Raw genomic sequence first — 57,671 nt, forward strand, 5'->3', positions numbered from 1 at the left:
ATCTCCCCTTGGAGTTTTTGTAGATCTGCGTTCGCTTGTTTCAGTTGCGCCTGTGCCGTAACGTAATTTTGCTCTTGCTGGTTGAGCTTCGCCTGCAACTCGGCTTGCTGTTTTTCACTGTTCGCAAACTGTTTAGACAACGCATTTTGCGCCGTTTGGTGCTCGGCTAACTGTTTTTTCGCCTCAGCCAGTTGGGCTTCTAACGCCACCTTCTCGGCAGCCTTCGCCGTCTGCTCGGCTAAGGACGCTTGAATTTTTTCCGCTTGTTGCGCTTTTTGTTGCAATTCGGCAGCAAGCTGCTGGTTTTTCTCGGCTAAGGCTTTTGCCTCCGCTTGCTGTTTGGCGAGCGCCTCACGGGTGGTTTGGCTCTCCGTTTCAGCTTTCTTCAACCCGTCTTCTTTTTGCTTCAGCAAAGCGAGTTGTTTGTTTAAATCCGCCGTCAACGCTTTAACTTGTTGGTCGCTGGCTTGGCTCATCAAGGCGGTTTGTTTTTCCATCTCCCCTTGGAGCTTTTGTAGATCTGCGTTCGCTTGTTTCAGTTGCGCCTGTGCCGTAACGTAATCGTGCTCTTGCTGGTTGAGCTTCGCCTGCAACTCGGCTTGCTGTTTTTCACTTTGAGCTAACTGTTTTTCTAACGTATTTTGCGTACTTTGATATGAATTCAGCTGTTCTTGGGCAACTTTTAAGGCATTTTCTAATGCGACTTTTTGCTCAGCTTGTTCAGTTTTTTCCGCCAGAGAAGCTTGAATGCTTTTCGCTAATTGTTCTTTTTCGACTAACTGGGCTTGTAGTTGCTGGTTTTGTGACTCTAATGATTTACTTTTCTCTTGCTGAGCGACCAAAGAAGATTGGACATCATCTTTTTCACTTTTAGCCGTAGCTAATTCATTTTCTTTCTGTTTTAACAACTCTTTTTGCTGTAAAAGTTCAGCTGTCACTGACTTCATTTGTTCATCAGTATTACCAACAAGTTGCAGTTGATTTTTAGCCTCTGACTCCAATTTTGCAATATCAGCGGTTAATTGCTCAATTTTCAAATTTGCGGTAGCAAATTGTTGTTCTTTCTCTGCTAATTGCTGTTTAAGTTGGGCTTGTTCGACAACACTTTCATTTAATTGTTTCTCAAGCTGGGCAATCGTTTCTTGGGTTTGCTGATTTTCTTGACTTAATTGTTCAAGACTATTTTGCTTTTGCTCAATTGTTTTTTGGGCATCCGCCAATTTAGCCTTTAATGTGTCAATTAAAGACTGATCATCTGATGAATTCACAACCGCCTGTAGCTGGGCTATATGCTCTTTACTCTTCAGAACTTCGTCGTTTAGTTTATCAATCTCAAATTGTTTTTCGGTAATTGTCTGCGTTAATTGCGCAATACTCTTATTATGATTAATGAGTTCAGAAACGAGTTGATCATCATTGAGTAAATGATTATAAGCAATAAGCTGGCCTACTCCTTGAGCAATACCAAACTTATATAGATGTGTTAATTGCTGCCGTTCAATTAATTGCGCCAGTTGCTCAAGATAAGCAGAGGTATTAATACCTGTTGGCTTAGCAAATTTAGATGAATATAAGCCGAGTGGGTCAAGAACCAATTGATACTTTGCAAAATCTTTTGCTAGATAAGCAGGATCCCATTGGTTGCTTTGAAAAAAATAAGGGTAAGACGACAATAAAATAGGCGCTACGCCATTTTCTGTCGCCACCGCACACACTTCAGGAAAAGTCGTTTTTTCTGGCTCTACAGGGTCTGCTTTCGCTACATCTGCTTTCTTCGTTGATGTAGCAGCAAATTTACTTTTCCCTGTAGTTTTGCCTTTAGTTCCTTTATTCGCTGCCGCAGATTTTTGCTTCTCTTTTGGCGCAGGAACGGTAGATAGCGAAGAAAAGATATCATAACCTTGGTTTTGTGTATTAACTGGCAATTGTTGTTTTTGCTCTTGTACTTTGCCTTCTTTTTCCATTTGAAGGTAGGTATCAAAATCATCAATTACATTGTTAAAGCGCTCTGCTTTTGGAGCATGACTAAAAAAAGTCGTAACAAGTGCCAGTGACACACAAAGCCTAAGGTTTATTCTCATAATCCACTAATTTTCTTCAATGTTGATTCGGTAGACAATACTGAGTTATAACGAACTTTTGCACACAACACTTTAGTTTTAGACTCTATTGCCATTTGTAATAGTTCAATTGTGTCAGGGCTAGCAGTCCCTTCAACTTGTCGATATAGACGGTTGATTTCGCTAACTTCTTTAAATGAACCTACTAAGCGATTGTAATCTTTTGGTGATAGTGTTTTGAGCGCGTTTAATTCTTTAACACACGTATTCAAATGAGCAAATGTTTGCTGGTCAGCCCCCGCTTCACCATAAGTTGTAGAAGCAACTGGTGTACGGTTAATTGCGCTGTTTAAAACTTTTTGAGATTCAGGATAAGAGTTATCAACCTGACCTGGATTGGTATCAACAGTCGATTGTGTTACCGGCTGAGCGGTACTTGTATTGACTGTTTGTTTACTTGGAGTATTAGGTGTTGCTGTATTGTATGTGTCTGAACCAAATGTACAACCTGAAAGAAGAGCTGTACCTGCTATAAGCAAAAATGCAACATGAAATTTATTTTTTAAAAACATATGGTTACCTTACCAGCACTTTTCTTCGCTATTATAATGATGTCCAAAAAACTTAGTGTAAGCTAAAAATTAGCTATTTTCTATAAGCCCGAATGTAGAAATAGAGTCATCTCATAAATTTAGATTAACTTAACTTTAGTTTTAAAATTATTTTATTGCTACATTTCTATTAAATTTATGAGCTAATTTTCGCTAGCAGTCCTTATAAAGAGACAAATTAACACCTTTACCGGAATTTTTTATTATTTTATGTCAGATAACGATTAAGTTGCTCGATAAACCTTGCTAACAATTAGATACCTTTCAAGTAAATTCTCATTTTAGTTCTACCACCTGTAACAATTGTTAACAAATAAAATGATAACTAACAATAAATACGCCTACTTTTCATTTATCAAGCTGCTGACACACTTTAAACCTGTAACATGGCAATAACCGCCATCATTCAAAATATGGGTAACCTGCTTAATTCAATTCCAAAAACTAACAGCAATTAAAAATTGCAAGCAAAATCAGCTAGTTATAAAAAAGCGAATTTATCGGCATTTCAGCTACATAATTTCCAACTACGTAATAAAGCATAGCAGTTATCTGTCGGAATTACTTATATTAAATTGATACGATTCGTAACTCAAATTTATTTTTAATAAAAATATAGCGTTCACATAGCCGTAATCACTCAAAAAACACTATTCAGTGATTTTATTCCATGTTACTCATTTAACGTCTAGTAAATAGTGTTTTATCTTTAACCTAAAATGAAGCATTTGAATAAAACATGAGGAAAGTAATATTGATTGCTTATAAATGTAAATATATGCCCGGAATTAACCGGGCATAATGGCATTTAAGCTTTGCTAGGACGTAAAGCGGGGAATAAAATAACATCGCGAATAGTATGGCTGTTAGTGAATAACATCACCATACGGTCAATACCAATGCCTAAACCTGCTGTTGGCGGTAAACCATGTTCTAATGCGGTGACATAGTCTTCATCATAGAACATTGCTTCGTCATCACCTTCATCTTTTTGACGTACTTGCTCAGCAAAACGCTCAGCTTGATCTTCTGCGTCATTTAATTCCGAGAAACCGTTACCGATTTCACGACCACCAATGAAGAATTCAAAACGGTCGGTAATAAATGGGTTGTCATCATTACGACGCGCTAACGGCGAAACTTCAGCTGGGTACTCAGTAATAAATGTTGGCTGAATCAAGTGGCTTTCTGCAACTTCTTCGAAGATTTCACACTGTACGCGGCCTAAGCCCCAGCTCTTTTCAATCTTAATACCGATAGACTGAGCAATTGCCACCGCTTTATCCATATCATCCAAATCAGCAACATTCGTTTCTGGACGATATTTGCAAATAGCTTCTTTCATCGTCATTTTAGTAAATGGCTTACCAAAATCGAACTCTTGTTCGCCATACTGAACAACAGTATTACCTAACACTTTTTGTGTCAGTGTACGGAACAAATCTTCTGTCAATGCGATTAGATCACGGTAATCAGCATAAGCCATATAGAGTTCCATCATTGTGAACTCTGGATTATGACGTGGGGATAACCCCTCATTACGGAAGTTACGGTTGATTTCAAATACGCGTTCGAAACCACCTACAACTAAGCGTTTCAGGTATAATTCAGGTGCGATACGTAAGTACATATCGATATCTAATGCATTATGGTGAGTCACAAATGGACGCGCAGAAGCACCACCAGGGATGACCTGCATCATTGGTGTTTCCACTTCCATAAAACCGTAGCTAACCATAAAGTTACGTACTTCAGCTAGGATCTTAGAACGAACAATAAAAGTATGACGAGATTCATCATTCGCAATTAAGTCAAGGTAACGCTGACGATAACGTGTTTCTTGGTCTGATAAACCGTGGAATTTGTCAGGCAATGGACGCAACGCTTTGGTTAATAAACGAACTTCATGACAATGAACAGTTAACTCACCCGTTTTGGTTTTAAATAAACGGCCTTTAGCACCTAAAATATCGCCTAAGTCCCATTTTTTAAACTGTTCGTTATAGATGCCTTCCGCTAAATCATCACGCGATACATAAATTTGAATGCGTCCGCCAACGTCCTGTAACGTTGCAAACGAAGCTTTACCCATAATACGACGAGTCATCATACGGCCAGCAATCGACACTTCAATATTTAGGTCTTCAAGCTCTTCTGATGTTTTATCATCATATTGCGCATGAATTTTATCGGAAATATCTTCACGACGAAAATCGTTTGGAAATGGAATACCCTTTTCACGCAGTGCCGCTAATTTTTCTTTGCGTGCTTTAAGTTCGTTATTCAAATCAGGTGCTTGTTCAACACCTTGTTGTTCCTGAGACATTTTTTCCTCACAGGCCAGCTTTTAAACTAGCTTCAATGAATTTATCCAAATCACCATCCAGTACGGCTTGCGTGTTACGCGTTTCCACACCAGTACGTAAATCTTTAATTCTTGCATCATCAAGGACATAAGAACGAATCTGGCTTCCCCAGCCAATATCAGATTTGTTCTCTTCCATCGCTTGCTTGTCTGCATTTTTCTTTTGCATTTCCAGTTCGTATAGCTTCGCTTTTAACTGGCGCATAGCTTGGTCTTTATTTTTATGCTGCGAACGGTCATTCTGGCATTGCGTCACAATATTGGTTGGAATATGTGTGATACGTACCGCTGATTCCGTTTTGTTTACATGCTGACCACCCGCACCAGATGCACGGTATACATCAATACGCAAATCCGCTGGATTGATTTCGATATCAATATCATCATCAACTTCAGGATAAATAAACGCAGAACTAAAAGAAGTATGGCGACGCCCACCTGAGTCAAACGGGCTCTTACGAACCAAACGGTGAACACCAGTTTCCGTTCTTAACCACCCGTAGGCATAGTCACCAATAATTTTGACCGTTGCCGATTTTAGCCCAGCAACATCACCATCAGACTCTTCGATAATCTCGGTTTTAAAGCCCTTTAACTCAGCCCAACGCAAGTACATACGCAATAACATACTTGCCCAATCTTGAGCTTCAGTACCGCCAGAACCCGCTTGTAAATCAATGTAGCAATCTGCACTATCGTATTCGCCAGAGAACATACGGCGAAATTCAAGTTGCTCTAATTTGCCTTCTAATTGCTCTAGTTCAGCTTCAGCTTCATTGAATGTGTCTTCGTCATCAGCTTCAACCGCAAGCTCTAATAAACCTTCAACATCTTCAAGGCCTTGCGTCATCTGGTCAATCGTTTCAACAATTGCTTCAAGAGATGAGCGTTCTTTACCAAGGGCTTGCGCTCTCTCGGGTTCATTCCACACATCTGGCTGTTCAAGCTCAGCATTGACTTCTTCTAAGCGTTCTTTCTTGGCATCATAGTCAAAGATACCCCCTCAGAACCACTGTCCGTTCAGACAGGTCCTGAATCTTATTTTTTACTGGGTTTATTTCAAACGTCATTTTTCAATATCTTATGGTTAGTCAAAAATAATTTTTTATTCACAAACCGCTTAGTATAGCGGAATTTATCTCATGTTTATAGCGCCATCAAACGCTATTTGCTGGTTATTCCGCCGTTTATGATAGGCTTAATCAGGCCAAATATGCTCAATCATTAGCTGGACGTTTTTTTGTCCACGATATTCGTTCACATCTAATTTAAAGGCTATTTTCGCTTTTTTGATGCTGTTATCTGGCCATCGACGAACATCAATATTAAACATAATTGCATCTAACATTGGCCCACCATTCACGGGTTCCAGCATAAGTTTCAAATGGCGCTCACCAACAAGCCTTTGCTGTAATAATTGGAATTCACCATCAAATATAGGTTCCGGAAATGCTTGTCCCCATGGGCCACTTTCTCGAATAAGTTCCGCAGTTTCTAAACAAAACTCATTGCGTGAAAGTTCGCCATCACTCCAGATTACCCCAGCCAATTGCTCAGGTTGAACTAATTCACCCATCAATAATTCAAAGTGATGTTTAAAAGCGTCAAATTGTTCAACATGCAAAGTTAAGCCTGCTGCCATTGCATGGCCACCAAATTTTTGCATAATCCCGGGTTGTAATGTATTTAACCGTTCTAATGCATCCCGCATATGGACACCCTGAATGGAACGCCCAGAACCTTTTAATAAACCATCACCCGCAGGAGCAAAAGCGATAACAGGACGATGATATTGTTCTTTGATCCTTGAGGCGAGTATACCGACAACCCCCTGATGCCATTCAGGATGATAAATGGCTAAGCCATTTGGCAACTGGCTTTCACCGTATTCGAATTGATTAAAAAGCACGAGCGCTTCTTGCTGCATACCCGCTTCAATCTCACGGCGAGTTTGATTCAGCCCATCTAACTCATTTGCCAGTTCCCTTGCATACGCCATATCGTCTGTCAGTAATAATTCAATGCTCACTGACATATCATCTAATCTGCCTGCCGCATTTAGCCTAGGGCCAAGCGCAAACCCAAAATCATTTGCCACTAGTCTTGGTAAATCACGTTTGGAAACCTCAATGAGGGCTTTAATACCCGCGCAACAGCGCCCAGCTCTAACACGATTTAGCCCTTGGTGAACTAAAATGCGGTTATTTGTATCAAGAGGAACCACATCTGCAACAGTTCCTAATGCAACCAAATCAAGGTACTCGGCTAAATTAGGCTCTGCTAGCCCTTGCTGCACAAACCACCCTTGCTGACGTAGATATGCACGTAAGGCAGACATTAAATAAAATGTGACACCAACCCCAGCTAATGATTTAGATGCAAAGCAACATTCATTTAAGTTCGGGTTGATTATCGCATCCGCAGCAGGCAAAGTTTCCCCCGGCAGATGGTGATCGGTAATAATTACATTCATTCCATATTGATTAGCTACTGCAACCCCTTCATGGGATGAGATGCCATTATCAACGGTAATAATGAGATTCGTTCCGCGTTTACGAGCTTCTTCAACAACCAATGGCGTTAATCCATAACCATTTTCAAAACGGTTCGGAACGATATAATTGATATTTCTATATCCCATTGATTTTAGAGCTCTAATAGCTAATGCCGTACTGGTTGCTCCATCCGCATCGAAATCCCCAACAATAGTAATAGCTTCATGTTCATTTAACGCACGATAAAGTAGGGGCAATGCCTTATCAACACCCGATAATGTCCGATAATCCAATAAATTAGCTGCTTTGCGCTCTAACTGATTGATATCCGTGATGCCCCGATGCTGGTAAATTCGTTGTAATAGCTCAGGCAAGCCAGGAAGTTGAGCGGCAGAACTTTGCTGCTGTCTTTGTTGTAAGAGTGTTTCTACATTCACAATAATTAACTATTTTTCGTTGAGTAATTGAACAAGGGCATCCGGTTTCATGTAGCCAGGCAGTAATTGCCCATCCGGTAGGATGATTGCTGGTGTTCCCGTCACTTTGAATAAATTACCCACACTCATATGTTTACTTAGGTCAATTTTGCAATCTTCAATCATGGCAACTTCTTCACCTTTAAACGCTTGAGTTAATGCTTTTTGTTGTAGGCCATTGCACCAAATAGATGCCATTTTCTTTCCTACGTCGCTATCTGCACCTTGGCGTGGATAAGCCAGATAACGCACCGTGACACCTTGGCTGTTTAATTCACCAACAGATTCATGTAATTTTTTACAATAACCACAGCTAATATCGGTAAAAACTGTCACAACATGCTTTTCCTGAGGGGCTTTGAAGAGAATCATTTCATCTTTGAGCGCTTCTACTTTTTTCATTAATGGCTGATTACTGATATTGACTGGGTTTTTACCGCTCATATCATAAATTGGCCCTTGCAATAAATATTTGCCATCATCAGTGATATAAACAACCCCTGTTGTGGTTTCAACAACATTCAGCCCAACGATTGGCGAAGGTTTAATTACCTCAACAACCATGTTGTATTTTTCCAAAGTATCACGGATAACTTTTTCTTCTGTTGCCCCATAGACCGTGGAAGTCACAGTCGCAATACATGCAGCAGCCAATAATAACAATTTGCGTTTCATAGATAGTCCTTTAATCATGCATCACCCCCTTGGATGATGCTGCTCATGCAATACTCGTAACCGTTCAGTAGCAACATGAGTATAAATTTGGGTGGTTGAAAGATCACTATGACCTAACAACATTTGTACCACGCGTAAATCTGCTCCATGATTGAGTAAATGGGTTGCAAATGCGTGTCTAAGAACATGCGGTGAGAGTAGCTCGCTATCAATATGTGCAAGTACTGCATAATATTTTATTCGATGCCAAAACGTTTGCCGAGTCATTTTCGTGCCACGCTTACTCGGGAATAGAATATCGCTAGTTTTGCCATTTAATAAATCTGGGCGACCTTCATCAATATATTTCTCTAGCCAATATATTGCCTCTTCCCCCAAGGGAATCAATCTTTCTTTATCGCCTTTACCAACAACGCGAATAACCCCCTGCCGCAAGCTAATATCTGAAAAAGTTAAGCCGATTAATTCAGAAACACGCAAACCACAAGCATATAGCACTTCCAACATGGCCTTATCACGTAGTTCTAAAGCATCTTCGGTAGCAGGGGCATTTAATAAATCTTCAACTTGTTTTTCACTTAAATCTTTGGGTAAACGCTGCGGAATTTTGGGGGCAGCAATCACCGCAGAAGGGTCATCCAGACGGATTTTCTCCCGATACAAATATTGAAATAACCTACGCATCGCACTTAATAAACGTGCTGAACTGGTTGCTTTATATCCACAATCAATACGTTCCGCAAAAAAAGATTGTAAGTCAATTGATTGAACACTTTCTAAATGCAACTGATGCGCATCAAGCCATTTATCTAATAGTTGAAGGTCATTACGATAAGAAGCCAATGTATTTTCGGCTAGATCTTGTTCAAGCCAAATTGTATCAAGAAATTGTTCAATTAATGGATTAAGTTGTTTTGTTTCCACGACAGATAAGCTTCCTTTAGATAATACCACACGATTCTATTATGCCTGAATGTGGCTGCTTCTGTTACAATATCTCTCTTGTGATGAAAACCATAGCTGGACATAGTAATAATATATATGAAAATAGGTCTTTTTTACGGTTCTAGTACCTGTTATACCGAAATGGTTGCAGAAAAAATACGTGATATTCTCGGCGATGATTTAGTCACATTGCATAACGTTAACGATACACCGCCAACAGAAATGGAACAGTATGATGTTCTTATTTTGGGAATACCTACGTGGGATTTTGGTGAAATACAGGAAGATTGGCTTGAAATTTGGGAAGCGCTTCCCAATCTTAACCTCGCAAATAAAATCATTGCGATGTATGGACTGGGTGACCAAATAGATTATGGCGAGTGGTTTCTTGATGCCCTTGGCATGCTCTATCATCAACTAAAACCAACTGGCGCTAAATTTGTCGGTTTCTGGCCAACTGAAGGCTATACCTTTGATAGCCCTAAACCACTCAATGAAACTGGTGATATGTTTGTTGGGCTGGCATTAGATGAAGTCCACCAGTTTGAACAGACCGATGAACGTATTGCGCAGTGGTGTGTGCAGATTTTTCAGGAAATTGAAGCGCTGTTATGATGCAAGTTTATATGTACTTGCTCATCGAACCCCCAAAGTGAGGGTTACCTACCCTACACTAGGCTACCAATTTGATTTATCACCTATGATTTTGGTAGCCTAAATATCAGGGTATTGCAGCAATAATTGGTTTAAATTACGCCAATTCTCTTCCGACAATGCGTCTTTTGCAACCCACAAATGGAGCTTTTGTGGTTTACCTTGTAACGCTTCTAGTGTCAGTAATATACCATAGCGGGTAAGCCAAGGTGCTTTCAGTATTCTCCATTCATTTTTCTTCCACTGAACCTTATTACCATTAACCAGTACAGCAACCCCTTTTATTTTACTGATATTTTTCTGACTCTTTGCCCAACTCGCAACGACAACCACTAATAGCGGCAACCATATCATTGAGTTACCAGGGGACCATGGAGCCAATAGTAAAAACATCCCAATGACCCCATGAACACAGGTTGAGAACAGTTGGGTTTTCCATGAAATGGAGAGATTAGATTTCCACAGGACCACGATTTTTATTTTTTTCCTGAATCAGTTTAATCATACGAAAAAGTTCGTCATCATCTGGACGACCGTGATTCATTAGCCAATTGAATAAATCAGGGTCCGCACATTCTAATAAACGGACAAATACCTGCTTATCGTGAGTTGTTAGGTCATCATATTCATACTCAAAAAACGGCATGATTGAAATATCTAATTCACGCATACCACGGCGGCATGCCCAATGAATTCGCGCTTTATTCTCAATATCCATTCTACTACGGCCTTTTTTGCAGTTAACTGATTAGATTGATTATTTTCCATACTCTAACAGATTATCCGCTAAGAAAACATGTTATAGACTACATTGTTGTAATTTTAGTAGTAAAATACCGTTTTTCTACAAACAGATGATAAAAAACTATTAGATAATACAGCTTCATCATAATAACTACTTGCAATGTTATCTAGCTATTTTACCATTAGGCACCTTTATCTATCAAAGAACAACAGGTGAAATCATGACTAACCAAATTGATAGTACACAGCAATTCCCTCTCGGATCTCAGTCTTTACCACTCGTTTTGATTTCACTGGAAAACTGGGAACTTATTCACCTCCACGGCGCCGATGCAGAAAAATACCTGCAAGGCCAAGTAACCGCAGATATCGCCACACTCAAGCAATCACATGCATTAACAGCACATTGTGATCCTAAAGGTAAGATGTGGAGCGACCTCCGCTTATTCCATCATTTAGATGGCTACTCATATTTATTAAGAACCAGCGTTGCCGACTCACAACTCGCCGAACTGAAAAAATATGCTGTTTTTTCGAAAGTCACCTTTGAAAAAAAACCAGAACTGAAATTAGTCGGAGTCGCGGGTAAAGGCGCTAGAGAAGCACTGGCAACATTATTTACTGCATTACCTGACGCTCAAAACCAAGTAGTTACAGACGACGCCTCCACAATATTACATTTTGCATTACCCACAGAGCGTTTTTTAGTGATCACTAACGAAGAAACGGCACAAAAAATGGCCCAAACCTTAGGTGCTATTCAGGTCAACGATGAACAATGGTTAGCCCTTGATATCGAAGCCGGTTTTGCGGTTATCGATCAACAAAATAGTGCCCAACATTTACCTCAAGCAACCAACTTACAAGCCCTACCTGATGGTATTAGCTTTAAAAAAGGCTGTTATACCGGTCAAGAAATGGTTGCCCGTGCAAAATTCCGTGGTGCAAATAAACGTGCGATGTACACCTTAAAAGGTACAGGTACCACTATTCCTGTCGTTGGTGAAGGTGTGGAATGGCAGCTTGGTGATAAATGGCGCCGTACAGGAACTGTTTTAGCTGCTATTCGCTTAGGTAGCGGCGAAATCTATGTGCAAGTCATTATGAATAACGATATGGAAGCGGATAGCGTTTTCCGTGTTATGGGGGATGAGCAAAGTCATCTAACTATCGCACCATTACCTTATTCATTAGAAGAGAATTAATTGGAGTTTTTATGTCATCTGCATTAGGTAACAAGCCCGTAGAGGTGGTTAATTTTGGGGCTTTTACCGAAGTCGTCCAATTTTTGATGGAATTAGATAAACTCAAAAGTGTTTATCGTAAAAATAAGTTATTGAACCGTGAACGCCAAGAAAACACAGCAGAACACAGTTGGCAATTTGCCGTTGCAGCAATGAGTTTTGCACCTTATGTTCAAGGCATTAATATCGAACATGCGATAAAACTTGCCCTTGTTCATGACATTGTTGAAATTGATGCAGGCGATGTATTGGTATTTGATAATGCCGCTCGTGATGCTATTCATGAAGAAGAAGTTAAAGCGGCTAAGCGTATTTTTAACTTACTGCCTAGCCCGCAAAATGAAACGCTATTAGCTCTGTGGAATGAATATGATGCATTAGAAACCCCGGAATCTGTGTATGCGAATGCCATTGACCGAGCGATGCCGATGCTGATGAACCTGCATAATCAAGGCCAAAGTTGGGTCGAAAACCACATTCGTCTGGAACAAGTCCTCAGTAAATGTGATTATATTCAGCAGATCCTACCTGAATTTTATCAACAACTTAAATTACAATTGGAACTCGCTCAGCAAAAAGGCTGGTTACTGTAATTTATGTCAGAAGCGGCTACAAAGCCGCTTTATTTAACGTGTTACACTCATCTAATCTAATGTGTATTACCCACAGCAAGATATACTTTTCACTAATTTATTATTTTGATTTAAATAATAAACTACTTTATATTTTTTAATAATTATTAATCTCGACTTATATAGAAATATCAATATTAATAACTTGCCAATTATTAATATCGCTCCTATCTTTATCATTGAACATTTGCCAGAGAGGTTTAAAATGGAAAAATTCAATGAATATTCAAATCCTTATCTTTTACTTCTAGATGTCCATTCACCCGCTATAATTCAATTCAATAAATCAACACATCAAACAATTCCAATTATCGAAGGACTCGGTGGGACTCCTGATGGTATTGCCGTTGACCCTGCTAACCGATTAATTTATTGGAGTAATATGGGTGAAGATTATGAGGCTGACGATGGTTCCATTAATGTGATGAATTTTGATGGTACTGGCAGAAAAATACTAGTAGGCAACGGAAAGATAAGAACACCAAAACAATTGCATCTTGATTTAGTAAATCAACGATTATATTGGTGTGACCGTGAAGGTGGTATGGTTTCATCATGTAATATTGATGGTTCTGATTTATTCGTCCATGTAGCAAGACCCCGAGATAAACACAATAAAGTAGATATATTAGACCAATGTGTTGGCATTACTGTTGATGTCACAAATAATTGGATTTACTGGACTCAGAAAGGGACCCCTAAAGGTAATTTAGGTCGTATTTTTAGGGTGCCATTAACGCCTAAAATCCAACAATCGGCCAATCAACGAACTGATATTCAATTACTCCTTCAAGACCTCCCCGAACCTATTGATTTATTGCTTGATAAAGAAAACCATATTTTATATTGGACAGATAGAGGCGCTGAGCCCGATGGTAATAGCTTAAATTGTGCCAATATTTCTGCTGATGGATTAAGCCATTACAAGGTGATAAGCCGTGGTTTTAAAGAGGCTATTGGACTCACATATGATAAGCCTGCACAACTGATGTATGTGGCTGACCTTAATGGAGGGGTTTACCGAGTCATTATAGAAACAGGTGCTGTGGAAAAGCTACACCAAGGTAAAAATTATACGGGTATCTCACAATATTTAGGTTAAATAAATCCTAAATAAATAAAGGCTTGAATTCAGTAACTCACCGAAATCAAGCCTAAAGAGTATTTAATTCACATTATATAATAGAAGTGTGCGATATATTCCTACATATAATCTTCAATCGGCACACATGAGCAGTGTAAATGACGATCCCCATACACATCATCAAGCCGTTTTACTGCTGGCCAGTATTTATTCGCTTTCGTTTGTGCTGTTGGGAATGCTGCGAGTTCACGGCTATAACTATGAGGCCACTCCCCGGCTAGCTCCGTTTGCACATGAGGCGAATTCACGAGAGGGTTATCTTCTAGTGTCCACTGCCCTTTCACGACTTGGTCAATTTCATCGCGTATCGCTAACATGGCGTCAATAAACCGATCAATTTCAGTTATGCTTTCAGACTCTGTCGGTTCAATCATTAATGTCCCTGCTACAGGGAAAGACATGGTTGGCGCATGAAAACCATAATCAATTAAGCGCTTAGCAATATCGAGCTCACTGATACCCGTATCTCTTTTAATTGGGCGTAAATCGACAATACATTCATGGGCAACATAGCCTTCTTGCCCTGTATATAAAATGTCATAACGGCCAGAAAGACGCTTGGCAATATAATTCGCATTTAAAATAGCAACTTGGCTAGCTTTACGTAGACCATAAGAGCCCATCATCCGAATATACATCCAGCTAATTGGCAAAATTGATGCACTGCCAAATGGGGCTGCAGATACCGCCCCTTGGTCAGTTAACATTTCTTGCTCAACCACAGAATGCCCCGGTACGAACGGTGCCAAGTGTTTTTTCACACCGATAGGCCCCATACCTGGTCCGCCACCGCCGTGAGGGATACAGAATGTTTTATGCAAATTCAGGTGAGAAACATCCGCACCAATAAAGCCCGGTGTTGTTAACCCAACTTGAGCATTCATATTTGCACCATCAAGATATACTTGACCACCATATTGGTGAATAATTTCACACACTTCACGAATACTTTCTTCATATACCCCGTGGGTTGATGGGTAAGTTACCATCACACAAGAAAGAGCTTCGCTATGTTGCTGAGCTTTTTCACGTAAATCCGTTAAATCGATATTACCTTCATCATCACAACGCACTACCACCACTTCCATACCTGCCATATGCGCAGAGGCAGGATTGGTACCGTGAGCAGAAGCCGGGATCAAACAAATATTTCGCTCCCCTTCATTGCGACTCTCATGATAGCGACGAATAGCCAATAAACCGGCATATTCACCTTGAGCCCCTGAGTTAGGTTGCATACAAACTGCATCATAACCAGTCAATTGCACTAACCAATGGGAAAGTTGCTCTATCATTTGGTGATAACCTTGAGCCTGCTCAGGTGGGCAGAATGGGTGTAGCTCGCCAAATTCAGGCCAAGTAATTGGGATCATTTCCGCAGCCGCATTAAGCTTCATCGTACAAGAACCCAGAGGGATCATAGCTTGGTTTAAGGCTAAATCTTTACGCTCTAAACTATGCATATAGCGCATCATTTCGGTTTCACTATGGTAACGATGAAAATTTGGATGAGCTAAAATTTCATCATCACGTAACATAGAGCTTGGGATCGCTTGCTCTGTCGCTGAAACAGATTGGTCTAGTTTTTCAAAATCTAACTTAGTTTCAACACCTGTGATCACCGCAAACAATTCATTTAAATCTTGGCGAGTCGTGATTTCACTAAAAGTCACGCCAACTGCACCACGAATATCAGTACGTAAATTCACTTTGGCTTTTTCAGCACGAGCTAGCACCGCTGTTTTGTCAGCGACTTCAATACATAACGTATCAAACCAAGTTTTATGGCGTGATGTAAAACCTGCGTCTGCTAATGCCTTGGCAAAAATAGTGCTGAAGCGATGAATACGCTCTGCAATTATTTTCAGCCCTTTTGACCCATGATAAACCGCATACATGGCTGCGATATTGGCTAACAGCACTTGGGATGTACAAATATTCGAGTTCGCTTTTTCACGGCGAATATGTTGTTCACGGGTTTGCATCGCCATACGCAGTGCGGTATTACCTGCTGCATCCCGTGACACACCGATAATACGTCCCGGCATTGCCCGTTTAAATTCGTCACGACAAGCAAAGAAGGCCGCATGTGGCCCACCATACCCCATCGGGACGCCAAAACGCTGCGCTGAACCGAAGACAATATCCGCCCCTTGCTTACCCGGTGCAGTGAGCAATACTAGCGCCATCATATCTGCTGCAACGCAACTGACAATTTTACGCTCTTTTAATTGGGCAAATAGCGAACTGTAGTCATGGACATTACCTGTCGTGCCAACCTGTTGAAGTAACACACCAAAAATACCTTCGTGTTCCAGTGCTTTCTCTGCGCTATCCACAATCACTTCAAAACCAAAAGTCCCCGCACGTGTGCGAACAACATCCAGAGTTTGCGGATGAACATCATCCGCCACAAAGAAACGATCTGCATCTTTCAGTTTGCTGATCCGTTTTGCCATCGCCATAGCTTCTGCCGCAGCGGTGGCTTCGTCCAATAACGATGCAGAAGCGAGGTCTAACCCCGTAAGGTCGATAGTTAACTGTTGAAAATTCAGTAATGATTCTAAACGGCCTTGTGACACCTCCGGTTGATATGGCGTATAAGCGGTATACCAACCCGGGTTTTCTAATAAATTACGCAAGATAACTGGCGGAAGCACAGCAGGGGCATAGCCCATACCAATATAACTTTTGTAGCGTTTATTGAGTGACGCTATTGCTTTTAATTCCGCTAAAGCTTCTTGTTCAGTTGCTCCCCCCCCCACTCTTGGCGGTTCTGCAAGCAAAATGGCTTTGGGGACAATTTTGCCCATCAAGGCATCTAATGACGTTGCACCCACGGTGTCTAACATGGTTTTTAATTGTTGTTCTGATGAACCAATGTGGCGCGAAATGAATTCTGAACGATTTTCTAATTGACTCAGTGACATCGACATATCTGTGTTCCCATCCTTTGTCTGCTATGCATAAGTTGTAGGGCGGTTATTACGGAACTTGCGAGATAACGCTTAAAATCAATGATATTGCGGTTGTTTCTTGTTTCTAACTAATTAGATTTTATCAATCCTATAAATAGTTCATCTTGTGGCTAGGCGGCAAACGAATGAGCCCCTAGGAGCATACACCAGTATGTGACTAGGGCGAGTGAGCGAAGCCAACACCCGCCACAGCAACCAAAAGTGTTTATTCTAAATAGTTTGCGTTGTGGCTAGGCGGCAAGCAAATGAGATCCTAGGAGCATACATAAGTATGTGACTAGGGCGAGTGAGCGAAGCCAACACCGCCACAACACAAAATATGACGAATAAACTATTCTTCGGCTTCAATCATAGAAGTATACCCCGCCGCATCAATCAAATCCGCCAGCTCTGCGGTATCCGATGCTTTAATGCGGAAAATCCAACCTTCTTGATACGGCTGTTCATTTACGAGTTCTGGCGCGTCATTCAACTCACTATTAACCGCCACAATTTCGCCACTCAGTGGTGCGTAAATATCAGATGCTGCTTTAACTGATTCGACGACTGCAACGTCATCACCTGCACTTACCGCCGTCCCCACTTCGGGTAAATCAACAAACACCATGTCACCCAGCGTTTCTTGCGCATGTTCGGTGATACCAACTGTAAATTCACCATTACCTTCATCGCGCAGCCACTCATGTTCACGGGTGTACATTAATTCTTTAGGTGTATTGCTCATCATTAGCCTCTCAATTTTTAAATTTATTAATCAGATTCGCCCAAATTACACTAAGCAGTTACCTTCACGGACAAAGCCCGGTTTAACAACTTCAACTGGCATTTCTCTTTGTCTGATTTCAACAATTGCTTTGTCTTGAATTCCGTTCGGGACACGCGCTAACGCAATACTGAAGCCAAGGGTTGGCGAGAAAGAGCCACTGGTTATTACCCCTTCTTGTAGTTTCCCCAGTTCATCAGTAAAGCGGACAACTTGCCCTGCACGCAGTATACCTTTTTCACGCATCACAATACCGACAAGTTTTTCAGTACCTTGTTCGCGTAACTTTTCCAATGCTTCACGGCCAATAAATTGGCGATCTTCTGGTTTCCAAGCGATCGTCCATCCCATATTCGCGGCTAATGGTGAAATCGTTTCATCCATATCTTGCCCATATAGGTTCATACCGGCTTCAAGGCGCAAAGTATCCCGCGCCCCTAAGCCCGCTGGGTGTACCCCTGCCTTAAGCAGTTTATGCCAAAATTCAACGACCTGCTCTTTAGGCATAGCAATTTCATAACCTTTTTCGCCGGTATAGCCCGTGGTTGCGATGAACAAATCTCCAGTTTGAATACCATAAAATGGTTTCATTCCTTCAATGGCGCTATTTTGTTCCGAACTCAGTAATGAATGAACCTTTTCTGGTGCTTGCGGCCCTTGGACAGCTAATAACGCTAAGTCATCGCGAACACGAATTTCAACTGCATAACCTTTAGCATGTTGTTCAATCCAAGCGAGGTCTTTATCGCGTGTTGCTGAGTTGACGACGAGACGATAAAAGTCATCAGCGAGGTAATACACAATCAGGTCATCAATAACACCACCAGAAGCATTCAGCATACCTGTATATAAAGCTTTGCCTTGCTCTGTAAGTTTATTGATATCGTTGGCGAGAAGATAACGGAGAAAATCGCGACAGCCTTCCCCGTGTAAATCGACAATAGTCATATGGGAAACATCAAACATCCCTGCTTCGGTTCTGACAAAATTATGTTCATTGATCTGCGAACCATAATGCAACGGCATCATCCAACCATGAAAATCGACCATTTTTGCACCGCAGGCTATATGTTCATCATATAGCGTTGTTTGCTTTACCATGAATACCCTCTTTACATTATTAATTAATATGACAGGGTGATTGCGTAGTGAAAATTATCCATCTGCAACAAAGTCGCGAGATAATTTTAACCCGACGCAAACGATAACTTTTAAAAAACCTACCACTGTTTGCAGTTCTATTCTATAAAAAAAAATAGGGCGACTATCCATCTGTATTACTGATTGCGCTCTGATTTTGCCAGTGCTTTTTGTTAAATAATTGAGAATGATCACTCAAAACCCTTACATTTAGCGTCTGGAAGCTCAAAATATCATCAATTAAAGAATTTAAATGATAGCTTCGCCAATAAAACTCATCACACCAATATAAATAAAACTAATGCGAAAAATGAATGTAATTAGTTTTTTTCAGTCATGATAAAAAGAGAAAAGTCTGCTATTCATACTAAAACAAGATCGGCAGGGTTATTTCGTATACAGAAACCAGTGATGACACTTTGTATATTGAAATTAAAAAAGAAAAAGGCACAATTTATAAGATTGTGCCTCAGACTGCTGACAAACATATTATGTTTGGCGGCAAGTCGAATAGGTTTTGAAAATAAACTAGGAAAATCAATTTATTGATTTTCGGCTGATAACACAAAGTGGGAAAAACCACGCTTTTATCCCACTTTGTCAACAACCTCAGGCACAATTTATAAGATTGTGCCTTTGCAGAAAGGGATTTAGAGAGTGTCTTCGACTTGTAACTGTTCCAGCCACTTAGGCATATCAAACAGCCCCATCGCATGGTTCAATAATTGAGGTTTAACCCCCGGTAAGCTATCCGCTAACACTAACCCAATATCACGCAGCAACTTCTTCGCAGGGTTATTACCATCGAATAACTCACGGAAGCCTTGCATACCAGCTAACATCAACGCTGCACTGTGCTTACGGCTACGCTCATAGTCACGCAAGTATAAATATTGACCAAAGTCTTTGCCTTCACGGTGCAAACGTTTAATTTCACCAATCAGCATAGCGACATCCATAAAACCAAGGTTAACCCCTTGGCCCGCTAATGGATGGATGGTATGAGCCGCATCCCCTAACAACGCTAAATGTTGCGCCGCAAATTGCCTTGCATAGCGTCCAGTTAATGGAATAGTTAATCGATCACTTTCCACTTGGCAAAGACCAAGACGAATATCAAATGCAACTGCCAATTCTTTATTAAAATCAGTAGGTTCTAAAGACTGGCGCCTTGCTGCCTCAGTGGCAGGCTGAGACCAGACAATCGAGCAAAGATGCGGGTCACTTAATGGTAAAAACGCCAAAATACCTTTACCATCAAAAGCTTGGCGAGCAACACCTTCGTGAGGTTTTTCAGTTCGGACCGTAGCAACTAACGCGGTATGTTCATAATCCCAAAAGGTTAATGGGATATCCGCATGACTACGCAACCACGAGTTTGCCCCGTCAGCCCCCACGATTAACCGTGCTGTTAACATGTTTTCATCATCTAACGTAATAAAAACATCATTTTCTCCCCACACTACTTTTTTAATCGTTGCGGGTGCTAATAATGTCACATCGCGAAGCTGCGACGCCTTTTGCCATAGTGCATCACGTACGACATTATTCTCAACAATATGCCCTAAATGCGTCAGGTTACGTTCTTGAGCGGTAAAAGTAATACGCCCAAAGCTATCGTTATCCCAAACTTCCATGCCATTATATGCAGAAGCTCGCATTCCTTTAATAGTTGACCATACACCTAAGTGGGTCAGTAACTTTTCACTTGCCGCATTAATAGCAGATACCCTTAATGCATGCGGCTCTGCTACACTAAATGGTACCTTGGGTGGATGAGTCTCAATTACCGCAACACGGAGCCCGCTCCCTTCAAGCCCACAAGCGACTGCCAACCCAACCATACCACCACCGGCGATAACCACATCAAATGATTGCATATTTTTTATTCCTCTTTATTTCGTGGTTATTGGTGTGCAACCCAACCCAATGTTTGGCGAGCCAAAACATCACGAGCTGGCGGTAACATTTCCATTGCCATTAAACCTAAGTTACGCCCGACAATAAGCGGTAAACAGCGATTCGCAAATAAACGAACCAAACCGTCGGTTATCGTAACCGTTTTGTCTCTATCTAACGCTCTGGCTTGCTGGTATTGGCTGAGTAATGAATAACGGCCAATGTCTTGCCCTTTCGCGTTTGCATCTACCACAATGTGAGCCAGTTGCATCACATCACGGATACCTAAATTAAAGCCTTGCCCCGCAATAGGATGCAGGGTCTGAGCAGCGTTCCCCACTAACACGACTCGATGACTAACAGGGTTAAGCGCCTTACGTAATACCAATGGATAACAATGACGCTTACCGGCCATGACGATTTCGCCTAGCCGCCAGCCGAATGCTTGCTGTAATTTATCCTTGAATGTCTCATCATCCCAAGACCTGATTGTGTCAGCTTGTTCTTGCTGATGACACCAAACCAATGAACTACGGCCTTGTGACATTGGCAACAAGGCTAATGGGCCAAATTCCGTAAAGCGTTCAAAGGCTTGGCCTTGTGGGTCTATGGCGGTTTTCACATTCGCGATAATAGCCACTTGCCCATAATCGTCCTGTTGCCATTGCATATGGCAGGCTTTACCAATCGCGGAATGGCTGCCATCCGCAGCAATCAGTAATTCCCCTGTCACCTTATCTCCATTATCCAAGGTGACCGTCACAATCTCTTGTTCACGATAAACATTTTCTACTTTTGCAGGGCAATAAAGGGTTACACCGGGGGCTTTACGTAACAATGAAAATAGGCGGGCACCAGCTTCGTGCAGTTCAATAACATTGCCTAGAGCATCGATATGATAATCATCGGCTGCGATATTCACAAAACCAGCATGGCCTCTATCAGACACATGAACATGATTAATGGGGGTCACACAATCCGCTAAAGCAGGCCAAATGCCTATTTTTGCTAACGACTGGCAAGTACCGTGGGCTAGCGCAATCGCACGTGCGTCGAATCCCGGATGTTTGCCATCAGGCAAAGCTGCCTCGATTAATGAAACCGATAATTTTCCTTGGCTAAGGGATGATATCGCCAGTGCTAATGTTGCACCCGCCATACCGCCCCCCACGATGATCACATTCATGCGTTGTTTATTACCTTTCTATGATGACTGACAGCTACCCTAAATTGTGCGTTGCTGCCGCCATTAGGGCTTCAATTTCATCAGGGTCTTTCACGACTAAATCTGTTAAGTTTTCATTTCCGTTTTCGGTGATAACAATATCATCTTCGATACGTACACCAATTCCGCGATATTGTGGTGGCACATCGGCATCTGGAGCAATATATAAACCAGGCTCAACAGTTAATACCATCCCCACTTCAAGTGTACGGTCGCGGTCTGTGCCATAAAAACCTACATCATGTACATCTAACCCTAACCAATGACTTAAACCATGCATAAAGAATGGCTGATATGCTTTGTTTTCGATCAATTGATCCACATCGCCTTGTAAAATTCCAAGTGCGACGAGACCTTCTGTTTTGATACGAACAATTTCACGAGTCACCTCATGAATACTGGTTCCCGGGCGGTATAGCTCTAACGCGGTATTTAACGCTTTAAGGACGATATCGTAAATTTCACGTTGCGCTTGGCTAAATTTGCCATTTACTGGGAAAGTACGCGTGATATCCCCTGCATAGCCTTCAAATTCTGCCCCCGCATCAATCAAGACTAATTCGCCATCCTTCATTAGGCTCTCATTTTCGGTGTAATGCAAAATACAGGCATTTTCACCACTACCCACAATGGAATTGTACGAAGGGAAACGTGCACCATGGCGAGTAAACTCATGTTCTAACTCACCACAAAGTTGGTATTCATACATATTAGGTCGGCAAGTTTCCATGGCTCTAACGTGTGCGAGAGCAGAAATTCGCCCAGCCATACGCAGAGTATTAATTTCTTCTTCTGACTTAAATAAGCGCATTTCATGGACAATCGGCCGCCAATCTACCAATGTTTGTGGCGCTCGTAAGTGACGGCGGCTGCCTTTACGTAAAATATCTAAGGCATCAAATACTAATTTATCGGCATAGGCAAACTCCCCCTGTGCATGATAAACCACATCGAGGCCGTTCAGTAATTGATAAAGTTGTTCTTCTATTTCATTGAAAGGTAACGCTTTGTCGATACCTAACTTTTCAGGTGCGGCGTCTTGGCCAAGGCGGCGACCAAACCAAATTTCAGCAGTTAAATCACGAACACGGTTAAAAAGAACAGAATGGCTATGTTTTTCATCGCTCTTAATCAACACTAATACGGCTTCAGGTTCGCTAAACCCCGTCAAATAAAGGAAATCACTGTGTTGACGGTACGGGTATTCGCAATCCGCATTACGCTGCGCAGGAGGCGCTGAGAAAATAATTGCTGCACTGCCTGGTTGCATTTGAGCCAATAATGCATTGCGACGAGAAATAAATTCCTGTTTATTCATACCGTTTTTGCCTTATTATCAGAATAATTAGATTGCTGAATATATTGCTTGTGTTTAACCAATCACATAGCAACATACACTGGCGAAATGACTTAAAACTGGATACACCCCGTTTTCAAGCACTTAATTTTATCAATAATATAATATCGTCCGATAAAGTTAAGTGGCTTTGAAAACTCACGTTACACGTTAAAAGAAACTAATGAAGAACTGGCTTATCATTTTCCACTGCGGTTGGGCCTTGGCCTTTAGTTGGCTCAATCAATGCAATGTAACATAATTGCACCGCCACCCTGACATACTCCACCACTTCTTCTAACGCTTGCTCGAGTTCTTCTTGGTCTTCGTCTTCATCATAACCAAGCATACCAATATTGCGTAAATCTGTGATAACCTCGCTTATCTCTTTTTTATCAGCCAGTTTCGGTTGTGTAACACCAACACCTAATAAAAAGTGATTTACCCAGCCAGCTAGCGCATCAGCATGGTCAAAAACAGAAGCGTCTTCGTCAGGAAATAGCATAGTAAATGCAAACTCGCTATCATCAAGTGCTTCAAACGTGGTATCAAAAAGTTCTCGCAGTGGCTGTGAAACGGTTTGTGGAAAAGCTAAACCATCGTTAGCAAGGTCATGGACTAACGTTTGCCAGCTTTGGTCACGTCCCCCACCACAGATCAACCCGGTTATTAGACCATGGATCTCCGCGGCAGTAAGTGCGATTGAGTGCTGTTGCAGTAGTTTGTCCAGTGATTCATAGTTTGGTAAAGATTTTTGTATAGACATCTGAATTCGTCATGTTAGCTTATGATTCGTGATATGCTACCATCAAGGATAGCCGCTAGACCAGTATGCTTTTGTCTTATCTATTAATTGCGCCAAATATGATGTATTTATGGCGAGTATTATTCAGTATGGAGGTATCATGTCCGCACAACCTGTCGACATCCAGATTTTCGGGCGTTCAATGCGAGTTAACTGCCCATCAGAACAAAAAGAAGCCCTTCTTGAGTCGGCTAAAGAATTAGAACAACGCTTGCAAAATCTGAAAGATAGAAGCGGTGTGACCAATATGGAACAACTTATTTTTATCGTAGCATTGAACGTCTGTCACGAATTAGCACAAGAAAAGACAAAAACACGTGATTATGCTTATAATATGGAAGAGAAAATAAAAATGTTGCAGCACACAATCGAACAAGCGTTGCACGATCAGGTGAAAATTACTGAGAGGCAGGTATTGCCCTTAGAGTAAATCTGCTTATTAATCAGACACTAGTAGAAAAAAATATACAAAATTAAGGTTGCATTTTAAATCTAGTTTCGTACAATGAAATCACTGAGTAACGATAAGTTCTCAAACCAAATTTCTCTGAGATGCGCGTGAGTGGGCGAGTCCCCTGAGCCGATATTTCAACTAAATAGAATGTGGTTATGGCGCTGGTGAGCATGCCTGATTCGCTCAGGAAGCCTAAAGGTTGCTAAACTGCGTTCACCTTGAACCAAGGGTTCAAGGGTTACAGCCTACAACGGCATCTTGGAGACCCTCAATTAAGTTCCTGCTTATTTTTCATTTGTTTTCTACATAACCTTTCATCTTGCGATATACTTTAAGTAATTTACTTTCTTGGTTAACTGTTTTTTATCGCATATATAACAGGTTATCACATGCAAGACTCCCTTTCGACCCAACGCCAGCAGGTACGTCAAACAATCCGCCAAGCACGTCGTCAATTAAGCGCTCAGCAGCAATATGACGCTGCGGAACAACTCATGCATAATGCATTAAACCACCCGAAAATAGCACAAGCCAACACGATTGCTTTGTTTCTTTCTTTTGATGGCGAAATTGATACTAAACCGCTTATTCAGGCTCTCTGGGCTGAAGGCAAACAAGTCTATCTCCCTGTTTTACATCCTTTTAGTCGTCACCATTTATTATTTCTTCACTATCGCCCCGATAGTCAACTCGTTAAAAACCGATTTAATATTGATGAACCACCGCTTGATGTTAGAGATGTGCTACCACTTGAGAAACTGGATATCATGCTTATCCCATTAGTGGCATTTGATATTCAAGGGCAACGGTTAGGTATGGGAGGTGGGTTCTATGATAGGACTCTAGCAAATTGGCAAAAAACCGGTTTTTATCCAATTGGCCTTGCCCATAATTGCCAGCAAGTAGAAAAACTCCCCATCGCACACTGGGATGTTCCTTTACCCGAAATTATTACGCCGCAAAAAATATGGCGCTGGTCATAAACACCCGCGCCATTATTTCACACAATTTTTAGCGTAACTTAGAACAGTAAACGCGCACGAATGGTTCCAGGCAAATCTTTTAATTTCTGGAGTGCTTCATCTGTTTGGTTTGGCGTTTGCATTAATACATCAATAACCACATAACCTACGTTCCCTGATGTACGTAAATACTGGCCAACAACGTTAATGTTATTTTCAGTAAATACTTGGTTGATGCTGTTCAAAATACCTGGACGGTTTTCATGAATATGCAAGAAACGGTTGGTATCTTCAGTATGGACAGGCAGGGAAACTTCGGGGAAGTTAACCGCAGATAGTGTTGAACCATTATCTGAGTATTTCGCCAACTTACTAGCCACTTCTAACCCAATATTTTCTTGAGCTTCTTCTGTAGAGCCCCCAATGTGCGGCGTTAAAATCACATTATCGAACTTAATTAATTCAGAGATAAATGGGTCATTAGGGTCATTATTTGCAGCTGGCTCACTTGGGAATACGTCCACCGCAGCACCTGATAAATGCTTGCTTTCCAACGCGGCTGCCAGTGAAGGAATATCCACAACTGTTCCACGTGATGCGTTAATGAAAATAGAACCAGGCTTCATACGGTCGAATTGTTCTTTAGCAAACATATTCTTCGTACTTGGGGTCTCAGGGACATGTAAGCTAACCACATCGCTCATATTCAGAAGTTCAGTTAAAGAACGAACTTGAGTTGCATTACCTAATGGTAGTTTGTTTTCAATATCATAGAAGAAAACATTCATACCGATACCCTCAGCTAAGATCCCTAACTGAGTACCAATGTGGCCATATCCAACAATACCAAGACGCTTACCGCGTGCTTCAAAACAGCCTTTCGCTTGTTTTTCCCAAATACAACGGTGGGCTTGCATATTCGCTTCAGGAATACGACGCAGTAAAAGTAATAATTGGCCTAATACCATTTCTGCAACGGAACGTGTATTCGAAAATGGTGCGTTAAATACAGGGATACCGCGTTTTGCCGCAGCATCTAAATCAACTTGGTTGGTGCCGATACAAAAGCAACCCACTGCAACAAGTTTTTCTGCTGCTGCAAAAATTTCTTCAGTAAGATGAGTACGGGAACGGATACCTACAAAACGTGCATCTTTAATCGCTTCTTTTAATTCTTCGTCGGATAACGCACTTTTGTGATATTCAATATTGGTGTAGCCCGCAGCTTTTAAGTTATCAACCGCACTTTGGTGCACACCTTCTAGCAGTAAAAATTTAATTTTGTCTTTTTGCAAAGATACCTTAACCATTTCCCTACCCTATCGTGAACGTACTTAAGATTTATAACAGATGAACATATGTGTTTGCCTAACATAGCTCAAGAGAGATGACATCCATCTACCTTGAGCTATGAAGCGTATACCAACATAGCAAAAAATAGCGCAGTAGCAATACAACCGTTTGCTTAATGGATGCTAAAAAGCGCGAAGAAAAAGAAGTTAAATGGTAGAAAATCAGGGGTGATAACACAAAATAAGGATTTTTCCTGCACAATGCCTATTTGTGTGAGATATATCACCAAAATAGCTAGATATTAAAAAAAATAAAATAAATTTCAAATTGGTGATATTAATAAAACTGGTTAATTAATTTAGCTTCTATCAAATCATAAACTAATGACAAAATACCAGTAAGACAAAAAAACCAGTGGGTATAACTCCACTGGCTTATTAAAAAATTGAATACGATATAGATTATAACTTGATGGTTTTAACGCCTTCGTTTGCAGTTCCCATCAAGACGACGTCTGCACCACGATTCGCGAATAACCCAACGGTCACAACACCTGCAATCCCATTAATGGTATTTTCTAATGCCACTGGGTCAATAATATTTAAATTATGGACATCTAAAATCACATTACCGTTATCTGTAATCACATTTTGACGGTACTCTGGCGTGCCACCCAGTTTAACCAATTCACGTGCCACATAGCTACGCGCCATTGGGATCACTTCAACAGGCAGAGGGAATTTACCTAACACATCAACTAACTTAGATTCGTCAACGATACAAACAAAGGTTTTTGCAATTGCAGAAACAATTTTTTCACGTGTTAAAGCCGCACCACCGCCTTTGATCATATTCATGTGGTGGTCAACTTCATCAGCGCCATCAACATAAACATCTAAGGAATCCACTTCATTGCAATCAAATACCGTAATACCCAATGATTTTAATTTTTGAGTTGATGCTTCTGAACTTGATACCGCACCTTCTATTTGACTTTTCATTGTTGCTAATGCATCAATGAAGTGTGAAGCTGTCGAGCCCGTTCCAACACCAACAATAGTGCCCGGTTTTACGTAATCAAGTGCTGCCCAACCTACCGCTTTTTTTAATTCGTCCTGAGTCATGCTCATGCCTTTTAAGATTTAATTGAGTCGTGATTAAGGTTATTAATAACTAGTATATACCGGACACCCAATAAGTTGCAGCTTTGTTCGCTGTATTTATGTCACGGTTCTTGGGATTTAGGCCACAACAATAATATTTTTAAGTGTTATTTGTAAAAATATGGCATAGTGCTTGGTAGAATAACAACAAGGAGATCTTTTTGATGAAGCGCCCTGACTATCGCGCATTACAAGCACTGGATGCCGTTATCCGTGAACGCGGCTTTGAGCGCGCAGCTCAAAAGCTCTGCATCACGCAATCTGCTGTGTCACAACGTATAAAGCAGTTAGAAAACCTATTTGGGCAGCCACTACTTGTGCGTACCGTTCCGCCACACCCAACTGAACAAGGGCAAAAACTGCTAGCATTGCTTCATCAAGTCGAATTATTAGAAGAACAATGGTTAGGTGATGAAAATAGTGGCTCCACCCCTTTATTGCTCTCACTTGCCGTCAACGCCGACAGCTTGGCAACTTGGTTTCTTCCAGCCCTAAACCCTGTATTAGGCAACAGCCCTATTCGGCTAAATATTCAGGTAGAAGATGAAACTCGAACTCAAGAACGTTTAAGACGTGGTGAAGTGGTAGGCGCTATCAGTATTCAACCCCAAGCCTTACCGGGTTGCTTGGTCGATAAACTTGGCGCGCTGGACTATATTTTTGTCGCATCACCTGGCTTTGCAGCGAAATATTTCCCCGATGGGGTGACTCGCTCTTCGTTATTAAAAGCGCCTGCGGTTGCTTTCGACCATTTAGACGATATGCACCAAGCGTTTGTGCAACAAAACTTTGGGTTGTCGCCCGGCAGTGTTCCATGCCATATCGTGAACTCCTCAGAGGCCTTTGTACAGTTAGCGAAACAGGGCTCTACCTGCTGTATGATCCCACATTTGCAGATAGCAAGTGAATTAGCGAATGGTGAGTTGGTTGATTTAACGCCAGGGCTATGTCAGCGACGCATGCTTTATTGGCACCGCTTCGCACCTGAAAGCCGTACGATGAAAAAAGTGACTGACGCCCTATTAAAAACTGGGCGCCAGATGTTAAAACAAGAAGATGAACCCGCAAAAAACTAGCGTTTTAATTCAAATACCACATCAACTTGGTCATTAAAATCAATACTCTGTTGTTCATAAGTCTCATCAATCTTGAGGTCTTGAGCAACAGAGGCTTTCATCGCCCCACCATAATTTCTTGTTGCCATTGGATATGGCACCGCAGCTGGCGCATTATAGTTAATGCTATACACTGGGCCTAACTGAACATTAAAGCCTTTCGCTAAGAGATTAGCTTGTTCTGTCGCATTTTTAATCGCTTGAGACCGTGCTTCATCACGATACTGTTGCGGATTAGCCACACCAAACTGTACTGAGTTGATTTCATTGAGACCTGCGGCTAAAGCACCATCTAACAAGACATTAAGTTGGTCTAATTTCTTCACTTTCACTTCAACAGAACGTGTTGCCGTGTAGCCTTCGATGGTTGATTTTTGTTTCACACTACTGTAATCATATTTAGGCTGAGTTCGCACATTTGCTGCATTAATATCTTCTTTTTCAATACCATTTTTCTTAAGAAACTCAAAATACTCCGCAACTCGCTTATCGACCCCGGCTTTCGCAGCCGCCGCATCTTTAGCAGTCACTTCCACCTGAATATTCAGCGTCGCCATATCAGGTGTCGCTTTCACTATTGCATTACCCGAGGTGGTAATATGTGGACCATTAGGCAACGGGTCAGCCAATGACATGGTAGGAACCGCAGCACCTGCTACCATCGCAGCTAAAACTAAAGATTTTAATTTCACAGAACCTCCCAAGGCAATTATTTATCGCTAAAAAAGGGATAATTGGTAATAAACTATCCCTGAGCTCAATTTAACAGTAACACATGAAACAAAAAGTACAGTCAGAATAATGAGAAATTAAACGTTATTGCTTGTCTGTTGAAGATATATTGTTATTGAGAAAGCAAACCTAGTCCTTTAAGCCCCTGTATAGCGAGTTGAAATGCAATAAACCACATCACGCTACCGACAAAAATGTTAATAATGCGCTGTGAACGCGGTTTATTTAACACGGGTGAAAACCAAGCTGCAAGTATCGCTAACGCAAAAAACCACACAAAAGAAGCCGTTAATGCTCCAGCCGTAAACCAAGGTCTCAGCTGGCTTTCTAATTGGCCTCCCACACTACCTAATACAACGAAGGTGTCTAAATAAACATGAGGATTCAGCCAAGTGACGGCAAATAATGTGACAATCACTTTCCATCTTGTGATAGCACGGCTTTCTGTTTGAAGTATGACCTCATCAGGGCTGAGTGCTGTCCGAAACGCACCATAGCCATACCATAGAAGAAATACTACGCCTGCCCATGTAATCAATTGCATTAATATTTCAGACTGGCTTAATAAAGCGCTCCCACCAAAAACACCTGCGATAATTAAAACGGTATCACTTAAAGCGCATAATAATGCACTCATTAAATGAAACTGCTTCCGGCTTCCTTGTTGTAAGACAAAAGCATTCTGCGGCCCTAAAGGTAATATCATCGCTGCACCCAACAGTGCACCCTGTAAATAGATCGAAAACATGCATTAATCCCAACTTTTTATTCAATTAATATGCATGGATATTAACGAGAAAAAATTATTAGTGGAAATGATTAAGTCTAATAGGTCATAAGTATCACTTATAACTAAAAACGGATCGGTAAGAAAAATATAGGAGTGAGAAATGAATAAGAGCCTATCGAAGACAGGCTCTTATTTTCAGTGAAACTGCTGAATATGACTTTCTAAATATTACTCGGCAGAATCTTGCTTGATAGGCGCATTTTGTTTATGAACATGAACATCCATTTGTGGGAATGGGATACCAATATTATGTTTATCCAATGCTCGCTTAAACTCTTCTAGCAAGTCCCAATACACAGGCCATGCATCACCATTGGTGGTCCAAAAACGCACTAAATAATTTAATGACGATGGTGCCATATCATGTAAACGGATAGTAACGCCTTTAGCATGCTGAATACGGCTATCTGCGGCGACGATATCACCTAATACTTTTTTCACCACATCAATATCAGAATCGTAAGCAACACCTACAATAATATCTTGACGACGGTTAGGCTCACGACTGGTATTAATAATGTTATCGGCAATGATCTTTCCATTAGGAATAACAATAATACGGTCATCTGCGGTTCTTAGCGTAGTTGAAAATATTTGTACATTTTGCACTGTACCTTCAACAGCACCGATTGAGACATACTCCCCCGCTTTTAGTGGCCTAAATACCACCAGCAACACACCTGCGGCAAAGTTACCCAGCGAGTTTTGTAATGCTAAGCCAACAGCTAAACCGGCCGCCCCCATTACCGCAATCACAGAGGCTGTTTGTACGCCAACTTTCCCTAATACAGCAATTAAGGTGAATGCAACAATGGTATAGCGCGCTATCGCTGATAAAAAGTCACTCACTGTTGAATCAATGCCTTTCATGGTCATCACGCGATGTAAACCACGCCCGACCCATTTTGCAATCATCATCCCGACAATCAAGATAACGATAGCAGACACGATATTCACAGCATACTGAACTAACAGATCTTGGTTCGCCACAAACCAATTCGTTGCATCATTCAACGCGCCTGTAACATCATCAGTATTCATATATATATGCCCTTTAGGATCCAATTATCAATATTAACCCCAACCAATAAATCTTTAACGAAACGTTTAATGGCTGGCCGTACATTGCAAATAATAGCGATGATTCATTAAAACACAAAACAAATCACTAAATAAAATTATTTTATCTATTTTCTATAACAAAAATTCGATAATCTTTTAGCATTAATAAGAAGTCATCAGTGCCGCAAAATGCAACACTTTCATTATCATAATAACTCATTCCTTCTTCCAACCCTTCAGTTTCAAATGATAATTGGTTGGCGCGGATCATCACTTCTTCATCATCAAGCAACAATGTATATTCGTGGCCAATAAGCTCCCATTGTTTTTCACTTCCTTTGATTTTTTCATAGTTTTCTTCAATAGCATCTAACAGACTAAGGTTATTTTTAACCTCTTCATTAAGCCAATATCCAATAGCCTCATGATCCATCGAGAATTTAGCGGAGATAGCTCCGGTGATATCTTGGAAAAATTGGTAGTCCATATGCAGTCCCTCTACTCTTGCGTTATTGAACCTAGTATAACGCGAGTCAAACCGCTTTGTTGAGAGGTATTACCAACAGAAAAAATAAAATTGAGTAAAGCACCGATTTCAACACATAAGCCACGTAATTCACTTAATATTAAATAAGAAAATAATTAAAATAGTCATAATTAAAACAATAGGAGCTCTAATGATCGATCGCTTAGACCATATAGTGCTAACCACAACTAACATTGATGCCTGCATTGACTTTTACCAACGGGTGTTAAAAATGGAAGTTATTACCTTTGGTGAACAGCGTTATGCGTTATGTTTTGGGAAGCAAAAAATCAATATTCACCAATATGGAAAAGAATTTGAACCCAAAGCCCACTTGCCTGTACCGGGTGCACTCGATTTATGTTTTATTAGTGATATACCGCTGTGTGACGTGCAAATGCATATTGAACAACAAGGTGTAAAAATTATTGAAGGGCCGGTGAATCGGACTGGTGCAACTGGAGCAATTAGATCTATTTACTTACGTGATGTCGATTTAAATTTAATCGAAATTTCTGAATATATTTAGCAAATACACCCAATTAAAAAAGGCCCCTAACATTAGGAGCCTCCGTTATTAATATTACCTTATTACACCGCTGTTTGGAAAATCACGCCATCCGCTTTTTCGGTATATTGTGATAACTGGTCAAAGTTCAGGTAACGGTATGTATCCGCCGCTGTTTCATCGACCTTATCCATAAACTGCAGATATTCTGCTGGCGTTGGTAAACGACCTAACAGAGAAGCTACCGCTGCCAGTTCTGCTGATGCGAGGTAAACATTCGCACCTGTTCCTAAACGGTTAGGGAAGTTACGCGTTGAAGTGGAAACGACTGTCGCCCCATCAGCTACACGTGCTTGGTTACCCATACACAGTGAACACCCTGGAACTTCAATTCGCGCACCACTCTTACCAAACACGCTGTAGTAACCTTCTTCGGTTAGTTGCGCTGCGTCCATCTTAGTTGGCGGCGCAACCCATAAACGTGTTGGTAATTGGCCTTTATGAGAATCCAATAACTTACCTGCTGCACGGAAGTGGCCAATGTTTGTCATACAAGAACCGATGAAGACCTCATCAATTTTCTCGTTTTGCACATCAGACAATAAACGTGCGTCATCTGGGTCATTTGGGGCACACAGAATTGGCTCTTTGATATCATTCAAGTCGATTTCAATCACTGCCGCGTATTCCGCATCTGCATCACCTTCCAGCAGTTGTGGATCCGCTAACCAGCTTTCCATTCCTTTGATACGGCGTTCGATAGTACGACGATCACCATAACCTTCGGCTATCATCCACTTTAATAGAACGATATTCGATTGCAGGTATTCGATAATTGGCGCTTTATCTAATTTGATAGTACAACCCGCCGCTGAACGCTCTGCTGACGCATCCGCTAATTCAAACGCTTGTTCGACTTTCAGCTCAGGTAAGCCTTCAATTTCTAAGATACGGCCAGAGAAAATGTTTTTCTTACCTTTTTTCTCTACGGTCAATAGGCCGTCTTTGATTGCATATAGCGGAATTGCATGAACAAGGTCACGTAAAGTGATACCCGGCTGCATTTCACCTTTAAAGCGAACCAATACTGACTCAGGCATATCCAGTGGCATAACCCCTGTCGCCGCAGCAAATGCGACTAAACCTGAACCCGCAGGGAATGAAATACCAATTGGGAAACGCGTATGTGAGTCACCACCTGTACCAACGGTATCTGGCAGTAACATACGGTTTAACCATGAGTGGATAATACCATCTCCCGGACGAAGAGAAACACCGCCACGGTTCATGATGAAATCAGGTAAGGTATGGTGTGTTGTCACATCAACAGGTTTTGGATACGCTGCTGTATGGCAGAATGACTGCATGACTAAATCTGCTGAGAAACCAAGGCAAGCTAGGTCTTTCAGTTCATCACGGGTCATCGGACCGGTTGTATCTTGTGAACCTACAGAGGTCATTTTTGGCTCACAATATTCGCCAGGGCGAATACCTGGGCGACCGCAAGCACGACCAACCATTTTTTGTGCTAATGAGAAACCACGGTTGCTTTGTGCAACGGATTTCGCGTGACGGAATACATCTGTCGCTTCTAAGCCCAGTGATTCACGTGCTTTATTGGTTAAACCACGGCCGATAATTAATGGAATACGACCACCCGCACGGACTTCGTCAATCAGCACATCTGTTTTTAATTCAAATGTTTCTAGTAGTTCACCGGTTTCGTGGTTACGAACTTCACCTTTAAATGGATAGATGTCGATCACATCGCCCATATTCAGTTTAGAAACATCCACTTCAATCGGTAATGCGCCCGCATCTTCCATCGTATTAAAGAAGATTGGTGCAATTTTGCCGCCTAATACCACCCCACCGCCACGTTTATTTGGTACAAATGGGATATCGTCCCCCATAAACCACAGCACGGAGTTAGTCGCTGATTTACGAGAAGAACCGGTACCGACGACATCTCCCACGTAAGCTAATGGGAAGCCTTTTTTATTTAATGCATCAATTTGCTTGATTGGACCAACATTACCCGCATCGTCTGGTTCAATACCATCGCGTGCGTTTTTCAGCATTGCTAACGCGTGTAATGGGATATCTGGACGTGACCATGCATCAGGCGCTGGCGATAAGTCATCTGTGTTAGTTTCACCCGTAACTTTGAACACAGTTACGGTCATTTTTTCAGCTAACGCAGGACGCTCTTTGAACCACTCGGCATCCGCCCATGATTCAATAACTTGTTTAGCGTGAACATTTCCCGCTTTCGCTTTTTCTTCTACGTCGTAGAAGTTATCAAACATCAGTAAGGTGTGGGAAAGTGCTTTAGCGGCGATTGGCGCCAGTTTTTCGTCATCCAACGCTTCAATTAGTGCGTGAATGTTATATCCACCCTGCATAGTACCTAACAGTTCAATGGCTTTTTCAGGGGAGATAAGAGAAGAGGAAGTTTCGCCTTTAGCTATCGCGGCTAAAAATCCAGCTTTTACGTACGCTGCTTCATCAACACCAGGGGGGACGCGGTTGGTCAGCAGGTCTAACAGGAAATCTTCTTCACCTTTGGGTGGGTTTTTGAGTAACTCTACCAGTGCAGCTACTTGTGACGCATCTAATGGCTTAGGGACAATCCCTTGAGCGGCACGCTCGGCTACGTGCTTACGGTATTCTTCTAGCACGACGTTCTCCTCGCTTCTTTGTTATTTATATACCCGGCTCTCTGCACCATACTGACAAAATTATCATCCGGTGCCAGGTCAGAGGAATTTGCTCGCATAATCTCAATGGCGGTAAAATTATGCCCAGCTTCGGGCGATCAGCATAGCAGAATTTAAACGTAATGTTAATTCATTCACAAGAAAGCAACATTTAACTACTAACTTTACGCCTTAACACTTCATTACTGGCTATTTTTCAGCTTAAGATACTATTAATCATCGTAAAACGCCGAAAAAACCATACTTTTTATAATGCATTTTAAAATTTAAAGCACCCTAATTAGTGCCTTTTTTCATCAGCTATCACAAATTATATTTTTTATCGCAATTTTATTTATATTACTAATTGATAAGGTAAATCATTGCGATTGGTTTTAATTTCTTTAAATGTTTTAATGGATTTTACTGCCCTTTTAAACCAATTAAATTGCCAAATGGGTCTTCAAGTTGGCACATTCGATTGTTACCATCTATTAACATTGGCCCGCGATACAGTTTTGCCCCTAGTTGAGTGAAATGCTCAAAAGCCAAATCAAAATCATCGACTTGCCAATACAATACAGTCCCTTTTTTACCCTCACTGACTTTTTCATCCGCTTGCACCACTTCTATCGTGAAGTCTCCGACATGCAGTAAGGTGAAATCAAATTCAGGCAAGTATTCTGCCTTTGCTTGTGGAAAAGCTTGCTGATACCAAGCCAAACCCGCTTGAACATCAGGTACATGAATTAAAATTGCAGAGGGTTTTAGTTGCATAGCGATTTCTTATTGATATCTATTATTTTGTTTTAGCTTACACGCATGATTGAAAGTTAGTAGATGTAGATAAGGTGTAAGCAATAGCCAAACCAGCGTTTGCTTACACCTTTAGTATCATCAAGTCAGATCATATTGCGTGTTTTTCTGATAAATAACGAAGAATGGCTGATATATTTTTTAAGTTATACTTTATAAGTAATTCATTTTCTTTAGCTTTACATAGCATCTCATAATCAGCTTCTAACTGCCCAATATCTAACTGAGTAGGCTCATTGTAAATATCATAAATAGATTCAGAAGGCACATTCCAATAAAAATCTGCATCTAAGTCTATATTATCCATTCCCTGTACTTTCATCTCTTTGAAAATGGCTATTATAGCCTCTTCCAGTAGACTCAGTTCTATTTTCATATTTTAACCTTTACCATTCTTAATTTCATTTATGTTCTTTTCAAATGTTTTAATTTCTTTTTCTAAATGCTTAATTCGCCCATCAATAATGCGTTGCCTAACCGTATTATTGGGCGCATTCTTAAGGTGTCCTTGGTTGTCAAAAGCATCTGGATTACGTCGATAAGCGGCTAATTTCTCTTTATGTAACCTTACTTGCCCCCTCAAAGACTGTATTGAACGCCTATCTGATGTACTTAAGTTATTATCAGGCTCCCATCCGTCAGGGCTTCCTGAGCCAGTCCCGCCTAGCGCTATTCTATCAGAATCTGATAACTCCGTTCCAACATTTGGATTTTTTGCTGCTTTATCTAAATCATTTGAGCAACTCATGCCAAAAGAGCAATCAAACGTTTCAGCTAGGCCATCGCGAATATTACCTAAGGTATTTTCGACACCTTTGACTATGTTGCTGTTTGCCGTTTGTGTAGCTTGCGTATTTAAACCAACGCCATGAGATAATGTAGGAACATTCGGTGTGGGAACGGCAAATACACTACTTTGGGCTATTTTCAGCTTATTTAATTCATTTAAATTAAACTGAATTTTATCCGTGATACTTTTATGTTGTCTCTTAATTTCGAGCAATTGATTTCTAGCATCACGGTCAGCTCGCTTATTAACCGCATCTATATATAGATCTATATTATCAAAAGGAAATCTCGGTATACCGGGTATATTATCGTCAAAATCCTCTGCGAGGAGCCTGTCCCTATCTTCAATTGTGCGAAATTTAAAGATTGCTGAAATTTTTAAATTTGAGGAGTCTGAAGATTGAAAATGCCATTTGTATGTACAAGGATATTTTTGTGGATCAATGATAAATTTCCAGCCAGGCGATTTTTCAATCTCCGCAATATCCTTTCTTAAGGTAATTAAATTATTTTCAATTGATATTTGTTTAGATTTTAAATCATTTTTAATTGTAGTAGAATAATCTTGAAAAGCATCGATTTTGTGATTATTAACATCATCATGGATATCAGCTAGTTTTATATTATCATAAAGATTTTCATGTAAAATACTTTTTAATTTTTCATACCTCCCAGTTAAATCAATATCTTCATGAGCATTATCATAATTATTAAAACAATCATTGAAATGCGGTCTAGGGTTACTTCCCCATACCGTTATTGTACCTAGGTCTGTCACACCATCCATAAACTAACTTCCTTATTAGTTATAAAAAACAGAATAAAGAAATTAGAATTTAATATTTTTATAGTCAACTAACCGTTATCATTAATAAAGATTCGACCATTTAAAATTAAAAGCGTATTACTTATAAAATGATTAATATCTATTTTAATCAATAATAGAACAGAAACATGTGACTAATTGTTTATATTCACAAAAACAAAAAAAGCCAATGAGTTTCCACATTGGCTTCAATTCGCTTTAGTGATAAACAGCATACTAGAGATACTATTTATCTATGCGATTAAAGAAAATTATTTTTTCTTTTTCGCTTTTGCGTTTGGTAAATCAGTAATGCTACCTTCGTAAATCTCAGCAGCCATACCGATTGATTCATACAGTGTTGGGTGAGCATGGATAGTTAATGCTAAATCTTCAGCATCACAACCCATTTCAATTGCTAGGCCGATTTCACCCAGTAATTCACCACCGTTCACACCGACAACAGCCCCACCGATAACACGGTTAGATTGTTTGTCGAAAATCAGCTTAGTCATACCTTCGGCGCAATCAGATGCAATTGCACGGCCTGATGCTGCCCATGGGAAAGTCGCAACTTCGTAGCTGATATTTTGTTCTTTCGCTTCTTTCTCAGTTAAACCAACCCATGCAACTTCTGGCTCAGTATAAGCGATTGATGGGATCACTTTCGGGTCAAAGTAATGTTTCAGACCAGAGATAACTTCTGCGGCAACGTGCCCCTCGTGAACACCTTTGTGAGCTAACATTGGCTGGCCAACGATATCACCGATAGCGAAGATATGAGGAACGTTAGTGCGCATTTGCTTATCGACATGGATAAAGCCACGGTCATCAACTTCAACGCCAGCTTTGCCTGCATCCAAGTTTTTACCATTAGGAACACGGCCGATTGCCACTAATACAGCATCGTAACGTTGCGGCTCTGCGGAAGCTTTTTTGCCTTCCATAGAAACGTAGATACCGTCTTCTTTCGCTTCAACGGCTGTTACTTTAGTTTCTAATAGTAGGTTGAATTTTTTACTGATTTGTTTGGTGAATACTTTAACCACATCTTTGTCAGCCGCTGGGATGACTTGGTCAAACATTTCAACCACATCGATTTGAGAACCCAGTGCATGATACACAGTTCCCATTTCTAAACCGATGATACCCCCACCCATAACCAGCAGACGCTCAGGAACTTCTTTCAGTTCTAATGCATCGGTTGAGTCCCAAATACGTGGGTCTTCATGTGGAATGAATGGTAATTGAATTGGACGGGAACCCGCAGCAATAATTGCGTTATCGAAATTGATAGTTGTGCTACCGTTTTCACCTTCAACAACCAGCGTGTTGGCACCTGTGAATTTACCGAAGCCGTTAACTACGTTAACTTTACGGCCTTTAGCCATACCAGCCAGACCACCCGTCAGCTGATTAATCACTTTTTCTTTCCATAAGCGAACTTTGGAAATGTCAGTTTTTGGCTCACCAAAAACAATGCCGTGTTCTGCTAAAGCTTTTGCTTCTTCGATCACTTTTGCAACATGGAGTAAAGCTTTAGAAGGAATACAACCAACGTTTAAACAAACACCACCAAGGGTTGAATAACGTTCTACTAAAACAGTTTCTAAACCTAAGTCAGCGCAACGGAAAGCCGCAGAATAACCTGCAGGGCCTGCACCAAGCACAACGACTTGGGCTTTAATTTCAGTACTCATCATGACCTCTTTTTGTTTTGTCCAGCGGTACTGCTGAATAAACGATCTTCCACTGGAAAAGTACACACCGAGAGCAGTTTACAGAATTGTTAACACCCTGAAAAGGCTCATTTCGTGATGTAACTCCCAACCTTTCGTAGCAGCAGCAAAAAATTCTGCCTCAGCCTAAATAAAACAGACCGGCCTATTCGCCGGTCTTATTATTTACATCACTAAACGGCGAATATCGCTCATTAATTGCCCTACTAGGGTGATGAAGCGAGCTCCATCAGCACCATCGATTACACGATGGTCAAAGGACAGTGACATTGGCAGGATTAGGCGAGGAACAAATTCGCTACCATTCCAAACAGGTTTCATTGAAGAACGTGACAGTCCCATAATTGCAACTTCTGGTGCATTCACGATAGGTGCAAAACCGGTAGTTCCGATACCACCAAGGCTTGAAATCGTGAAACAACCACCTTGCATATCAGACGCAGTCAGTTTACCTGCACGCGCTTTCTTAGAAACTTCCATCAGTTCGCGAGATAGCTCTAAAATGCCTTTTTTGTTAACGTCTTTGAAGACAGGAACAACTAAGCCATTTGGCGTATCTACGGCAATACCGATGTTAATATATTTTTTCAGGAACAGACGCTGTGCATCTTCAGAAATGGAGCTATTAAAGCGTGGCATTTCTTCCAGAGCACGAGCAACAGCTTTCATGACAAAAACTAATGGTGTGATTTTCACATCCAGTTTTTTCTTCTCAGCTTCTTTGTTTTGTTGCTTACGGAATTCTTCAACTTCAGTGGTATCCACTTCTTCCATCAGCGTAACGTGCGGGATCATTACCCAGTTACGGCTCAGGTTAGCACCAGAGATTTTTTGGATACGACCCAGTTCAACTTCTTCAACTTCACCGAATTTGCTGTAATCCACTTTCGGCCATGGCAGCATACCTGGTAAACCACCACCCGCAGCTGCAGGAGCTTCCGCACGTTTTACGGCATCTTTCACGTAAGCTTGAACGTCTTCACGCAGGATACGGCCCTTACGACCTGTACCTTTAACTTTCGCTAAGTTAACACCAAATTCACGCGCTAAGCGGCGAATAACCGGTGTTGCATGGATATATGCGTCGTTTTCAACAAATTCAGTTTTGCTGTCAGTTGCTTTCGCTGGCGCTGCTTGTGCAGGAGCTGCCGCTGGAGCCGGAGCAGACGGTTGAGCTGCTGGAGCCGCTGCAGGCGCTGCACCTGCCACTTCAAAAGTCATGATCAGCGAGCCAGTTTTCACTTTATCGCCAGTCGCAATCTTGATTTCTTTAACTGTTCCAGCAAATGGCGCAGGAACTTCCATTGACGCTTTGTCACCTTCAACGGTAATGATTGATTGCTCAGCAGAAACGGTATCACCCACTTTTACCATGACTTCAGTGACTTCAACTTCATCACCACCGATATCTGGAACGTTAACATCTTTAATTGCTGATGCTGCTGGAGCCGCTGGTGCAGCAGCTTGTGCAGCTGGTGCCGCCGCAGGTGCTGCGCCTGCAACTTCAAAGACCATAATCAATGAGCCGGTTTTAACTTTATCACCGGTTGCAATTTTGATTTCTTTAACCGTTCCAGCAAATGGTGCAGGAACTTCCATTGAAGCTTTATCACCTTCAACAGTAATTAAAGATTGCTCAGCTTCTACTTTGTCACCGACTTTAACCATGATTTCAGTAACTTCAACTTCATCGCCACCGATATCTGGAACAGCAACATCTTTAGATGCAGCTGCGCTTGGCGCTGCCGCTGGAGCCGTAGGGGCTTCTGCAGGAGCAGGCGCTGCTGCACCCGCCTCCGCTTCGAATACCATGATTAATTTGCCTGTTGTCACTTTATCGCCAACAGCAATTTTAATTTCTTTTACCACACCCGCTTGTGGAGATGGGACTTCCATAGAAGCCTTATCACCTTCAACGGTAATAAGCGATTGCTCAGCTTCTACTTTGTCGCCAACTTTAACCATCACTTCGGTGACTTCAACTTCATCAGCACCGATATCAGGCACTTGGATTTCAATAGACATTGATTTTTACCTCTTATGCCAAACGTGGGTTAACTTTATCTGGGTTGATGTTGTATTTTTTAATCGCTTCTTCAACGACTTTTACATCAATCTCACCACGTTTAGCTAATTCACCTAACGCTGCAACGATCACATAGGATGTATCCACTTCAAAGTGGTGACGCAGGTTTTCACGACTGTCTGAACGACCGAAACCATCTGTACCCAGAACACGGTAATCACTTGCAGGAACATAAGTACGAACTTGTTCTGCAAACAGTTTCATATAGTCAGTTGATGCAACTGCTGGTGCATCATTCATAACTTGAGCAATGTATGGAACACGTGGTGCTTCAGATGGGTGCAGCATGTTCCAACGCTCACAATCTTGGCCATCACGTGCCAATTCAGTGAATGAAGTCACGCTATAGACATCAGAACCGATTCCATACTCAGCAGACAAGATGTCAGCGGCTTCACGCACGTGACGCATCATTGAACCTGAACCTAACAGCTGAACTTTACCTTTGCTACCTTCAACAGAAGCCAGTTTATAGATACCTTTACGGATACCTTCTTCTACGCCTTCTGGCATTGCTGGCATGTGGTAGTTTTCATTCAGCGTCGTGATGTAGTAGTAAACGTTTTCTTGTTTCTCACCGTACATACGCTCTAAGCCGTCTTGCATGATCACCGCAACTTCGTAAGCGAAAGCTGGGTCATAAGAAATACAGTTAGGGATAGTCAGTGATTGAATATGGCTATGGCCATCTTCATGCTGTAGACCTTCACCATTCAGGGTTGTACGGCCGGAAGTACCACCAATTAAGAAACCGCGTGCTTGTTGGTCACCCGCTGCCCACATCAAGTCACCAATACGTTGGAAACCAAACATTGAGTAGTAGATATAGAATGGGATCATCGGCAAGTTGTTAGTGCTGTATGATGTCGCAGCCGCTAACCAAGAAGAACCTGCTCCCAGCTCATTGATCCCTTCTTGCAGAATTTGACCTTTAGAGTCTTCTTTATAGTAAGCAACTTGCTCACGGTCTTGCGGAGTATATTGCTGGCCTTTAGGGCTATAGATACCGATTTGACGGAATAGACCTTCCATACCAAATGTACGCGCTTCATCAGCGATGATTGGTACTAAACGCTCTTTGATCGATTTGTTTTTCAACATAACGTTCAACGCACGAACGAACGCGATAGTTGTTGAAATTTCTTTAGATTGCTCTTCCAATAATTGGCTGAAATCTGCCAGTGCAGGGATATCCAGTTTTTCGTCAAAGGTTGAACGACGAGCTGGCAAATAACCACCTAACGCTTGACGGCGCTCATGCAGATATTTGTACTCTTCGGAATCTTTTTCAAACGTAATGTATGGCAGTTTTTCAATTTGCTCATCAGCAACGGGTACATTGAATTGATCACGGAAATGACGAACGCCATCCATGTTCATTTTCTTCACTTGGTGAGCAATGTTTTTACCTTCTGCAGTTTCGCCCATACCATAACCTTTGATGGTTTGCGCTAAAATAACAGTTGGTTTGCCTTTAGTTTCTTGTGCTTTTTTGAATGCAGCATACACTTTCTTCGGATCGTGACCACCACGGTTCAGTGCCCAAATTTCATCATCAGTCATATCTTTAACTAATGCTGCAGTTTCTGGGTAACGATTAAAGAAGTGTTCACGAACGTATGCACCGTCACGTGATTTAAAGGTTTGGTAGTCGCCGTCTAAGGTTTCGTTCATTAGTTGAACAAGTTTACCACTTGTATCTTTACGCAGTAATTCATCCCAACGGTCGCCCCACATAACTTTGATAACTTGCCAGCCAGCACCATTAAAGATACCTTCTAGTTCATTAACAATTTTACCATTACCTGTAACTGGTCCATCTAAACGTTGCAGGTTACAGTTGATAACAAATACTAAGTTATCTAATTTATCGCGAGTTGCGATAGTAATTGCACCTTTAGACTCTGGCTCATCCATCTCACCATCACCAAGGAATGCATATACGCGCTGAGCTGATGTATCTTTCAGTCCGCGGTTATCAAGGTATTTCAGGAATTTTGCTTGATAAATAGCATTAATTGGACCCAGACCCATTGATACCGTAGGGAACTGCCAGAAATCAGGCATTAATTTAGGGTGTGGGTAAGAAGACAGACCATTTCCACCAATCTCTTGACGGAAGTTGTTCATTTGCTCTTCAGTTAAGCGGCCTTCCAAGAACGCACGTGCGTAAATACCTGGAGAGATATGGCCTTGGAAGAAGACTAAATCCCCGCCGTCATTGTTATTATGCGCACGGAAGAAGTGGTTAAAGCACACTTCATATAAAGTTGCTGATGACTGGAAAGAAGCCATATGGCCACCCAGTTCTAAGTCTTTTTTGGAAGCGCGTAAAACAGTCATCACTGCGTTCCAACGAATTGCAGAGCGAATACGGCGCTCTAAATCCATGTTACCAGGGTATGCCGGCTCATCTTCAACAGCAATTGTGTTGATGTAATCAGAATGACCAGATGCACCAGCGGCAATATTAACACCGCCTTTACGCGCTTCGCTTAATACCTGTTCGATAATAAACTGAGCACGATCAACACCTTCTTCACGGATGACCGATTCAATCGCCTGTAGCCAGTCGCGAGTTTCAATCGGATCCACGTCATTTTTTAACATATCTGACATGGTGTATTCCTTATCTGTTATCTATTTTATATGTTTATGTGGAGCCTATCTTCCTGCTATTTTCGCAGTCGCTATAAAACAGCGGGAAGATAGGCCCTGATGTAGTTGCCGCTTTAACTCTCAATTAGAGTATTCACAATAATATAGACGCAGCAGTCAGGATCTATATTATCAATTCAAATCAGGATGTTGCTGTAACCGACGTAAAGAACGTTCTCTGCGAGTTTGCTCTCGGCTAATATCCAACAGTAAATCTTCGATAAAGGCTAAATGGCGATGAGAAGCTTCACGTGCTTTTTCTGGTTCTCTTGCCATTATAGCGGCAAAAATTTGTGCTCGATGTTCACTAACTGCTTTATACATTTCTTTACGGGTATATAAGAACTCAAAGTTCTGACGAATATTTTGTTCTAACATCGGGATCATACAACGCAATAGATGTAGCAAAACGACGTTATGAGCAGCTTCAGTGACAATTAATTGATATTGTAATACTGCATCTGACTCTGCTTCTAATCCGCCATTTTCTTGCGCTGTCTTAATTAATTCATAGCTTTGTCGAATCCGTTCGAGATCTTCATCTGTACCACGGAGTGCCGCGTAATACGCAGCAATACCTTCAAGGGCATGACGAGTTTCAAGAAGATCGAATTGAGATTCTGGATTGCCTTCAAGTAGCTGAGCTAAAGGGTCACTAAAGCTTTGCCACATTTTCTTTTGCACGAATGTTCCGCCACCTTGGCGGCGAGATAAAAGGCCTTTCGCCTCTAATGTTTGAATTGCTTCACGCACTGATGGTCGAGATACGTCAAACTGTTTTGCAAGTTCGCGCTCAGGAGGCAGCTTTTCGCCAGGGCGTAATGTCCCTTCGAAAATAAGATGTTCGAGACGCTGCTCTATTACATCTGATAACTTTGGTTGGCGAATTTTACCGTAAGTCATAATCTGCCATATTCATGAGTGAGTAATTATTGATTACGTATTACCCAGTGTTAATTGGTAATACCAATTTATTTATGGGTTAATAAAGTAACAAAGTATTCACTATCTGTCCATAAAGACCTTGCGCTAAATCATAAAATCCTGCAAATATTAACAATTTTTTTTAAAATTTAGCATGAATTGATAACTTAATATGCAATTTGACATGACATATTTTAACATTAAAAACGATTTTTTATGCTAAAATGCAAAAACTGAACCGTTAAAGCAACCAATATAATGAATTTAAATTTAAAATAAGTGCATTTAAAATCAAATTAACTCATTAATTGCAGTCTTTACTCGTTTGGAACACAACAACATTAATGAAATGTTAAAATTGCAAGTGGTTTTAAATTTAACTCAAATTTTATTGATTAAATTACACTCAAGCCTATCTATTATTTTAGAATAAAATTGATGTCGAAAATAAAATAGCACTGTAATGTTTCAATTTATAGGTGGCACGGAAAATGCGATAAGGCTTCGAGATTCGATTAGCTAGGAGCTACAAAATATTTCGTTGTAACCCATTAAATAGTTAAATCAATGCCAAAATACAATTTGGTAACGAGTGAGTCAGATGTTAGTCACCTATTTAACGCATTAACGTAAATAGGTGACTAATATATAGGTCTCATCAATAACACTAAGATTAATGAGCCCAGTTAAGGCACCCTGAGTGTATTAACCGGATCACTTACCTATTCTTATCAATAAAACGCATAGACAAATCCATGGCTTTAATATGTTTGGTTAGCGCCCCAACAGAAATAAAATCAACCCCTGTTTCTGCGAACTCTTTTATCGTTTCTAATGTGACATCACCAGAAACTTCAAGTGCCGCTTTTCCTGCCGTTAACACTACCGCTTCTTTCATCATAACTGGAGTAAAATTATCCAACATAATGATATCAGCATTCGCTTTTAAAGCTCGTAATAGCTCATCTAAGCTTTCTACTTCAATTTCAATTGGGACATCCGGATGGGCGCTACGCGCTAATTCAACAGCTCGCTCGACTGAACCTGCGGATATAATATGGTTTTCTTTTATTAAGTAAGCATCAGATAAACCTAGACGATGATTAAACCCTCCCCCCATCAATACCGCATATTTTAAAGCGGTTCTTAAACCAGGGATAGTTTTACGGGTATCAAGTAACTTCGCTCTTGTACCTGTGATTTGTTTTACATATTCGGCAGTTATACTTGAAACAGAAGAAAGCGTTTGAATGAAATTCAAAGAGGTGCGTTCACCTGTTAATAAAATTTGTGATGGGCCATGCATCTCACAGAGAACTTGGTTAGGGGTAACGGTTTCACCATCTTGAACTTTCCAATCAATGTTGACTTGCCCACCAAGTTGAAGAAAAACTTCATCTAACCATTGTTTCCCACAGAAAACGCCATGTTCACGAGTAATAATTCGAGCACTCGCTTGTGTACCTACATTTAACAGCTGACCAGTAATATCTTTTTTATAATCAACAGATTGACCTAAATCTTCTTTCAAAGCAACACTGACCATAAAAGGAATGTCGACCTGTAACCGCTCAAGAAGCATTTTACGTCTTTGTTGTTCATCATATCGCCGTATAGTCATTTTAACTCCAAAATATGCACTCGCTTTGTTTCATCTATGCTAATCTTTTCGTTCGCAGATAACGAGTGTTAACAAAAAAGAAAAGAGAATACTATGGATAACGATATGAAAATACACAATGGTTGGCTAAATAATGTGACTCATATCCCTTCTCCACATCATGATGAGCGCCCCTCTAATACCATACCTTCTCTTCTAGTTATTCATAATATCAGCCTTCCTCCAGGACAATTTGGTGGCCCTTATATAAACCAATTATTTACAGGGACTTTAAACCCTGATGAACACCCATTTTTTAATGAAATCAGACATCTTCGAGTTTCAGCTCATTGCCTAATACGCCGTGATGGTGCAATCATTCAATATGTCCCCTTTCATTTACGGGCTTGGCACGCTGGGCAGTCTTCCTACCAAGGCCAAGAAAAATGTAACGACTTTTCTATTGGTATTGAGCTAGAAGGCACTGATTTTGAACCATTTACAGAAGAACAATATCAATCCCTTACTTATTTAACTAATTTACTTATACTTGAATACCCACTAATTAAAAATAATATTACTGGTCATAGTAATATAGCTCCTGGTCGTAAAACGGATCCTGGCCCATTTTTTGATTGGGGATATTATAAGAATAAATTAAACAATTATTAACTTTATAATTATTAGCGGATAATATCTTTATTCAATTTACCCGCTAATGAAAAATATATAAACTTATCTTCTCTTAATTTATAACTGAACTCCAGCCTCTATTTTTCTTTATTATTTTTTTTGCGAAGCTGCTCGAAGAAAAATGAAACCCCACGTACATTTCAATAAAAAATCACAAATCGTTTCGCACTACCTTTTTTAAACTCTAATTTTAACTTAAAAATATAATTATGATGAAACCTCACTTAACAACGGAGGTTTTATTTATGAATCAACAAGGATTTTCACTCATTGAAATTATGGTAGTAATTGCAATTATATCAATTCTAAGTGCTATTGCTATCCCTGGCTATCAAAGCTATATGCAAAAAGCAGCAATTACTGATGTACTCCAGACTGTTATCCCATATAAAAACAGTGTTGAAATATGTAGCTTTAATCGAGGGAGTTTATCACAATGTAATGGAGGCAATGATGATATCCCTACCAATATAACTGGAAAATACATTAGTAAAATAGAAGTCAAATCTGGGGTTATTACATTTTCTACTGACAAATCATTATCGGGCTTAAAAGTCACATTAACACCAACCCTTCCTAGCATAGGCAACCCCTTTAATTGGACAGTTGTTTGCGAAAACAAAGATAATGCCAAATTGAAGTCATTATGTAATAAAACCTTTGTGTTTTAACTGGAAGTATTTATATGAACATGACTAAAAACGAGCAGTTTATTTATAAAGAACTTAAGAGTATATGTGATAGAAATTACATTATAATCATCGATTATAATCAAAAACGGTTATCTATAGCTGTTGTTAAAAAACCAGATGACAACTTGATCGCCACATTAAAATTTATTGCTAGTGTCCCTGTATGCTATGATATTTGGCCAAAAGAAAAAATAGACCATTATTTTAATAATACAATACATGAAATAAAGGAGGAAGAAAGTAGTTATCAATCTCCAGAACCCGAACTATTACGCACTTCATCTCCTGCGATTAGTTTTGTTGAGGAGCTATTAAAAACAGCGGTTCATAAACGCTCATCAGATATACACCTTGAGCCGACTAAGCAAGGGTTAAAAATTCGATTACGTGTCGATGGAAAGTTATATTTTATTCCTTCTCCACCTTACGAAATTAATAGTGAAATTATTGCTCGTATAAAAATATTGGCAAAAATGAATATCGCGGAGAAAAGATTTCCACAAGATGGCCAAATGAGTTGGTACTTTGATGGACAAAACTATAGCATCCGTCTTTCTAGTATTCCGACAATTCATGGTGAAAAATTGGTCTTACGTATTTTAAATACACAATTAAAATATTCTTTAGAGCACATAGGGATGTGCTCTTCCCTTCTAGAGTTATTAAAAGAGTATTTAAATCGTCCACAAGGATTAATTTTAGTCACAGGGCCGACAGGAAGCGGTAAAACAGTAACTCTTTATAGCTACTTAGAATATTTAAATCAATCCTCAAGAAATATAACAACCATTGAAGACCCAATTGAAATTCCATTACAAGGAATCAACCAAACTCAAGTCAATGAAAAATATAAACTTAATTTTTCTTCTATTTTAAGGGCGCTACTGCGACAAGACCCTGATGTCATTATGATCGGTGAGATTCGTGATGAAGAAACAGCTAAGATCGCGACTCGAGCAGCGCAAACTGGCCATCTAGTTTTGTCGACATTGCATACCAATTGTACATTCAGTGCAATAGAGAGAATGAACCAATTAGGAGTAGAAAATAGTCAACTTAAATCATGTTTGAAAATGGTTATTGCACAAAGATTAGTAAGAAAACTTTGCCCTCACTGCAAAGAAAAAACACCTAAGAAAACTAAATTACACAATAACTGTGTAATTAATGAATGGTCCTCAAAGGGGTGTGAGCTATGTTTTTCTGGTTTTATGGGAAGAACCGCTGTTTATGAATATATAGATCAAAGCAATATTAGCGAAATACTGGCAAAAAATACATTAGAAAATCAAAGTAATTTTGTTAACCTTTTTAATGCAGGAATAGAGCTCGTTGAAATGAGTGAGACAACTCTCCAAGAAATCTATTCTATCATCGGAAATGGAGTAAATTAACATGTTTATTTATTCATATATCGCCATTGATTTTAACAATCAATTAACATGCAGCACGTTAATAGCAAAAAGCAAAAAACATGCATTCATCAACATATCTGAAAGAAATTTAATTCCTGTACAAATAAAGTTAAAAACATTATTTTCATTGGACAAAAAGAATATTAATTATCGAATTCATTTCTTCCACCAGTTATCTTTATTATCATCATCAGGTATTAATCTCGTACAATGTTTAAAAATATTACATACCAACTGCCAACTTCCTTTTTGGATTGATATTATTGAAAACTCGATAGTTCATATAGAAAAAGGAGAGAAGTTTTCACAGTATTTGAAGAAGCACCCAACAATATTTAATGATACTATAATAAGCATTATTACCATTGCCGAGAAAACAGGGCAATACGAACAAAGTTTTAGTACAATCAATTCAATATTGGAACATAATAATAAAGTGTCTTTACTCATCAGTAAATCGATACGATACCCAATAATTCTTTCTTCATTTTCAATAATGTTATTAATCATTATGATGGTCTATGTAGTTCCTCAATTTGAAAACATCTATCAAAATACCAGACACGAATTACCACTCGTTACAAAAATCATAACCTTTATTTCAAGCTTTCTAAGAGAGTACTTAGTTTACTTATTTTATTTTCTTTTACTTTCTCTCCCTCTCGTATTTAAATTCAAAGAAAAAACATTATCTTTATTAAAAAACACAATAATTCACCTACCGATATTCAAAAAATCATTACAACTCCATAACTTAAGCTTGTATTTTTTAACGATGCACTCAACAATTAACGTAGGGTTATCATTATCCGAATGTTTAAAATGCACAATTCAAACTATCAATAACCATCAATATAAAAAAGACTGTGAACACGTGCATATATCGGTACATAAAGGAGAGTTACTGTCCCATGCTATGAAGAAAACCAAGTTCTTTCCTGATTTATCTGTACAGCTAATGTCTATTGCAGAAGAATCTGGAAAAATACACTACTTTTCAAAGTATTTATTCAAATATTATTCAGAGCAATATATTTTTATTACTGAAAAAAATCTAAAAAATATTGAACCTATTTTACTCCTTTTAATTGCCATCCTAGTAGGTATGATCATGTTAGCAATGTATCTACCGATATTTAATTTAGGTAATGTTATAACTGAACTATAAATAATTTCATGTGGATATGAATATTACATTTTATCCTAACAACTTTATATAATATTTTTTTAAACTATTCACAGTATATTACTTTGGATGAAGACAAATGATTTATTTCAGTGTAATCTATTTTTTTTCAACGAGTAAATGAATAATCATATGCCTTATATAGTTGCTTTAACAGGTGGTATTGGAAGTGGTAAAACAACAGTTGCAAACGAGTTTGCTAGACTTGGAGTCCCCCTAGTTGATGCCGATGTGATTGCACGACAGGTTGTTGAGCCTAACAGCCCAGCCCTTGAAAGCATTAGATATCACTTCGGTGAAGATATTATTCTTCCCAACGGGTGCCTAGATAGGCAACGCTTACGAGACATTATTTTTTCTAAGCCCGATGAAAAAAAGTGGCTGAATGCTCTACTTCATCCATTGATTCAACAAGAAACGCAAAAACAATTTCAACAAATAGATTACCCTTATGTATTATGGGTAGTCCCTTTATTAATTGAAAATAATATTCATCATTTGGCTGATAGGGTATTAGTTGTTGATGTTACTGTCGAAGAACAAATTCAACGAACCCTAAAAAGAGATAAGACCAGTTTAGAACAAGTAACTAATATACTTAATGCACAAGTTAGTCGTGAAAAACGACTTAATCATGCCAACGATATAATAACAAACCATACTCATGGCACGGATCTCTCTGACAAGGTAGCAATTCTTCATAACCAGTACTTAACACTAGCAAGAATAAAAAAATAGGAATTAAAATGGGCGAATTAATTACAACAAATTTAATTACTTATGAATACCCAATGAATGAAAAAATTCGTTCGTGGTTGCGCCTTGAAACACTTTTATCTCAAATTTATGAGTTAAGTAATATTACCTCCTACTCTACTGGTATTGCTTTTTTTCGCTCAGTTTCAGAACTAATCGAAATCCTAGATAGAGGAGAGGTTCGTTCTGAACTTATAAAAGAACTAGAAAAACAACGAACTCGGCTATCTAATTGGGCAGAAGCTCCTAACGCTGATAACCAATTAATATCTACATTACTAAAGCAATTATCAGAAACAACATCCCATTTAATGTCCGCAGCACGCTTTGGCCACCATCTACGTACAGATAAAATTATTAGTATGGTACGCCAACGTTTGAGTATTCCTGGTGGCTGTTGTAGTTTCGACCTACCGACTTTACAACTTTGGTTAAATATTCCACAAAATGAACGAGACAAGGTCATTAGTGGCTGGTTGCAAAGCCTCGACCCACTCAATGATGCATTGCAAACTGTACTAACACTAATTCGGCAAAATGGAATCTTTGAACAAAAAGAGTCTCATAATGGCTTTTATCAAGACAACGTAGAAGGTAAAGAACTGCTACGCATCAAGTTAACTGCAGAACACTTGGTATACCCACAAATCTCTGGCCACAAAACACGATTCGCACTACGTTTTCTACATATCGACAGTGAGAATGGTATACTCCCCGATATTATTAATTTTGAGTTATCCTGTTGCTAGCTAGAGAAATATTTTTATGAGTGAAATCATTGAAGTTAATTGCCCTACATGTAAAAAAATAGTTGTTTGGAATGAAAATAGCCCGTTCCGGCCATTTTGTAGTAAGCGTTGTCAACTTATTGACCTTGGTGAATGGGCTAGTGAAGAAAAACGAATTGCGAGTCAAGGGGATATTTCTGACAGCGATGACTGGAGTGAACAACCAGATAAATAATGTATAAGTCGTGACATCGTAAATTAAGTGGAAAATATATTATTGTGTATTTTCCACTTAATATCATTATCAGCTATTATGTTGATCACTTCTCTGTGTTAATAAATCAACAATGATACGGTTTGCTGGGGGAAATTCTTCAGCTTTAAGCTCATGCTGAGAAACCCAACGCGAATCCTGCCCTTCTCTACCATACGGTTCATTTTCCCATGAAGATACCATAAAAAAATAGAGTGTAATGAAACGGTCATCAAACTCATGGTCAACCCGATGAAATAACTCGTTCTTAGTCACTACAACTCCAACTTCTTCTTCAAGTTCGCGAATTAAAGCGGCTTCAGGTGATTCATTAACTTCAAGTTTCCCACCGGGAAATTCCCAAAAACCAGCCATATGCGTGCCTTCTGGTCGTTTAGTAATAAAAATTTTTTGCTCGGGGTTACGAATAATCCCAGCCGCGATATGCAAATGTTTTTTTTCCATAATTTTTTCGTCAAAAAGGCGGGTTACCCCGCCTTTTTTATATTAATGAGTTAATAGTAAATTAATTTAAACGGCCATGGCATTGCTTGTATTTTTTACCCGAACCACAAGGACAAGGGTCATTACGGCCAATTTTGTGACCTTGGGTTGCAATTTTAGCTTCGGTTTCAGTCATTAAAGATTCAGCGCCCGCTTCATGGCTTAATTGTTGCCTCTTCGCTAAACGCTCAGCTTCTTCACGACGCTGTTGTTCTAATGCTTCAACCTCTTCAGGTAAACGAACTTGTACCTTAGATAAAGTACTAATCACTTCATATTTCAATGCTTCAAGCATGTTAGCAAACATACTGAAAGATTCACGTTTGTATTCTTGCTTAGGATCTTTTTGCGCATAACCACGCAAATGAATACCTTGGCGTAAGTAATCCATTGACGCTAAGTGCTCTTTCCATAACGTGTCTAATGTTTGCAACATGACACCTTTTTCGAAATTACGCATCGCTTCCGCGCCAACAATTTCTTCTTTACGATCATAAACTTCAATCGCTTTTGCCATAATACGTTCACGTAATGTTTCTTCGTGTAACTCTGGCTCTTTATCTAACCACTCTTTGATTGGTAAATCGAGGTCAAAATCATTGACTAAACGCTGATGTAGTCCTTCGATATCCCACATTTCTTCAAGTGATTGAGGTGGAATATAGGCATCCATCGTTGTGGTTAATACATCTTCACGAATGCTATCAACCGTTTCTTTAATATCACCGCCATCCAGTAGTTCATTACGCTGAGTATAAATCGCACGACGTTGGTCACTTGCAACATCATCATATTCAAGTAATTGTTTACGGATATCAAAGTTACGGCTTTCAACTTTACGTTGCGCATTAGCAATAGCCTTGGTCACCCATGGGTGTTCAATCGCTTCACCCGGCTTCATACCTAACTTTTTCATCATGCCAGTAACGCGGTCTGAAGCAAAAATACGCATCAGCGCATCTTCCATTGATAAGTAAAAACGAGATGAACCCGCATCCCCTTGACGACCGGCACGACCACGTAACTGGTTATCGATACGACGTGACTCATGACGTTCTGTACCAATAATATGTAAACCACCTGCTGCTAAAACAGCGTCATGGCGAACTTTCCAGTTTGCTTTGATTTCATCAATTTGCTCTTGAGTTGGCTCTTCTAATGCAGCAACCTCAGTTTGCCAGCTACCACCTAGCATGATGTCAGTACCACGACCGGCCATATTAGTTGCGATCGTTACAGCTCCAGCTTGACCCGCATTCGCAATGATGTCAGCTTCCATTGCATGGAATTTTGCATTCAAAACATTATGAGCAATTTTAGCTTTTTTCAACGCATTCGAAATCAATTCGGATTTTTCGATTGAAATTGTACCAACAAGAACGGGTTGCCCATTGGCAGTTCTTTCACGAATATCTTCAATAATTGCTGCAAACTTATCAGCTTCGTTCATATAAACGAGGTCAGGTAAATCTTTACGCACCATTGGGCGGTTAGTTGGGATAACAATTGTATCGAGTTTATAAATTGAGCTAAACTCAAAAGCTTCGGTATCCGCAGTACCTGTCATACCTGCAAGCTTTTCATATAAACGGAAATAGTTCTGGAAAGTAATTGAAGCCAAGGTTTGGTTTTCGTTTTGAATTTCAACGCCTTCTTTCGCTTCTACTGCTTGGTGTAAGCCGTCAGACCAACGACGCCCTTCCATTGTACGGCCGGTGTGCTCATCAACAATAACAATTTGACCGTCTTTTACAATATAATCAACGTCTAAGGTAAATAGCGCATGAGCACGTAAGCCCGCCATCACATGGTGCATTAACATGATGTTAGAAGGTGAATATAAAGACTCTCCTTCATCCATTAAACCTTCTTTTGCTAGAAGCTCTTCGATTAACACCAGTCCACGTTCAGTTATAGTCACTTGACGCGATTTTTCATCGACAGAAAAATGGCCTTCCCCTTGGAAAGTATCTGAATCTTCTTTCTCTTGACGTTGAAGATATGGAATAAGTTTATCAACTTTTTGGTACAGTTCAGAACTGTCTTCTGCAGGACCTGAAATAATCAGTGGTGTACGCGCTTCATCGATAAGAATGGAGTCAACCTCATCCACCAAAGCATAATGCAATTTACGCTGAACACGCTCTTCAGGGCTAAACGCCATGTTGTCACGTAGGTAGTCGAAACCAAATTCATTATTAGTACCGTAAGTAATATCTGCCGCATATGCTTCACGTTTTGCAGGCGGGGCCATACCTGGCAGGTTGATACCCACAGTTAAGCCTAAGAATTCAAATAATGGACGGTTATTTTCAGCATCACGTTTGGCTAAGTAATCATTCACCGTAACTACGTGAACCCCTTTACCACTTAATGCGTTGATATAAGCAGGTAATGTTGCTGTTAAAGTTTTACCTTCCCCTGTACGCATCTCTGCGATACAGCGTTCGTTTAGTACCATTCCACCGATAAGCTGTACATCAAAGTGGCGCATACCAAATACACGTTTACTTGCTTCACGAACAGTTGCAAATGCCTCAGGAATGATACTTTCTAAACTTTCACCTTTCGTTAAACGCTCACGAAATTCCACCGTTTTTGCTTTTAACTCATCATCAGATAACTTTTCGAAATCGGGTTCAAGACGGTTAATTTTTTCAACTTCTTTACGTAAACGGCGTAACGTACGGTCATTACGGCTACCAAAAACTTTGGTCAAAATCTTTGTTAACATATTTTAATCTCTAATAATCAATTAATTACTTTAAATTTTTATAAATTTTATGGCGTAAAACAGCACAGCGATGAGCTGCTTTGCCATGAATGAAGATTAAACTGTTAACGGGCCGGCACGAATGCCGTGTACTTGAGCAATCCAAATTGCAGGTTGATAGGCAATAATATGGGGATAGTTATAATGACTAAATTGGATAACACTTTCATCCCACTGAAGTGAACGCTGTGCTAACATGGCATACAGCGTATCTAACATCAACTGTGGGACAATAAGCTGTTCAGTCTCTTCTGCTGCCGTGTTCACATCATCGTCTTCTGTCGCCGAAAAAGCAAAAGTTAGCTGCCGAATAACGTTTCTTACCGCATGTTGCTGCCAGTAATTTACTGAATAAGATGACGATGATGACGAAGAGCGTTGGGAATTCTGTTGAGCAAATAAATTGTCAAAAGCATTAACAGCTTGGCTTTGGCGATTAACTGGAGAAGAGTTAACCTGTGTATGTTGAGAATCTGATAACGCATTTAAAATTGTAGGCAAGCCGACACCTGTGGCAACCACACCTAATAGCAGGTGGGACCAAAAGTATTTTCTACCAAGTTGTCGCCAAAAATTTAAAATGCCCATCAAACTCTTATATAATGAATAAGTGACAAAATTATTATTTGCAATTCGTTGTTTCATTCTCAGCTGGAGCTAAAAATGAGAGATAGTCATCCACAAGCACTTTTTGATGTTCTTGAAGGCTCATTGGCAACATCATCAAACACTTTACAAACTATTCAGCGTAATGCAAAAGCGATTATCAAACTGAATCGTGCTGTAAAAGGATTACTGCCGGCTGAAATCAAACCCATGTGCCGTGTTGCAAACTATCGTAATAATGTTATGGTCATTGAAGTGGCAAACGCCAGTTGGATGACCCGACTTAATTACGAAAAAATCAATCTTCTTTCTGCATTAAGAACGTCCATTCTACCATCTTTATCCTCTATCGACATCAGAATCAATCCCGATCTTATGCGAAAATCGAGACAAAATAGTTCACTAACTAAGCAAACAGTCTCAATAAGTCAAAAAATGAACGAACGTCAGATAAGTCCACAAACTGCACAAGCGCTTTTGAAATTAGCCGAAAATAGCCCGAAAGGATTAAAAGAAAGGTTTGAGCGGCTGGCTGCGCTAGCCGGAGAGAGTACTAGCGCAACCAACAGAAAAGGCTAAATTCGATCAGTTCTCGAAGATAGCTGCATAATCAAATTTTATGCAAACACCGTTGAAGGTGCTTTGAATGCGACAGGCAATTGAGCTTCGTCTTCAAATGTGACGAGATCCCAAGCTGATTCTTTCGCTAAAACTGCTTGTAATAGCTTGTTATTCAATGCATGGCCTGATTTAAACGCCGTGAATGCGCCAATAATATTGTGCCCACACATGAATAAATCACCAATTGCATCCAACATTTTGTGACGAACGAATTCATCTTCAAAACGTAAGCCATCTTCGTTAAGAACTTTATAGTCATCAACAACGATGGCGCAGTCGAAACTACCGCCTAAGCATAAGCCTTTTGATTGCAGATATTCAATATCACGCATAAAGCCAAAAGTACGCGCACGGCTTATTTGATTTACAAATGATTCCGCTGAGAAATCAAGTGAGTAGCATTGTGTGCTACTATCAATCGCTGGATGCTGAAAATCGATTGTGAAATCAAGGCTAAACCCATTATAAGGTCGCATTTCAGCCCATTTATCACCATCTTCAACACGTACTGTTTCTTTTATACGTAAAAATT

General features: G+C 40.2%; 50 protein-coding genes, 1 other RNA gene and 1 pseudogene (1 of these 52 only partly in view). 17 read left to right on the forward strand and 35 right to left on the reverse strand.

Annotation, left to right across the window (positions count from 1 at the left end; all coding sequences use genetic code 11):
• The 7 genes and pseudogenes from SJ312_RS07665 to xerD all read right to left on the reverse strand — a co-directional run.
• Positions 1-2,057 (reverse strand): annotated as a pseudogene (locus tag SJ312_RS07665) (hypothetical protein); the annotation flags it as partial.
• 20 nt (positions 2,058-2,077) lie between these two features.
• Positions 2,078-2,632 carry a hypothetical protein gene (locus tag SJ312_RS07670; protein WP_096863165.1) on the reverse strand — a complete coding sequence of 185 codons (555 nt, stop codon included), beginning with the start codon at positions 2,630-2,632 and terminating at the stop codon, positions 2,078-2,080.
• A gap of 847 nt (positions 2,633-3,479) precedes the next feature.
• Positions 3,480-4,997: a lysine--tRNA ligase gene (gene lysS, locus SJ312_RS07675; protein WP_004261800.1), complete on the reverse strand. Its 1,518-nt coding sequence runs from the start codon at positions 4,995-4,997 to the stop codon at positions 3,480-3,482.
• Between the two features lie 7 nt (positions 4,998-5,004).
• Positions 5,005-6,106, reverse strand: a protein-coding gene (prfB, locus tag SJ312_RS07680; RefSeq protein WP_319867346.1) for a peptide chain release factor 2 whose coding sequence is annotated in 2 segments (ribosomal slippage) — positions 5,005-6,027 and positions 6,029-6,106 — 1,101 coding nt in all. Because the reading frame shifts where the segments join, the coding sequence is not laid out codon by codon here.
• A 128-nt stretch (positions 6,107-6,234) separates the two neighbouring features.
• On the reverse strand, positions 6,235-7,968 hold the full coding sequence (gene recJ, locus SJ312_RS07685; protein ID WP_319867348.1) for a single-stranded-DNA-specific exonuclease RecJ: 1,734 nt from the start codon (positions 7,966-7,968) through the stop codon (positions 6,235-6,237).
• A 9-nt stretch (positions 7,969-7,977) separates the two neighbouring features.
• A complete protein-coding gene (gene dsbC / locus SJ312_RS07690) occupies positions 7,978-8,682 on the reverse strand; it encodes a bifunctional protein-disulfide isomerase/oxidoreductase DsbC (protein ID WP_319867351.1) in 705 nt (234 codons plus the stop codon).
• A gap of 21 nt (positions 8,683-8,703) precedes the next feature.
• Entirely contained in the window at positions 8,704-9,606 is a 903-nt protein-coding gene (xerD, locus tag SJ312_RS07695; protein ID WP_004261814.1) for a site-specific tyrosine recombinase XerD, read from the reverse strand.
• Positions 9,607-9,723: 117 nt separating this feature from the next.
• Between xerD and fldB the strand changes: the two genes are divergently transcribed.
• Entirely contained in the window at positions 9,724-10,242 is a 519-nt protein-coding gene (fldB, locus tag SJ312_RS07700; RefSeq protein ID WP_094963000.1) for a flavodoxin FldB, read from the forward strand.
• Between the two features lie 99 nt (positions 10,243-10,341).
• Here the strand turns inward: fldB and SJ312_RS07705 are convergent, their stop codons facing one another.
• Positions 10,342-10,752: a protein YgfX gene (locus SJ312_RS07705; protein ID WP_036958456.1), complete on the reverse strand. Its 411-nt coding sequence runs from the start codon at positions 10,750-10,752 to the stop codon at positions 10,342-10,344.
• Complete coding sequence (gene sdhE, locus SJ312_RS07710) at positions 10,733-10,999, reverse strand: FAD assembly factor SdhE (RefSeq protein ID WP_004261864.1); 267 nt, start codon at positions 10,997-10,999, stop codon at positions 10,733-10,735. The genes SJ312_RS07705 and sdhE overlap by 20 nt, the downstream gene beginning before the upstream one ends.
• A 247-nt stretch (positions 11,000-11,246) precedes the next feature.
• Between sdhE and ygfZ the strand changes: the two genes are divergently transcribed.
• The 3 genes from ygfZ to SJ312_RS07725 all read left to right on the forward strand — a co-directional run bounded on the left by ygfZ (position 11,247) and on the right by SJ312_RS07725 (position 14,003).
• Positions 11,247-12,230 (forward strand): tRNA-modifying protein YgfZ, encoded by a 984-nt coding sequence (ygfZ, locus tag SJ312_RS07715; RefSeq protein WP_112307213.1) that lies wholly within the window; start codon positions 11,247-11,249, stop codon positions 12,228-12,230.
• Between the two features lie 11 nt (positions 12,231-12,241).
• Complete coding sequence (locus SJ312_RS07720; protein WP_004261871.1) at positions 12,242-12,862, forward strand: HD domain-containing protein; 621 nt, start codon at positions 12,242-12,244, stop codon at positions 12,860-12,862.
• A gap of 244 nt (positions 12,863-13,106) precedes the next feature.
• The gene (locus SJ312_RS07725; protein ID WP_165119666.1) at positions 13,107-14,003 is read left to right on the forward strand and encodes a YncE family protein; all 897 of its coding nucleotides are present in this window, start codon (positions 13,107-13,109) and stop codon (positions 14,001-14,003) included.
• Between the two features lie 101 nt (positions 14,004-14,104).
• On the opposite strand, the gene gcvP is transcribed toward SJ312_RS07725, so the two are convergent.
• From gcvP to SJ312_RS07760, 7 genes are all read right to left on the reverse strand, one after another.
• Entirely contained in the window at positions 14,105-16,981 is a 2,877-nt protein-coding gene (gene gcvP / locus SJ312_RS07730) for an aminomethyl-transferring glycine dehydrogenase (RefSeq protein ID WP_110592142.1), read from the reverse strand.
• A gap of 373 nt (positions 16,982-17,354) precedes the next feature.
• Complete coding sequence (gcvH, locus tag SJ312_RS07735; protein WP_036958523.1) at positions 17,355-17,747, reverse strand: glycine cleavage system protein GcvH; 393 nt, start codon at positions 17,745-17,747, stop codon at positions 17,355-17,357.
• A 45-nt stretch (positions 17,748-17,792) separates the two neighbouring features.
• Positions 17,793-18,887: a glycine cleavage system aminomethyltransferase GcvT gene (gcvT, locus tag SJ312_RS07740; protein ID WP_110592143.1), complete on the reverse strand. Its 1,095-nt coding sequence runs from the start codon at positions 18,885-18,887 to the stop codon at positions 17,793-17,795.
• Positions 18,888-19,576: 689 nt separating this feature from the next.
• Positions 19,577-20,806 carry an FAD-dependent 2-octaprenylphenol hydroxylase gene (gene ubiI, locus SJ312_RS07745; RefSeq protein WP_319867354.1) on the reverse strand — a complete coding sequence of 410 codons (1,230 nt, stop codon included), beginning with the start codon at positions 20,804-20,806 and terminating at the stop codon, positions 19,577-19,579.
• A gap of 26 nt (positions 20,807-20,832) precedes the next feature.
• Positions 20,833-22,011, reverse strand: coding sequence for a 2-octaprenyl-6-methoxyphenyl hydroxylase (ubiH, locus tag SJ312_RS07750; RefSeq protein ID WP_096863174.1), 1,179 nt, complete (start codon positions 22,009-22,011; stop codon positions 20,833-20,835).
• A gap of 34 nt (positions 22,012-22,045) precedes the next feature.
• Positions 22,046-23,368, reverse strand: coding sequence for a Xaa-Pro aminopeptidase (pepP, locus tag SJ312_RS07755; protein ID WP_004261898.1), 1,323 nt, complete (start codon positions 23,366-23,368; stop codon positions 22,046-22,048).
• 199 nt (positions 23,369-23,567) lie between these two features.
• Complete coding sequence (locus SJ312_RS07760) at positions 23,568-24,152, reverse strand: YecA family protein (RefSeq protein ID WP_094962992.1); 585 nt, start codon at positions 24,150-24,152, stop codon at positions 23,568-23,570.
• A gap of 139 nt (positions 24,153-24,291) precedes the next feature.
• Here SJ312_RS07760 and zapA point away from each other — a divergent pair, with 139 nt between their 5' ends.
• The 3 genes from zapA to SJ312_RS07775 all read left to right on the forward strand — a co-directional run bounded on the left by zapA (position 24,292) and on the right by SJ312_RS07775 (position 25,628).
• Complete coding sequence (gene zapA, locus SJ312_RS07765; protein WP_004913067.1) at positions 24,292-24,621, forward strand: cell division protein ZapA; 330 nt, start codon at positions 24,292-24,294, stop codon at positions 24,619-24,621.
• 111 nt (positions 24,622-24,732) lie between these two features.
• Positions 24,733-24,914: non-coding RNA, 6S RNA (gene ssrS, locus SJ312_RS07770), on the forward strand.
• A gap of 120 nt (positions 24,915-25,034) precedes the next feature.
• Positions 25,035-25,628, forward strand: a complete 594-nt coding sequence (locus SJ312_RS07775; protein WP_110592147.1) for a 5-formyltetrahydrofolate cyclo-ligase — start codon at positions 25,035-25,037, stop codon at positions 25,626-25,628.
• A gap of 38 nt (positions 25,629-25,666) precedes the next feature.
• On the opposite strand, the gene serA is transcribed toward SJ312_RS07775, so the two are convergent.
• On the reverse strand, positions 25,667-26,917 hold the full coding sequence (gene serA / locus SJ312_RS07780) for a phosphoglycerate dehydrogenase (protein ID WP_319867355.1): 1,251 nt from the start codon (positions 26,915-26,917) through the stop codon (positions 25,667-25,669).
• A gap of 444 nt (positions 26,918-27,361) precedes the next feature.
• A complete protein-coding gene (rpiA, locus tag SJ312_RS07785) occupies positions 27,362-28,024 on the reverse strand; it encodes a ribose-5-phosphate isomerase RpiA (RefSeq protein ID WP_272515216.1) in 663 nt (220 codons plus the stop codon).
• 203 nt (positions 28,025-28,227) lie between these two features.
• Between rpiA and SJ312_RS07790 the strand changes: the two genes are divergently transcribed.
• The gene (locus SJ312_RS07790; RefSeq protein WP_004261934.1) at positions 28,228-29,139 is read left to right on the forward strand and encodes a LysR family transcriptional regulator ArgP; all 912 of its coding nucleotides are present in this window, start codon (positions 28,228-28,230) and stop codon (positions 29,137-29,139) included.
• Here SJ312_RS07790 and SJ312_RS07795 read toward each other — a convergent pair.
• The 4 genes from SJ312_RS07795 to SJ312_RS07810 all read right to left on the reverse strand — a co-directional run bounded on the left by SJ312_RS07795 (position 29,136) and on the right by SJ312_RS07810 (position 32,249).
• Complete coding sequence (locus SJ312_RS07795; protein WP_004261938.1) at positions 29,136-29,870, reverse strand: oxidative stress defense protein; 735 nt, start codon at positions 29,868-29,870, stop codon at positions 29,136-29,138. The genes SJ312_RS07790 and SJ312_RS07795 overlap by 4 nt on opposite strands.
• A gap of 152 nt (positions 29,871-30,022) precedes the next feature.
• Positions 30,023-30,658 carry an arginine exporter ArgO gene (gene argO, locus SJ312_RS07800; protein WP_004261942.1) on the reverse strand — a complete coding sequence of 212 codons (636 nt, stop codon included), beginning with the start codon at positions 30,656-30,658 and terminating at the stop codon, positions 30,023-30,025.
• 210 nt (positions 30,659-30,868) lie between these two features.
• Positions 30,869-31,741 (reverse strand): small-conductance mechanosensitive channel MscS, encoded by an 873-nt coding sequence (gene mscS / locus SJ312_RS07805; RefSeq protein ID WP_004261945.1) that lies wholly within the window; start codon positions 31,739-31,741, stop codon positions 30,869-30,871.
• A 142-nt stretch (positions 31,742-31,883) separates the two neighbouring features.
• Positions 31,884-32,249, reverse strand: a complete 366-nt coding sequence (locus tag SJ312_RS07810; protein ID WP_004261949.1) for a YacL family protein — start codon at positions 32,247-32,249, stop codon at positions 31,884-31,886.
• Positions 32,250-32,439: 190 nt separating this feature from the next.
• On the opposite strand from SJ312_RS07810, the gene SJ312_RS07815 reads away from it, so the two are divergent.
• Positions 32,440-32,817: a VOC family protein gene (locus SJ312_RS07815; protein WP_004261953.1), complete on the forward strand. Its 378-nt coding sequence runs from the start codon at positions 32,440-32,442 to the stop codon at positions 32,815-32,817.
• Positions 32,818-32,879: 62 nt separating this feature from the next.
• Here SJ312_RS07815 and acnB read toward each other — a convergent pair whose 3' ends face one another.
• From acnB to nadC, 9 genes are all read right to left on the reverse strand, one after another.
• A complete protein-coding gene (gene acnB / locus SJ312_RS07820) occupies positions 32,880-35,477 on the reverse strand; it encodes a bifunctional aconitate hydratase 2/2-methylisocitrate dehydratase (RefSeq protein WP_096863178.1) in 2,598 nt (865 codons plus the stop codon).
• A gap of 441 nt (positions 35,478-35,918) precedes the next feature.
• Positions 35,919-36,272 (reverse strand): VOC family protein, encoded by a 354-nt coding sequence (locus SJ312_RS07825; RefSeq protein WP_110592150.1) that lies wholly within the window; start codon positions 36,270-36,272, stop codon positions 35,919-35,921.
• A 130-nt stretch (positions 36,273-36,402) separates the two neighbouring features.
• Entirely contained in the window at positions 36,403-36,687 is a 285-nt protein-coding gene (locus tag SJ312_RS07830; RefSeq protein WP_319867359.1) for a hypothetical protein, read from the reverse strand.
• Positions 36,688-36,690: 3 nt separating this feature from the next.
• Positions 36,691-37,887, reverse strand: a complete 1,197-nt coding sequence (locus tag SJ312_RS07835; RefSeq protein ID WP_110592151.1) for a hypothetical protein — start codon at positions 37,885-37,887, stop codon at positions 36,691-36,693.
• A gap of 290 nt (positions 37,888-38,177) precedes the next feature.
• A complete protein-coding gene (lpdA, locus tag SJ312_RS07840) occupies positions 38,178-39,605 on the reverse strand; it encodes a dihydrolipoyl dehydrogenase (RefSeq protein ID WP_094961375.1) in 1,428 nt (475 codons plus the stop codon).
• A gap of 204 nt (positions 39,606-39,809) precedes the next feature.
• The gene (aceF, locus tag SJ312_RS07845) at positions 39,810-41,669 is read right to left on the reverse strand and encodes a pyruvate dehydrogenase complex dihydrolipoyllysine-residue acetyltransferase (protein ID WP_004261981.1); all 1,860 of its coding nucleotides are present in this window, start codon (positions 41,667-41,669) and stop codon (positions 39,810-39,812) included.
• A gap of 13 nt (positions 41,670-41,682) precedes the next feature.
• A complete protein-coding gene (gene aceE / locus SJ312_RS07850) occupies positions 41,683-44,349 on the reverse strand; it encodes a pyruvate dehydrogenase (acetyl-transferring), homodimeric type (RefSeq protein WP_004261984.1) in 2,667 nt (888 codons plus the stop codon).
• Positions 44,350-44,520: 171 nt separating this feature from the next.
• Positions 44,521-45,291, reverse strand: coding sequence for a pyruvate dehydrogenase complex transcriptional repressor PdhR (gene pdhR, locus SJ312_RS07855; protein WP_004261987.1), 771 nt, complete (start codon positions 45,289-45,291; stop codon positions 44,521-44,523).
• A gap of 739 nt (positions 45,292-46,030) precedes the next feature.
• Positions 46,031-46,933: a carboxylating nicotinate-nucleotide diphosphorylase gene (gene nadC, locus SJ312_RS07860; protein WP_094961373.1), complete on the reverse strand. Its 903-nt coding sequence runs from the start codon at positions 46,931-46,933 to the stop codon at positions 46,031-46,033.
• Positions 46,934-47,038: 105 nt separating this feature from the next.
• On the opposite strand from nadC, the gene ampD reads away from it, so the two are divergent.
• The 7 genes from ampD (at position 47,039) to yacG (ending at position 52,617) form a co-directional block, all read left to right on the forward strand.
• On the forward strand, positions 47,039-47,584 hold the full coding sequence (gene ampD, locus SJ312_RS07865; protein WP_036958527.1) for a 1,6-anhydro-N-acetylmuramyl-L-alanine amidase AmpD: 546 nt from the start codon (positions 47,039-47,041) through the stop codon (positions 47,582-47,584).
• A 266-nt stretch (positions 47,585-47,850) separates the two neighbouring features.
• Positions 47,851-48,276 (forward strand): prepilin peptidase-dependent pilin, encoded by a 426-nt coding sequence (gene ppdD, locus SJ312_RS07870; RefSeq protein WP_036958460.1) that lies wholly within the window; start codon positions 47,851-47,853, stop codon positions 48,274-48,276.
• Positions 48,277-48,290: 14 nt separating this feature from the next.
• The gene (locus SJ312_RS07875) at positions 48,291-49,691 is read left to right on the forward strand and encodes an ATPase, T2SS/T4P/T4SS family (RefSeq protein ID WP_110592153.1); all 1,401 of its coding nucleotides are present in this window, start codon (positions 48,291-48,293) and stop codon (positions 49,689-49,691) included.
• A gap of 1 nt (position 49,692) precedes the next feature.
• Positions 49,693-50,880, forward strand: coding sequence for a type II secretion system F family protein (locus tag SJ312_RS07880; protein ID WP_165879866.1), 1,188 nt, complete (start codon positions 49,693-49,695; stop codon positions 50,878-50,880).
• A 150-nt stretch (positions 50,881-51,030) separates the two neighbouring features.
• Positions 51,031-51,636, forward strand: a complete 606-nt coding sequence (gene coaE, locus SJ312_RS07885) for a dephospho-CoA kinase (RefSeq protein ID WP_112307199.1) — start codon at positions 51,031-51,033, stop codon at positions 51,634-51,636.
• Positions 51,637-51,644: 8 nt separating this feature from the next.
• On the forward strand, positions 51,645-52,403 hold the full coding sequence (gene zapD, locus SJ312_RS07890) for a cell division protein ZapD (RefSeq protein ID WP_110592155.1): 759 nt from the start codon (positions 51,645-51,647) through the stop codon (positions 52,401-52,403).
• A 16-nt stretch (positions 52,404-52,419) separates the two neighbouring features.
• Positions 52,420-52,617, forward strand: a complete 198-nt coding sequence (gene yacG / locus SJ312_RS07895; protein WP_004262008.1) for a DNA gyrase inhibitor YacG — start codon at positions 52,420-52,422, stop codon at positions 52,615-52,617.
• Between the two features lie 69 nt (positions 52,618-52,686).
• Here the strand turns inward: yacG and mutT are convergent, their stop codons facing one another.
• The 3 genes from mutT to secM form a co-directional block, all read right to left on the reverse strand.
• Positions 52,687-53,100: an 8-oxo-dGTP diphosphatase MutT gene (gene mutT, locus SJ312_RS07900; protein ID WP_110592156.1), complete on the reverse strand. Its 414-nt coding sequence runs from the start codon at positions 53,098-53,100 to the stop codon at positions 52,687-52,689.
• A gap of 61 nt (positions 53,101-53,161) precedes the next feature.
• Complete coding sequence (gene secA / locus SJ312_RS07905) at positions 53,162-55,873, reverse strand: preprotein translocase subunit SecA (protein WP_004262013.1); 2,712 nt, start codon at positions 55,871-55,873, stop codon at positions 53,162-53,164.
• A 96-nt stretch (positions 55,874-55,969) separates the two neighbouring features.
• Positions 55,970-56,500 carry a secA translation cis-regulator SecM gene (secM, locus tag SJ312_RS07910; RefSeq protein WP_110592611.1) on the reverse strand — a complete coding sequence of 177 codons (531 nt, stop codon included), beginning with the start codon at positions 56,498-56,500 and terminating at the stop codon, positions 55,970-55,972.
• 75 nt (positions 56,501-56,575) lie between these two features.
• On the opposite strand from secM, the gene SJ312_RS07915 reads away from it, so the two are divergent.
• Positions 56,576-57,097, forward strand: a complete 522-nt coding sequence (locus tag SJ312_RS07915; protein WP_004262017.1) for a DUF721 domain-containing protein — start codon at positions 56,576-56,578, stop codon at positions 57,095-57,097.
• Positions 57,098-57,135: 38 nt separating this feature from the next.
• Here SJ312_RS07915 and lpxC read toward each other — a convergent pair whose 3' ends face one another.
• Positions 57,136-57,671 carry the 3' portion of a UDP-3-O-acyl-N-acetylglucosamine deacetylase gene (lpxC, locus tag SJ312_RS07920; RefSeq protein WP_319867368.1) on the reverse strand. Its footprint extends 382 nt past the window's final position, so 536 of the gene's 918 nt are visible here — the last part of the coding sequence; its start codon lies off the right edge, out of view; its stop codon occupies positions 57,136-57,138.

The sequence above is a fragment of the Providencia sp. CIM-Carb-044 genome (assembly GCF_033901115.1).
Taxonomy (GTDB): Bacteria; Pseudomonadota; Gammaproteobacteria; order Enterobacterales; family Enterobacteriaceae; genus Providencia; species Providencia hangzhouensis.

What these genes read in the sequence shown, in the direction of transcription:
- ppdD (WP_036958460.1), top strand. Translation starts at nt 47,851, where the DNA reads ATGAATCAACAAGGATTTTCACTCATTGAAATTATGGTAGTAATTGCA.
- pepP (WP_004261898.1), bottom strand. Translation starts at nt 23,368, where the DNA reads ATGAATAAACAGGAATTTATTTCTCGTCGCAATGCATTATTGGCTCAA.
- sdhE (WP_004261864.1), bottom strand. Translation starts at nt 10,999, where the DNA reads ATGGATATTGAGAATAAAGCGCGAATTCATTGGGCATGCCGCCGTGGT.
- coaE (WP_112307199.1), top strand. Translation starts at nt 51,031, where the DNA reads ATGCCTTATATAGTTGCTTTAACAGGTGGTATTGGAAGTGGTAAAACA.
- SJ312_RS07760 (WP_094962992.1), bottom strand. Translation starts at nt 24,152, where the DNA reads ATGTCTATACAAAAATCTTTACCAAACTATGAATCACTGGACAAACTA.
- SJ312_RS07775 (WP_110592147.1), top strand. Translation starts at nt 25,035, where the DNA reads ATGCAAGACTCCCTTTCGACCCAACGCCAGCAGGTACGTCAAACAATC.
- secA (WP_004262013.1), bottom strand. Translation starts at nt 55,873, where the DNA reads ATGTTAACAAAGATTTTGACCAAAGTTTTTGGTAGCCGTAATGACCGT.
- mutT (WP_110592156.1), bottom strand. Translation starts at nt 53,100, where the DNA reads ATGGAAAAAAAACATTTGCATATCGCGGCTGGGATTATTCGTAACCCC.
- SJ312_RS07830 (WP_319867359.1), bottom strand. Translation starts at nt 36,687, where the DNA reads ATGAAAATAGAACTGAGTCTACTGGAAGAGGCTATAATAGCCATTTTC.
- secM (WP_110592611.1), bottom strand. Translation starts at nt 56,500, where the DNA reads ATGGGCATTTTAAATTTTTGGCGACAACTTGGTAGAAAATACTTTTGG.
- yacG (WP_004262008.1), top strand. Translation starts at nt 52,420, where the DNA reads ATGAGTGAAATCATTGAAGTTAATTGCCCTACATGTAAAAAAATAGTT.
- pdhR (WP_004261987.1), bottom strand. Translation starts at nt 45,291, where the DNA reads ATGACTTACGGTAAAATTCGCCAACCAAAGTTATCAGATGTAATAGAG.
- mscS (WP_004261945.1), bottom strand. Translation starts at nt 31,741, where the DNA reads ATGAATACTGATGATGTTACAGGCGCGTTGAATGATGCAACGAATTGG.
- ampD (WP_036958527.1), top strand. Translation starts at nt 47,039, where the DNA reads ATGAAAATACACAATGGTTGGCTAAATAATGTGACTCATATCCCTTCT.
- gcvH (WP_036958523.1), bottom strand. Translation starts at nt 17,747, where the DNA reads ATGAGCAATACACCTAAAGAATTAATGTACACCCGTGAACATGAGTGG.
- SJ312_RS07825 (WP_110592150.1), bottom strand. Translation starts at nt 36,272, where the DNA reads ATGCAACTAAAACCCTCTGCAATTTTAATTCATGTACCTGATGTTCAA.
- ygfZ (WP_112307213.1), top strand. Translation starts at nt 11,247, where the DNA reads ATGACTAACCAAATTGATAGTACACAGCAATTCCCTCTCGGATCTCAG.
- serA (WP_319867355.1), bottom strand. Translation starts at nt 26,917, where the DNA reads ATGGTTAAGGTATCTTTGCAAAAAGACAAAATTAAATTTTTACTGCTA.
- rpiA (WP_272515216.1), bottom strand. Translation starts at nt 28,024, where the DNA reads ATGACTCAGGACGAATTAAAAAAAGCGGTAGGTTGGGCAGCACTTGAT.
- SJ312_RS07725 (WP_165119666.1), top strand. Translation starts at nt 13,107, where the DNA reads ATGGAAAAATTCAATGAATATTCAAATCCTTATCTTTTACTTCTAGAT.
- aceF (WP_004261981.1), bottom strand. Translation starts at nt 41,669, where the DNA reads ATGTCTATTGAAATCCAAGTGCCTGATATCGGTGCTGATGAAGTTGAA.
- SJ312_RS07875 (WP_110592153.1), top strand. Translation starts at nt 48,291, where the DNA reads ATGAACATGACTAAAAACGAGCAGTTTATTTATAAAGAACTTAAGAGT.
- SJ312_RS07915 (WP_004262017.1), top strand. Translation starts at nt 56,576, where the DNA reads ATGAGAGATAGTCATCCACAAGCACTTTTTGATGTTCTTGAAGGCTCA.
- zapA (WP_004913067.1), top strand. Translation starts at nt 24,292, where the DNA reads ATGTCCGCACAACCTGTCGACATCCAGATTTTCGGGCGTTCAATGCGA.
- SJ312_RS07670 (WP_096863165.1), bottom strand. Translation starts at nt 2,632, where the DNA reads ATGTTTTTAAAAAATAAATTTCATGTTGCATTTTTGCTTATAGCAGGT.
- SJ312_RS07880 (WP_165879866.1), top strand. Translation starts at nt 49,693, where the DNA reads ATGTTTATTTATTCATATATCGCCATTGATTTTAACAATCAATTAACA.
- aceE (WP_004261984.1), bottom strand. Translation starts at nt 44,349, where the DNA reads ATGTCAGATATGTTAAAAAATGACGTGGATCCGATTGAAACTCGCGAC.
- SJ312_RS07720 (WP_004261871.1), top strand. Translation starts at nt 12,242, where the DNA reads ATGTCATCTGCATTAGGTAACAAGCCCGTAGAGGTGGTTAATTTTGGG.
- fldB (WP_094963000.1), top strand. Translation starts at nt 9,724, where the DNA reads ATGAAAATAGGTCTTTTTTACGGTTCTAGTACCTGTTATACCGAAATG.
- lpdA (WP_094961375.1), bottom strand. Translation starts at nt 39,605, where the DNA reads ATGAGTACTGAAATTAAAGCCCAAGTCGTTGTGCTTGGTGCAGGCCCT.
- ubiH (WP_096863174.1), bottom strand. Translation starts at nt 22,011, where the DNA reads ATGAATGTGATCATCGTGGGGGGCGGTATGGCGGGTGCAACATTAGCA.
- lysS (WP_004261800.1), bottom strand. Translation starts at nt 4,997, where the DNA reads ATGTCTCAGGAACAACAAGGTGTTGAACAAGCACCTGATTTGAATAAC.
- SJ312_RS07815 (WP_004261953.1), top strand. Translation starts at nt 32,440, where the DNA reads ATGATCGATCGCTTAGACCATATAGTGCTAACCACAACTAACATTGAT.
- nadC (WP_094961373.1), bottom strand. Translation starts at nt 46,933, where the DNA reads ATGACTATACGGCGATATGATGAACAACAAAGACGTAAAATGCTTCTT.
- gcvP (WP_110592142.1), bottom strand. Translation starts at nt 16,981, where the DNA reads ATGTCGATGTCACTGAGTCAATTAGAAAATCGTTCAGAATTCATTTCG.
- gcvT (WP_110592143.1), bottom strand. Translation starts at nt 18,887, where the DNA reads ATGGTAAAGCAAACAACGCTATATGATGAACATATAGCCTGCGGTGCA.
- SJ312_RS07790 (WP_004261934.1), top strand. Translation starts at nt 28,228, where the DNA reads ATGAAGCGCCCTGACTATCGCGCATTACAAGCACTGGATGCCGTTATC.
- SJ312_RS07835 (WP_110592151.1), bottom strand. Translation starts at nt 37,887, where the DNA reads ATGGATGGTGTGACAGACCTAGGTACAATAACGGTATGGGGAAGTAAC.
- ubiI (WP_319867354.1), bottom strand. Translation starts at nt 20,806, where the DNA reads ATGCAATCATTTGATGTGGTTATCGCCGGTGGTGGTATGGTTGGGTTG.
- dsbC (WP_319867351.1), bottom strand. Translation starts at nt 8,682, where the DNA reads ATGAAACGCAAATTGTTATTATTGGCTGCTGCATGTATTGCGACTGTG.
- zapD (WP_110592155.1), top strand. Translation starts at nt 51,645, where the DNA reads ATGGGCGAATTAATTACAACAAATTTAATTACTTATGAATACCCAATG.
- argO (WP_004261942.1), bottom strand. Translation starts at nt 30,658, where the DNA reads ATGTTTTCGATCTATTTACAGGGTGCACTGTTGGGTGCAGCGATGATA.
- SJ312_RS07810 (WP_004261949.1), bottom strand. Translation starts at nt 32,249, where the DNA reads ATGGACTACCAATTTTTCCAAGATATCACCGGAGCTATCTCCGCTAAA.